Raw genomic sequence first — 57671 nt, forward strand, 5'->3', positions numbered from 1 at the left:
ACCCGTGATGAGCATGGTTCTGGTTGATGACATTGCTAACACTCCCTGGACTGGTTTGGAAGGTTGCATGTTATTCTGATAATTCTTTGAAACTCAGACCAAATTCTCTACTTTTATTGCCTATTTCTATGAGCAAGGCGACCCCCAAGAAGAGCATTAGCCGATCTGTTTCCTCGGCCAGCGCACGTGAACAACGCCGGATGGTAACCCTGCTGACCGCGCTGGCCCCGCAGGAAGGCTACAACCTGACTGCGTTGCGCGATGTGCGTATCCTGCGGTCGGACCGGGCGCTGTCGCGCACACCGGTGCTATACGATCCCGGCATCGTGATCGTCTGCCAGGGCAGGAAGCGGGGATTTTTGGGTGACCAGGTTTATGTGTACGACGAACAGCACTATCTCGCCGTCGCGGTGCCGGTCCCTTTCACGATGGAGACCGACGCGACGCCCGAGTGTCCCCTTCTGGCCCTGTACCTGCATCTGGACTTTCAGGTGGCGGCCGAACTCATGATCCAGATAGATCAACATGGCTTGCCGGCCTCGGGCGACGTGCCGCAAACCATGATGTCCAGTCCAATGGATGCGTCGATGCGAGCGTCCGTACTGCGCTTCCTGGAGGCAATGAACCAGCCACTTGAAGCCGCGATCCTTGGCCCGGGACTGGTGCGTGAACTGTACTTCCGAGTTCTCACCGGCGCGCAAGGCAACGCCATGCGCGCGGCTTTAGCGATGCAAGGGCAATTCGGCAAGATCGGCAAAGCGCTGGAGCGTATCCATGCGACCTATGCAGAACCGCTCGACCTTCCTGGTCTCGCCAAGCAGGCCGGGATGAGCGTGCCTACGTTCCATAGCCACTTCAAGGCCATCACGAGTACGTCGCCGATGCAGTACGTGAAATCCACCCGATTGCATGAGGCTCGCTTGCTAATGGTGCGCCAAGGCATGACGGCTGAGACGGCATGTCATGCTGTCGGCTATGCCAGCCCCTCGCAATTCAATCGGGAATTCAAGCGACTTTTTGGCCGCACGCCGGTTGCAGAGACGAAACGTCTTCGCGAAAGCTTCGCGCTGCCTCCAGCCTTTCCAGAGTCAAAGTTCGTCTCGTCGCATTGACAGCAGGGGTTGCGGCTCATCGATACGATTCTTGATAATGTCCTTGCAAGTCGATTGATATTGAGTAGCCTTGCGAAATCGTGAAGATATTCAAGGCGAGAATTATTATGAATTCGTTGAAGAATTTTGGCCACTTCCTCTGGCTCGTGCGTAAAACCTGGCTGACCAGAGGGGCGCGCCTGTATTATTCACAGTTTGGTGAAGACGCCGTACTGCGCGAGATAATCAGCCCGACATGTGGCAAGGGTGTTTATGTCGATGTGGGTGCCTATCACCCGATAAAATTTTCGAACACATACGCGCTATATAAACGCGGATGGCGAGGCATCAATATCGATATGGATCCTGTCAAAATCGAAGCATTCAAGCTTGCCCGGGCTTCCGATATTAATGTGTGCGCGGCAATTTCCAATGAAAAGGCCGTCAAACAGATCTACAATTTTTCCAAATATGGACTGACTTCCACGCTCGACCCAGACGTAGCCGCTGCCGGAGCTATGGCTCCGACATCGATTCGTAGTGTCGAAACTACGACGCTGGACGATGTCCTGGGACATAGTCGTTATTCGGACCACGAGATTGATTTGTTGTCGATCGACGCGGAAGGCCACGATTATCATGTATTGAAATCGCTTGATCTGTGCAAATACAAGCCAAAAATCATTGTCATCGAATCATCATCACGCTCAATAAGAGACGTCATAGAATCAGCGACCTATAACTATCTTGAGCAGCAGGGCTACCGGCTAGTCAGTTGGACCCATCTTTCGCTGATTTTCAGGGTGAACCAATCTGCGATATTCCGGCATCGGTTATAGATCCGGATTTTCAGTTCTTACTATCCCTCGCGCTCTGTGACCATGCAGATGGAACGCAATGACTAGTGCCTGCCAGCCACGAAGCTGGGCGCCGGTCGCAATGATTCCGGCTCCCATGCGCTTGAAGTACTTGCTCACTTTGCGCATATTCGCGGCTGATTGTCATCTTTACCCGCTGTTACTTGCCAGCGGCAGGCGACACGACGCTCGGGGTCGCCAGCGTATTGTTGGTCTTTGGAGCGCTGGACGTCGAGTTGCTGTTCGTGCCACTCGGCAGGCCCGAGTTCGGCGACCTGGCGGCCATGCCACTGTCTGAGTTGGTGGCGCTTGGCGTGCCGTAGCCGCCCGTTGCACCGTTCATGGGGTTCACCTGGTTTGTCTGGTTCGCCGGGCCAGCCGTGCTGCCTGCCGAGCCGCTGCCGCTCGGACCGCCGGCGGTCTGTGCATAAACGCCGCCCGACAGGGCGAGTGCGGCGACGGCCGCGAGTACTGCGCTGCTTGCCTTTCTCATGATCCGTCCCTCCTTGATCGAAATGGAATAGAGACGCAGACGGTCACCGCCTGCTTGATCAGGAGTGCAGCAAACGCTGTGCCGCGCGTACTTAACAAAACATTTTCAATTCCGCACTCACGGGCAATATCGTTGTTCCCGCACTGCTGGCGGGTTGGTGCACGCGGGGCTATGAAATTACTCAGTAATGACAAAGTCCGCGACTCTCCCATGCACGCGTCTGAATGCCTCTCCGCACACGCGCATGGGCGACTGTCGCTCGTCGCACAGCAGCCGGCAAGCAGTCGGAGCGCCGCCTCCTCTTACTGCGCGGCGCCCACCCACAGGTTCGAGTCTTCTTACCAGCGCTGGTGGACCTCAGGCGCTATATAGCGCTCATAGACTTCACGCACACGTTGCATTGCCTCACCGGACAGCGGCGCGAGGTTCGCAGCGGAAACGTTCGACGCCGCCTGGGCCGCGTTCTTACTGCCTGGGATGATGACGGAAACGGCCTCTTCCATGAGAATCCAGCGAAGCGCCAGTTGCGCCATCGATGCGTCCGCCGGTACAAGTCCGCGCAGCTCGTCGACCGCTTTCAACGCGATGTCATAAGGCACGCCGGAGAACGTTTCACCGACGTCGAACGCCTCACCATGGCGATTGAAAGCACGATGGTCATCCGGCGGGAAAACAGAATCCGCGGACAGCTTGCCCGTCAGCATGCCGCTCGCCAGAGGCACTCGCGCGATGACCGCAACGTTCTTCTTTTGCGCCTGCCTGAAAAACAGTTCGGCTGGGCGTTGCCGGAACATGTTGTAGATGATCTGCACCGACACCACATTGGGATACTCGATCGCCTTCAACGCTTCCTCGACCTTCTCGACCGACACACCATAGAAGCGGATCTTGCCGGCAGCCACAAAGTCATCCATCGCGGCGAACACCTCGGGATGGTAGTAGACCTCCGTCGGCGGACAATGCAATTGCACGAGGTCGAGCGTATCGACGCCCAGGTTCGACAGGCTCCGGTCGATGAAACCCTCGAGTTCACGCTTATTCGTATAGCCACCCGTCACATGCGGGTCGAGCCGGCGGCCGAGCTTGGTGGCCACGATGGGCCGTTCGCCGCCGCGTTGCCGCAACACGTCACGGATGATCCGTTCCGACCGGCCGTCGCCGTAGACGTCCGCCGTATCGATGAAAGTCACACCGCTATCGAGCGCGGCGTTTAGCGCGGCCTTGGCGTCATCTTCGGCGACACCGCCCCACGAGCCGCCAATCGCCCATGCCCCAAAACCGATTTCCGAAACATTCCAACCGGTACGACCAAATTTTCTTTTCGAAAGCGTCATGTCAGTGCTCGTCCTGTGTTTTGCGAAGTTGCGTCGTTGGCATTTCAATGAGCCGCGCTGTATTAATGCCGGCGGCTTATTTATTCGTAGTGTAGCAAGCAAGGGCAAGATCCAGGTGCGGTGTATTGTTCGAATTCAGGTCGCGCTGACTGGATCTGTCAAACAAACGGGAGTGGGCTCGTTGGGGACTTCCGCGACACAGTCCGAGGTCGGCTTCAGAGATCATTGCGTCGCTCATGCCCCCTCTAGATGAGATCGGCGAGCCTGGACTGTAGGGAGCGCGAGATTCCATTCCACAGCGGCTGCGCGGAGTCTCGACGAAGCAACGCCAAGGCACTTCGTTGGCAGGAGCGGAGCATCCTGAATGCTCGGTGTGGGTAACTTTTTCCGTTTCTCGGAACATCTTCGTCAGTCTTTGGCAAGCCAATCCCATAAGAGTTATTCGGCCACGAGTGGTGGCTCCAAAGCGACAACCTTTGCAAAGTGCCCCACGAAGCGATCGCGCACGCTGGCCAGCCATCGGCGCATTGCTCGTTCTGGCAGCGAAATCCACGTCCCGTCTATTGAGTCTGTTCAACAAGGCATAGCGCCGCGCCGATATTCCGGATGCCTTAGCATAGTCAACTCCGCTTCTGCCGCGACGCCGTCACAGGTCGAATGTACCGCGATACTTTTCATCGGCATCCGCTCGGGTATTGATCTCAACGAGCACCCCGCCGGGCACTTCACAGAAAAATCGCGAGCCGCGCTCATGCTTGAACACGTCGGTTCTCATCACGACGCTCTCGGCGAGCATTTGCGCGTGCAGTGCGCGAAACTCATCGAGGGACTACGCGACCACCACGCGATCATTACGAGACACATCTCTCGTTACACTCCGACAAGGCTTGTCATATCCAATAGCCGTACAGTGCAGAGAAGGTCATACGACACGAGCCCCTTCATCCAATCACTGAAATACGCACATGACAAACAGGACCTCATCTGAACGCGCAAAACAAACGCCCCTTTCGCTGACATCGATATCGCGTCGGCAAAGCGTGATTCGATTCCTCGCCCCCGTATTGCTCTTTGGCGCAATTGCGCCCGCCGCATTCGCCCAGGTCGTGCTCGTTCCCGCGCCTCCGCCACGCTACGAGCAAGCACCCGCGCCACGGCCCGGCTTCGAGTGGCAGCAAGGCTACTGGCAATGGGAACATGGCAGATACGCGTGGATACCCGGCAGTTGGACTGCGGCGGACTTGCACGTGCGCCATGGATACCCGGGTCGAATCGAGCGTGCATCGATGGCGCCTGCGCCGCGCGTGGAACGTCTCTCGGCTGACGCGCTGTTTCCGTTCGACCGGGGCAATGTCGGCGACATCAGCGCGTCCGGGCGTTCCGATCTCGCCCAGATCGCGGCTCGTCTGCGCAGCAGCCGTGCGAGCCACGTCGAGGTTCGCGGATACACGGACAGATTGGGCTCGGATAGCTACAACATGAATCTTTCGCAGCAACGCGCGAACGCTGTCAAGTCGGCGCTGGTCGCTCAAGGCGTTCCCGCAGCAAAGATCAGTGCCGTTGGTTTGGGCGCGCAGGATCCGATCGTCCAGTGCACTCGTCCATCGGGGCCCGGCCTCGTGCACTGTCTGCAACCGAATCGGCGCGTCGAATTGGTGAGCTTCGTTGCGGATGATCGGCGCTGGGCCGACCGATACCAGTAATTCGCGCATCAATGTTCGGTCACTCGCCGCATGAACATGCGGCCAACGTCTGTTTGTCGTCAACACTGTTGCCGTCGGCACGGCGCAATTAACAATTATTTACTCCTGCGGGGCGACGGAATCGATACACTGCTCGACTCTCGCTTCAGCCGCGCATCTTCAATCCGGTCAATAAACCAGCACACTACCTCCTATGAAAGCAAAGCAATTCGTTATCCTCACGCTCTGCGCAGCCACGGGCGTTTCGTCCGGCGCGTTCGCACAAAACAACTCGCGAGGCGGCCCCGATAATCACGGTCCGTATGCCGGTCAACAACAAAACACCCGACACTTCGACAACGCCAATCATGGCGGACCGGACCATCGTCCGGGTCCCGACCGGCAACCTCCGCACGCAGACAACGACCGTTTTGACGATCACGGTGGCCCGCGCGGATGGCATCGCGGCGATCATCTGCCGTCCGATTACCGCGACCGCCAGTACGTCATCGACAACTGGCATGAACATAACCTCCAGGCGCCGCCGCGCGGCTATCGCTGGATGGGTATCAACGGGGACTATGTCCTTGCCGCCGTCGCAACCGGCGTGATTGCACAGATCGTTCTTAGCCGCTGAGTCGATGATTCGATGATTCGATGGAGAAATGAGAACGCGCTCCGGTCGGCGCGTCCTCCACGATCGGCGCGGATGCACCCGCGCCGGTTTTAATTCCGAATAACCCGATTCGAACACCTGCTCCGCGTCTTGTCTTTTTCGCCGCGAATGGAACCGCCATCTATTTCCGTCGGCGCTCGCCACTGAAACGTCGAGCTTACTTGTCGTGCAGTTGCAAAAGCACGTCCCGCAAAACAATCGCCTGATTATGTTTCTCATCTTTGGCGCCATAGACGAGCGTGATTTGCTGACCAGCAGAATCGCTTAGAAGTTGCCGCATCCGCTCGCACATCTCGTCACTGCCAAGTTCGTCGCGATAGCGTTGCTGAAAGACGCTCCATCGTTTCGGATCATGCCCGAACCATTCGCGCAACGCCGAACTCGGGGCGAGTTCACGCGCCCACTGGTTCAGTTTGAGCGTCCCCTTGCTGCGTCCGCGCGGCCATACCCGGTCGACGAGAACACGATAACCGTCCGCCGGGCCCGGATCTTCATAGGCGCGCTGGATGACAATCTTCAGATTCCTGGTGCTCGCATGCGGCATTTGCATCTCCGCTCAACAGAATGTTCTATAAGGCTTATATCACCTGATTTGCTTCAGCCGTGAGCGCTGCCACCCTTGTACGAAGCATCGGCACCACTTCGTTGTCGAACCACGGATGATGCTTGAACCACGCCTGATTGCGCGGCGACGGATGAGGCAACGGAATGAAAGCCGGTGCATAGTCCGCCCATGCCCTCACTGTTTCCGTTAGCGAAGGCTTGCGGCGTTGACCGAGAAAATGACGTTGCGCGTATTGGCCGATCAACAACGTCAGCTCGATTTTATTCAACCTCTCCAGCAGGCTATCCAGCCACAACTGCGCGCATTCGCGGCGCGGCGGCTTGTCGCCGCTACTTCCTCGCCCGGGATAGCAGAAACCCATCGGAATGATGGCGAACCGCGTCTCGTCATAAAACGACGCGGCATCGACGCCGAGCCACCTACGCAGGCGCTCACCGCTGGCGTCGTTCCAGGGAATGCCTGAGGTATGAACTTTCGCACCGGGCGCCTGGCCGACAATCAGAATGCGGGAGTCGACCGTGGCGCGCACGATGGGCCGCGGACCCAGCGGCAAATCGTGCTGGCAGACACGACAGGCACGCACATCGGCGAGAAGGGCGTCAAGGGTAAGTGGTGCGGGCTTGTTCACGTCGGGGCATCGGGTTGTGACGAGGCATGCGGGTCGCGGCCATGCCGCGCAGATCCTGACGAGCGATGCATTGCGGCTCGCGGCCAGTTCACGCGGAAGGCCCGTTGCGCGGCAAAGGACATCGCCCCCGGGCATTGTCCGGAATGTGCCGCCCTGCGCTCACCGCGCCATCACTCATTCTACAACCGCGACTAACGAGCACCCGTTATATGCGTAAGAAACCACCGGGCCCGAAATATGCAAGGCACATCTCGTGCGTAGCAGCACGCAGACTGACTGCCATCGCAAACTAGTGGAAAATGCCGCGCCATACCGGCGCAAGATCGTCCCGAACATCGCCCTCAATACAGGAGATCATCATGACCGGCAAATGGTTTTCGCGCTTCTCCAGCTACCTTTCCACAATGACCGGCAGGCCCTCCACCTTCGTGCTGGCGGCCGCTCTAGTGCTTCTGTGGGCGATTACAGGCCCACTCTTTCACTACAGCGACACGTGGCAACTCGTGATTAATACGTCGACCACGATCGTCACATTCCTGATGGTATTCCTGATCCAGAACACTCAAAACCGCGATACGGCCGCGATGCAGATCAAGCTCGACGAGCTGATTCGCGCCATAGAAGGCGCACACAATGCACTGCTCGATCTCGAAGAACTCGAGGAAAAAGACCTGAGCCGGTTTCGCAAACATTATGAAAAATTGGCCGAAGAAGCGCGCACGGAGTTGCGCGCCGGCGGCAGCGACACCGACTCGCCGTTTGTCGATAATCGCGATGCAGGAGATAGAAAATGATCTTTTTGCGAACCTTCGTCGCCGATATAGAGCATCAACGCTGGGTACTACCCGCAATCCGTAATGCGTGTCTTATTTAAGTTATTCAACGAAGGCGCGATACGACCGTACGCGGCCGGCCAATTGCACTGGCATTTTGCGCCAGTGCAATTGTGCAGCGCGTCAGCCAGTGAACGTCCGCACAGAACTATAAAAATCCGGAATCATTCTTCAAGTCAAATGTGTCGATGTAATACGCCAACTCGTAAAATCTGGCAATAGTGTTGCGTCGTATTTTGCATTCCAGTCCCTTCCCGTTACTTTTTTCACACAGTCATCGCTTTCAGTTTCCCCATTCGGCGGCTGTGAACTACTCTCCATGTCGCAGCCGACACAAACCAGTTACTGCGTGGAGGCACAATGAAACGATTTGCGCTTTCTGCTTTCTCTCTGGCACTTGGGGCCGCCGGCACCGCTCACGCCGAAAGTAGCGTGACACTGTATGGTTTGCTCGATCAGTCGATTCAATTCGTGCACAACGCCACCCCCGAAGGCGGCAATCTATGGCGCATGTTCGGCGGCAATCTTCAAGGTAACCGCTTCGGTTTGAGAGGCGCCGAAGATCTGGGCGGCGGCCTGAAAGCGATCTTCACGTTGGAAAACGGCTTCGACATCAATAATGGGCGCCTGGGGCAAGGCGGCCGCATGTTCGGTCGTCAGGCCTTCGTCGGCCTGACCGGCGACTCATGGGGTACCGTTACGGCGGGCCGTCAATTCGACCCGGTCGTCGACATGGTCCAGCCGCTGACCGGCGGTGGCTACTGGGGCAGCACATTTGCCACCCCGGGCGACGTCGACAACAACGACAACAGCTCGCGCACGAACAGCTCGATCAAATACCTCTCGCCGGTGTTCGCCGGCTTCCAGTTCGAAGGCATGTACGCGCTGGGCGGGGTCGCGGGTGCGACGGGTTCAGGCCAGACATGGGCGGCTGCCGCGAGCTACAGCGCGGGATCGTTCGACATCGCCGCGGGCTACATCCACATGGACAATCAGGCATCCGACGTACTGCGCACTGGCTGGACCAGCACGTCGGATGGCATGTTCGACGGCGGAGCGACCGGTCTGTCGATCAACAACGCGTATCGCACGGCGAAGTCGGTTGGTATCGCTTCGGTCTCCGCGCAGTATCAGATCGCATTGTTCACGATCAATCTCAGCTACAGCAATGCGCAATACAAGCCCGACGCCGCATCGGCTTTCCTGACGACCCAGAAATATAACGTGGGGCGCGTCTACCTCGGCTATCAACTCACGTCCGCGACGATGCTAGGTGCGGGCTATGCATACACGCGGGGAACCGGCGACGCCTCCGCGACGTACAATCAGTTTTCGCTTGGCGCCGACTACGCGGTGTCGAAGCGCACGGACTTCTATCTCGTTGCGGCTTACCAGCATGCGAGCGGCGATCAGCGCGACACCAACGCCGACGGCACCAACGGCGGTCTTGGCGAAGCGACCGCCTCGATCGGCTCGTACGGCAACCAGTCGAACACCAACTCGCAAGCGATCGTGGCGCTTGGTATCCGTCACCGGTTCTGATCAAGCGTTACGATACGCAGGCCTGCTGCAGCGTCAGAAGCCTTGACTGACCACCGGTAACGTTTCATTCAGTTCCAGCAACATCTCAGTGACACGGTGCAAAGGTCCCCTCCGGGGCCGTCGCGAATGGTGATGAAAGGAGAAATGCAATGTACGCAATTCACGCAATCAAGCTGGCAGGCGCAGCGCTGCTCGTGGCGGTTTCGTTCCAGGCCAACGCGCAGACGAGCGACGCGGCGCCTCCCGCCGACACGGGCGCGCAGAGCGCCAAGAGTCAGCACAAGGCAGACCGCGCCGCCAACCGTTCACTGGGACGCAAGGTGCGCAACGCATTGTCGAAGGCGATGGGTGTTAGCGCGTCTCACATCACTGTTCGCTCAGCCGGCGGCGCGATCACGCTGCAGGGCACGGTGCCCGAAGCGACCGACAGTCAGAAAGCGGAAGAGATTGCGAAGGGTGTGGCGGGCGTCGAGTCGGTCAAGAACGCGCTGTCGATTCGCCCTGCGGGGACGTAATCGCCATCGGCAGGCGCTTTCTTTGCGTGATCGTGATTTAGGTTGGAGATGCGTTGGCGCTTGCCATAACGAGCGCTAACCCATCCCGCGCTAGAGATCATCAAGTTGAGCGTGACGCGGCTTCTCAACCGCGGCGTGCAACGTTGCGCCCGTTATGCGCGCCGCAGCCTTCTAACGCTGCGTGTCATACAGGCGATCGGGAACGAACAGCGCCGTGATGCCGCTCAAAGAGAAAACCCCGCGAACCACCTGAAAGCCGAAGAGCAGCATCAGATAAACAATGTTCTCCCGTGTATGCCAGAAGATGATGACCGGCAGAGCGAACTGATAAACCGCACCACCGCGAATTCCAGGAAGTTATGGGTGAGCCCCAGCAGCCCCGCGCCCAGCGAAAAGAGCGCCAGTGCCCACGCCACGACCCGCACGCGGCCCAGCCGATCGCTCGCCCAGCCCCCCCAAGAATCCCGCCGATCGCCATCCCCACCAGCGTCAAGCTTGCCAACGCGCCGGACTCGACATTGGTGAGTCCGAATTCGTTTTTGATTCTTGAGCGTCAAGCCGTACATCATCACGTCGGCGCCATCGGCCAATAGCGCCAGGTAGCCGAGGATGAAGACGAGCAGCCAGCGGTTCTGCGCTTTGGAGGCGGTGCTCACGGTGGTCGGTGCGATGGAAGCCATAGTTGTCGTTATCGGTAGAGAGACGTGGCGGCATCGGCGCGCGCTTGCCGCGTGAGCAAAGCGGCCGCAAGGAAGCTGCCGATCAGCAATCTTTCGGGCGGGACGACGTGCTCGACGGCGCGGATTGAGAAAGCCGGCGCAAGACAGACGCGGCACGCGGGGCGGCCACTATGGAAATAACCGGATAGACCAGTTAGAGTTTGAACAGGCAAACGGACTCGTCCGTTACGCCGTCTTTTATCAGTCCGCTTTCTCGTGGCACTCGTAAATGGCATATCACCAGCCGGCGGCACGCCTACGCCGCGGCACGGAGGCGCAAGCAACTGACTGGTTTGGCGACCAAATGGCGGAAGCGCTCGTCTGCTATTCACGCGCTTATGCCGATCAGGTCGAGCAGGACTACGAGAAATTCCGCGACGCGTGCCGCAACGGCCAGCTTCAAACGCGTACCGATGCCGACATGGCCGCCGATTTCGCAGCATAAAGCCCAGGACCCGGAGGTCTAGCCATGGCAACGTTTCGCGCCGCCCTAGCGGTTCTGCTTCTGGCGCTGCTGTCGGCTTGCGCGAGTCTGCCGCCGCAAACCGGGCGCGTCGAAACGCATGCGATCGAACCGTCGGACAGCACGCGTCTTGGCGCAGCCTTCCTGCCTCAGGAGCGCCAGCATCCGGACCAGACGGCGTTCCATCTGCTCCCCGATGGCGTCGACGCGTTGCTCAGCCGCGTCGCGCTCGCCGATGCGGCTGACCGCACGCTCGATCTGCAGTACTACATCTGGCACGACGACCTGACTGGCCGGCATCTGGCGAACGCGGTGCTGCGCGCGGCGGATCGCGGCGTCAGAGTGAGAGTGCTGCTGGACGATCTCGGCACCGGCGCGGACGACCAGGTGCTGCTCGCCATCGCGTCCCATCCGAACATCCGGATACGGCTGTTCAATCCGGTCGCGAACCGCCGTTTCAAGATGCTCGGCTCCGCCATGGAATTCAGCCGGGTGAACCGGCGCATGCACAACAAGTCGATCATCGCCGACAACGAAACTGCGATCGTCGGCGGCCGCAACATCGGCGACGAGTACTTCGGCGCGTCGAGCGACGTCTCGTTCGGCGACCTCGACGTGCTGACGTATGGCGCCGTGGTCCGCGACATCTCCAGCGCGTTCGACCAGTTCTGGAACTCGGACGCGGCGTATCCGATCGAGCGGCTGACGGGTCATCCGGCCGACCCCGGCGCGCTCGCCGCGTATCGAGCGAAGCTGGCGGCGTTCGTCGCTTCGCAACGCGACACGCCCTACGTGACCCAGGCCACGCGCCGCTACGCCGAAATAATCGCCATGCGCGAAATCGACGTGTCCTGGGGCAAGGCGACCCTGCTCTACGACGATCCGGCGAAAATCACGCGCTCACCGAAAGATCCGACCGGGCATCTGCTGTCGCAGTTCAGGACCCTGAGCATTGAACCGCAGAAGGAGATGCTCATCATTTCGCCGTACTTCGTGCCTGGAAAGGAAGGCGTCGCGTGGCTGCGCAAGGAGACCGGCCGCGGCGTTCGCGTGACCGTCCTCACCAATTCGCTGGCGGCCACGGACGTCGCCGCCGTTCACGCCGGATATCAGCGCTATCGCAAGGACCTGCTCGAGGCGGGCGTGCATCTCTACGAGTTGAAGCCCGCGGCGTCCGAAGATCCGCGGCATAAAAAGAAGTCGATGCTTGGGTCGTCGAAAGCCTCGTTGCATGCCAAGACCTATGTGTTCGACAAGTCCAGCATCTTCATCGGCTCGATGAATCTCGATCCGCGCTCGATCACGCTGAATACGGAGATCGGACTCTATTGCGAAAGCGATGCGCTCGCCTCGGAGGTGGTGAACGGAGTCGAACCGATGCTCGATCAGATTGCGTGGCGGCTCGAAGCGCGCACCAACGCAAACGGCACGGTGCGGATCGTCTGGATCGACACGAAGGCGGACGGTACGCAGACGGAGGGCGACGAGCCGGGCGTGTCGGGTTTGAAACGCGTGGGGATCTGGTTCCTTGGGCTATTGCCGATCGAATCGCAGCTTTGAGGAACTTTTATGGGCTATTGCCGGGGACCGTGCGAGCGCCTGAGGCTGGAGGCCGCGCTCGCGTAGATAACCGGCGCGGTTGAATCGCGCCCGAACGCGGCGATGCCAATGCGTCGCCGCAAGCACACCGACCTTAACGGTAAAACGAACGCCTGCGCGGTCATCATGCCGCGCGGCTGCATCTGAAGGATTGATTTCGTCGGCTACGGCACGTGGGTTGCCAATTCGCCGTGCAACAAGGTGGTGGGTGCCCGCAAGGTGATCCACGAAACGCGGCAACGGCTCGGCCATCCGACCTACCGGCCGTTCGACGACCAGACGGTACGGGGTCGATCTCCGGCGCCGCGCGTCACCACGGTCACCACGATCCGGCACGCCACCCACCGGATCGCAGCGACGCGTTCGCGATCAGCAGCAATGCCGCGCCCGCAAAGCCGCTTGCGACGTGCTTGAGCGCATGTCCGGCGACCAGATGATCCGATAGCGCCCACACCTGCCAGTCGAGCGTTTCAAAGACCTTCGCGATCGCATAAAAGATGATCACCAGCCACCAGCCGGACAGCGCATCGACTTTCCGTATGAGGCTCATGCCGATGACGAGCGCGAGTCCGCCGAACTGCAAGATCGCATAGGGCCACAGGCTGTCGAATGCCTGCCAGTAAACCACCGTGCCCACCGAGACGACGACGAGTATCAGCATCTGCACCCAGCCCACGCGCTGTTTGGTCGCCGACGTCCACAGCATCGCCAGAATGCCGGCGAAGACGATCGTCATCGGAAAACGATCCCACACGAGGGTCGCGTCCGTCGGCATCTCGTGATAGTAGGCCGAGCCGAATGCCGTCAGGATCAGCCCGAGGGACGCCACCAGCATCCCGGGAAATTGCGCGGGCTGACGCGACGCATGCCGTATCACCCAGAGAAGATTGAGCAGACCGGCTACCAGAATGACGAGGTTCGACAGCACGTCCGACGCGTTGTGAAGCACGCCTATCGAGCGCTCGTCGGCGAAGTGATGATAAGAAGCCGGCTGCGACAGAGGCCAAACGGCTTGCAGCGCCGTGCCAATCGCGAACAGCAGAACACTGCCAAACAGCAATCGGGATACCTTCACTTGCGCGACTCCTGATTGTGCAAACCGCGCGATTGATCTCTCGCCACGCGGCGCCCGAGCGGAGCCAGGGTTGCTCCCCGTTCGAATTTTCGCGACCCGCCGATACCATCAGGCAAACCGATTTCCGCAACCGGAAGACTGCCCCGCGAATATCGGCAATCTTCCAGACATAGTATTCTGATCGCACAATGCAACGTACGGGGTTCGCCTCGAGCCTTCATAACCGTCCCCGCATCGGCCGGTGATCAGCGGTAAATCGTCGTTGCGATATTGCCATGTTTGCACGGCTCGCGTAATGGCTTGCCTGATTGTAAAACCAGACGGACGACAATGGCCTGAAGGACACTATGGATCGTATGCGAGCGCTGAGACACCACCCGTTTCACGCAATCCGTCGATCGATTGGCGGGATTTCAGCGTTGCTGCTATGCGCAAGCCTGCTGACCGGCTGCGCGTTGCCATCGCTCGAGAACCGTACCGAGTCGACTTCGTTGACGCCCGCGCAGGCCGCCTCCACCGATCTCGGCCGCGCCGTCGGGCCCGCGCTCGCGACACACGCCGGCCTGGCAGGCATCTACCCGCTCTCCGATGCGCATATGGCGTTTGCCGCGCGTATGGACCTCATCCGTTCGGCGCAACGCACGCTGGATATCCAGTACTACATCTGGCGCAACGACCTGACCGGCACACTGCTGCTCGAAGAAATCCACGAGGCCGCCGACCGTGGCGTGCGCGTGCGGCTGCTGCTCGATGATCTCGGCATTGCCTCTTCGCTCGACCCGACGCTCGCGGCGCTCGAAGCGCACCCGAACATCGAGGTCCGCCTGTTCAATCCGTTCGTCGTGCGTAAGCCCAAATTCATCGGCTTCCTGACGGATTTTCCGCGCGCCAATCGGCGCATGCACAACAAGTCACTGACCGCGGACAGCACGGCGACGATACTCGGCGGCCGCAATATCGGCGACGAGTACTTCGACGCCACCGACGGCATCGTCTTCTCCGACCTCGACGTATTGGCGGTCGGACCCGCCGCCGCCGATGTCGCGCGGGACTTCGACCGCTATTGGGCCAGCGGGTCGTCCTATCCCGTCGAGCGGATTCTGCCGCAGGCAAGCGCCGATCAGCTCGACGTGCTCGCGAGCAAAGCGCAGGCCATCGAGCGAGACCCCGCGGCCGAAGCCTATATGGAAGCGTTGCGCGGTCCGCACGTCATACAGAAGATGTTGGACAAAACGTTGCCGTTCGACTGGGCCACGACGCACATGATCAGCGACGACCCGGCGAAAGGCCTGCGCAACGCGCCGCCGGAGGCGCTCATTTCGCATCAGATGCGGGAAGTGCTCGGCGATCCCACCCGGGAAATCGACGTCGTGTCGCCCTATTTCGTGCCGGCCACGACCGGCACGCAGTACCTGACCGGCCTCGCCGAGAAGGGCATCACCGTGCGCGTGCTGACGAATGCGCTCGAAGCGACCGACGTCGCCGCGGTTCACTCCGGCTACGCGAAGCGGCGCGTCGAACTGCTTAAAGGCGGGGTTCGCCTGTATGAATTGCGTCGTTTGCCGGGCGGTCATCACAAGAAGGAGCAGTCGCCGGGTCCGTTCGGCAGTTCCGGGTCGAGTCTGCACGCGAAGACTTTCGTGGTGGACGCGCAGCGGGTGTTCGTGGGGTCGTTCAACTTCGACCCGCGCTCCGCCTATCTGAATACGGAATTGGGCCTCGTGATCGACAGCCCGGAACTTGCCAGCCAGATCGAGGCGACTTTCCTCGCGTATGTGCCGCAAGTCGCCTATTCGGTGCAGCTCGATCCGAATGGCAAGATCTTCTGGATCGAGCGAAACGGCGACACGGAAATCCGGCACGACACGGAACCCAATACGACATGGTACGGGCGAATGGGTATCTGGATGCTGTCGATTCTTCCAATCGAGTCGCTTCTATAAGCCTTTAATGGGAGGGGCAATGGGGGGCCTCCAATAAGGGGTTCTGATGATCGGGCTTTCAGTTTCTGAATAATCGCATCAGCGCAGGTCTTACGCGGCGTGGCTTTGTCGCCCGGCATGGCCGCCTCCGCGCTGATGCTCATTTTGCCGACACTCGCGAGTGCGCAGACCGCGCCTCCACCTGCCAATCCAACACGGCCTATTCTCTTCACGAATTTCCGGCTATTCGACGGAAAAGCCACCACATTGCGTGACGGGCTCTTTCTGCTCGTGGACGGCAATCGCATTCGCACGCTGACTCAGAGCAAACCTGCCGTTCCCGACGGCACCCAGGTGATCGACTGCGGCGGCCGGGTCGTGATGCCGGGCCTGATCGACATGCACTGGCATACGATCATCGCCGCATTGCCGCTGCCGGTCGTGCTGAGCGCCGATATCGCCTACGTGCATCTCGCCGCAAGCGCCGAAGCCGAGCGTACGCTGATGCGCGGCTTCACCACGGTGCGCGATGCGGGCGGCCCGGCGTTTGCGTTGAAACAGGCCATCGACGAGGGCCTCATCTCGGGTCCGCGCATTTATCCTTCCGGGGCGATGATCACCACCACCGGCGGTCACGGCGATTTCCGCTCGTTGACGGACCTGCCGAGATCGGGCGCCAGGATCAGCAGCTCCGAGCAGACCGGGGGCAGCATCGTCGCAGATAGCGCCGATGAAGTTCGCCTACGCGTGCGCGAGCAGTTCCTGCAAGGCGCATCGCAGATCAAACTGGTGGGCAGTGGCGGTGTCTCCACCCCTCGCAGTCCGCTGGACATGCTCACTTTCACGGAGCCTCAATTGCGCGCGGCCGTCGAAACCGCCGCGGATTGGGGCACCTATGTGATGGTGCATGCGTATGTGTCGCATGCAGTCCAGCGAGCAATCGCGACGGGTGCCCAGTGTATCGAGCACGCCCATCTGATGGACGATGCGACGGCGAGTCTGATGGCGAAGAACGGCACCTGGTTGAGCATTCAGCCATTCGTCAGCGAAGAAGACACGGTCTCTCCGGTCCACGCAATCCGTATCCGGGCAAGCTGGGGGTGATCGAAGAAGGCGCGTTTGCCGACCTGCTGCTGGTCGACGGCAATCCGGTCGAGAACCTGGCGCTCGTCGCCGATCCGGCCAGGAACCTGCTCGTCATCATGAAGGACGGGAAAATCTATAAGAACATCCTCAACGCGTGAGAACTCGCCAATTGCGCGGCAGTCTTTGGCGCAATTGGCGAGACCTGCTTTACCGAAGCAATCAGTGATCAGAACCGCCGGAAGTCCCGGTCACGCAGAGGATCTGGCGTGCGTAGCGTTTCACGCAACACGCCGCCGGTGTCGAACGAGAAGTTGAACATCAGATGCGTGATGTTGTTCTCCACGTAGCGATACGACCACACTTCCCGTTGTGACAGACGGAAAAATGCGGTCTGCGCGGGCTGACCGAAATTGATCAGTACGTCTTCACGTGTCCATTTGCCGATCACTGCGCGATTGAATTCGCTGATCTGCAATACCTGGCGCACGTTCACGATCTGGCCGGATGAATCGATGTCGGCAGCGACTGTCGTCGTGCCCATCGGTTGGGTCGGCCACATGAGACGGCGGCCGCCGTCCGGCAATTGATGGATTTCGCGCGGCGGTCCCATGCGGGCAATGATCGCAGACTGATCCTGGCCCGCATGAAATTGCTGCCACGGCTGTACGCACGCTGCCAGCGTCAACGTCAACGTCAGCGCCGCGACGCAGATCACCGCCGCGCGACGCAAAGGCATGGATCGTGGCGCCGTCAGGGCGACGCAATCGACAACGCGAGCAGAGCGGGTGAGCATGGATTCCTCCAGTTACGTCGCGTAGTGCATTGAATGCACCTGAAATCTCAGCGTCGCCGATTTCATTCGCACGTCACCTTCACGCCGTACCCGTGTTTCGAGGTGGCGCCATTGGCAAAGCTCGAAGCCTGGGGTATCGCCGATTACTGCACCAGCCGCGCTCGCAGGCGCGCGTGCTCCTCTGCCGAAATCGATCCCGCCGCTTTCAGCCGGTCGAGTTTTTCCAGTTCGTCCGCGGCACTGAAGCCCACCACCTGACGCAGGTCTTCGCGAGCCTGTTTGGCGCGCGCCTGATCGCGCTCGGCCATGCCCCGGCCTTGTGTCAACAGATAAGCGAATATGCCGATATAAGGCAAGACGATAAGCAGGATGACCCAGCCGACTTTCCCTAAACCGGAGACATCACTGCGGCGGAACAGATCGCCCGATACCGTGATGAGCAACCAGAACCACAGGATAAACATGAAAATGGAAAAGACGTCGGCCAGAAAATTCGGGAATGTAAAACCACCGTTAAAAAGCATTTCTCGTTCTCCAGTCATTCGAATTACGATTGAAAGGCATAACAGCTATCCACGTATGGTCGCTCGCTATGGACGGCTTACACGGTCGGCACAGTAGCGCTGGCAATTTACCATGAGAGCAGGTCAATTGTTCAGGTCTTTCTCGACGAACGGTATGAACTGCGCGGGTGGTCGAGACAACAGGTGGAAGCCGCTCGCTGGTTTTTCAGCAGATATTCCATGGAGATCGAGTGCGAGCAGCCGGGAGGCATTGCGGCGCACTGGGTCGACGGGGCGTAACGATATGCGCGTTTCATATTCGTCCTCCGGTTCTCTCGGTTTGATGCCTACCCGTTTAAACTTTATAACTTATGTCGGTAGGATGACGCGATAATTTTTTAGAGGCACGAGTACATTACGTCGCTGCTGTGAATGCCGATGAGGCCAGTTGAACTCGCCTACGCAGATACGCGCATACTTCCTGACGTGGTGCACCGCGATTAAGCATCGCACTGCGAGCCGCTATCAATGAACATCTTCGATGTACAGAAGATCGACTTTCTTAACCATATCTTCGATCGCGTACGTTTTCCCTATCGAACCGACATCGCCTACCGCTCATCGAACCTGTTTTTCGGCGTGATCGTGGACGCGAGCGTGTCGGCTCAGGCGATCGACGCTCTCAGCAGCGATAATTTTGGGTACATAAATCAGGAGTTCGAATGGGCCGGTGCTGTCTGAGATGACAACGTCAAAAAAGCGCGCAGGGGCCCGGGCGTTTAATCGGCGTTCGGAATAACACACAGCAAACAGGTCCGAAGCGCGTAGCCGTTGCACTGAAAGTGCCGGCTCGCCACTATCCGGCGTCGTTCTGCAGATACTTATGAGCGAACGCAATCGCCATACTGCCCTCACCCACCGCGGACGCAACGCGTTTAACCGGACTCAGCCGCACGTCGCCGCAGGCAAACACACCCGGCACACTCGATTCGAGCAAATAGGGATCGCGGCTTTGAGACCAGCGTCCGGCCTTCACGACATCGTCGCCGGTGAGCACATAGCCGCGCGCATCGCGTGCGATTCCCTCGGGCAACCAATCGGTCTGCGCATCGGCGCCAATGAACACGAACAACCCGCCGCAATCGTGCCGGCTCACTTCTGCGCTGAGCGCATCGCGCACATCGATCGCCGCCAGATGCGTATCGCCGTACGCGCCGACAACTTCCGACCGCAATTGCACCTTCACGTTGGACTTGCCGCGAAGCTGCTCGACAAGGTAGCGCGACATGCTCTTCTCGAGCAAATCGCCGCGCAGAACCAGCGTCACCATGCGCGCGTGATTGGCGAAATACAAAGCAGCCTGGCCGGCCGAGTTGCCCCCGCCAATCAGATAAACGTCGAGCCCGTGCGTAGCGCTCGCTTCGCTGCGTGACGCACCGTAGTAAATGCCTTTGCCGATGAAGCGGTCGAAGCCATCGATCATCAGACGCCGCCACGTCACGCCGGTCGCGAGAATGATCGTCTTCGCGCGAATCACGTCACCGCCGTCGAGATGAACGTGGCGATTGTCGACATCAATTCGGGCCACCGAGCGCGTCACCAGAATCTCGGCGCCGAGGCGCCTCGCCTGCTGCAATGCACGGCTTGCGAGTTCGTCGCCGGACACGCCGTTCGGAAAACCCAGGTAATTTTCGATACGCGACGATGTCCCCGCCTGCCCGCCCGGCGCTTCGCGCTCCAGCACCACCGTGCGCAGGCCCTCGGACGCGCCGTACACCGCCGCGGCAAGACCGGCCGGCCCGCCGCCGATGATCATCGTGTCGTATTCGGCGAGGCGGGGCTGCGTTTGCAGGCCCAGCAACTCCGCCAGCTCGCGTGTCGCGGGCCGCTTCAGCACGGTGCCGTCGACCAGCCGCAGCGCGGGACTGTCCTCTTCTGCCGGAATGGGCCCCGGCCAGCGCGCCGCCAGCTCGGGCGCGTCCGCCGCGATCCAGTCGTAGCTGATCTGGTTGCGGGCAAGAAACTGACGCAGCGCCGTGCAGGCGCCGTCCCAGCGGCTGCCGACCATCGTCACGCGGATCTTGGGCGGTTCGGCCGAAAGACCCTGCAAACCGCCGATGCGCTCGCGTGCGAGCGCGCCCATCTTCAGCGCAACGTCGGGCGACGCAGCGGCCAGCTGATAGTAGCGCTGCGCGTCCACACGCATCACACGCGAGGGCTCCGCTGCCCGATAGGCACCCGGAAACGGCGAACTCAGCGCGAGCGGCACTTCGCCGAAGAGGGTGCCCGGCAAGCGCCAGCCGAGCGTGCGCTCGACGCCGTCGAAAGTCTTGATGACTTCCATCTTGCCCGCGAGAACGACATACAGCGCGCGCTCGCCGCCTTCATGAACCGCGAACTCGCCCGCGCACAGATGGAGATCGGCGCACGTGTGCGCGAGATCCGCCAGTTCGTCGTCGTCGAGGGTGGCGAACAGAGGCACGGTGCGGATGTCGTCGAGGGTCAGCATGGTTTCGTCCAACGGGCAAGTGAAGTGAAGCCCGGACCTGGTGATGGGTCCGCAGGGGGCACGACGCCGTAAAACTCCCCTACCGATACTGGCGGACTAATTATGTGACCGCACACCGCAAGCAACGTCGGGCGGCAGACCGGCGCAGTATAGAACGTTCGAACGAGCATCGTCCGCCACGCCATAGCGTTGCCGGTATTTTTCAATGCACGCGGGGTTTCGAGATTCACCGCGTGTCCGGCGGCGCGACAAACCTTGGCCGATCGCCACAAACCATCGCTACCTTCGCGCCAACTCGTCAGGATCGCAAAGGAAAGACCAGTTTCGCTGCTGCCAGCCCGAGCGCGCCGCCAAGGAGCGTCTCCCATGCGCGTGCGGCAAGCAGCGGAATCGAATGCTCATCGCCGATCGCCAACGTCACGATCAGCGTGAAGGCGAATGCGCCGGAGGCGGTGACGAGCCGCAGCCCCTTGATCCGGCGATGCGTACCGGGATCGACCTGTTCCAGCCACGTGACGGCCGATCCGAAGGCCGTGAATTTGCAGCCGGTATGAGCCGGTCTGGCCCGGATGCAATCGCACGACGTGCTGTTCGGGTGGTCCGCGCTGCCCGGCCGTTCGTTATCCTCGGGGATCAATTTTTGATTCACGGCAGGCGTGTACATCGAATGGAAGTACTCGCGCGGCCCAACGTCCGAGTCATACGCGCTTCAGCCGTCAGGCGAAAGCGGCTCGCGAGCCTAATGATCCACAGCCAGCGCTTTCAGACGGGCCTCGCCCGCGTCTTTCGCGGCGGCGCGCGTTTCGTACGTGTCGTCCGATACGAGCGAGCGTTTCACCTCACGGCTCTTGAAGTCGACCAGTGTAATCACCCACACATACGCGCCAGTCTGCTCGGCTGTTTGTACGAAAGCCTGCACGTCGCTTTTGTTGTCCGCATTCATCTTGATCTCCGAAGAGGGTCACGCGAGAACAGATTGCACAGAACGCCAATCCCTGTGCCAGACGGCTAATTATGGGAGCCTACCAATAATCGAACCGATTTCGTCTTTGGTGAAGGCGCGCATTGTCTGCGTGCGGACATTGCCCGCCGAGCCCAACGCCAGGCCGAAAGCGGTGAAGCCCTGTTCGTCGGCGGCATCGATGACCGTGACAATGTCATATTCGCCCAACGTCCAGTAGATCTCTTTCATTTCGCAGCCAAAGCCTTTCGCCATTTCCGCCACCTGCGCCGCCCGCTGCGGGCTGTTCTTGATCGCGCGGATGCCCTGATCCGTAAACTGCGCCAAAACCACGTATTTCAGCATGATGATTCCCCTTACGATTGACACGTGTTGGGACTCGGACGCGCGAGCGGCACCGCAAACGCCACGTTCGGTTTTTGTCGTGCCGTTCTGCGCGTAAACTGATTCTAGGCAATCCCGTTGCCTGCCACGCGCCATTTGTCTGTATTCGACGAGGTGCCGGCATGCGATGCGCGCCTGCTGCAATACGGAGGTGGCTATGACCGACTTCAACGAGGCCCGCGAGCGGATGGTCCAATGGCAGATCGTCCGCCGCGGCATTTGCAATCCGCGTGTCCTGGCGGCGATGCGGCGTGTGCCTCGCGAAGAATTCGTCGCCGCCGAGCTGCGGGAATTCGCGTACGAAGACACGCCGCTGCCCATTGGCAACGAGCAGACCATCTCGCAGCCGGCCATCGTCGCGGCGATGATCGAGGCCGTCGACCTGCGCCCCGGCGAGCGGGTTCTCGATGTCGGCACCGGTTCGGGCTATGCCGCCGCGGTCGCCGCGGTGATCGCCGGCCAGGTGTATTCGATCGAACGCCATGCCGGACTGGTCGAATCGGCTCGGGAAATCCTGCGCAGACTGGGGATCTCGAATGTGACCGTGCATCAGGGCGACGGCACGATGGGTCTCGCCGAATATGCGCCGTATGACGCGATCATTGCGGCGGCGGGCGGCCCGCATGTCCCTCAGGCGTGGTGCGGGCAACTCACGGTCGGCGGACGGATCGTCATGCCCGTTGGGCGCGATCCGCATTGTCAGCGGCTGATCAAAGTCGTGCGGCGCAGTGAACAGGACTATGAAAGAAGCTGGCTCGGCGAAGTCAGGTTCGTGCCGCTGGTCGGTGAGGATGGGTGGCCAGTGGAGGATTGCGGGGCGCGTGCAGGGGACGAAATACTGCCAGGGGAAAATAGATGACCCGGCGTCAGCTACCGCGGATTCCTGTCCCGCAATGGCGCTCCCAGCCCAACCGGCCAAACAATTCCGGCCGCCAGAAAACCCTTCTCGACCGCTTTCATCTTCTGTGCGAGCGCCGCCGCGCTGTCCTTGCGAAACAGCGACCGTGTCGCCTGCACAACCGCTCTGCGGCTATCCGCGAACTGGGAAGTACGCGGCAGATGCACGGTCAGCGCGATATAGAAAATCGCAGCAAGCTGCGCGGGCGTAAACAGGTACTTTCCGTTCGCGCTGGCGTTCATGATCTTATAAGCGGCGAAATTATGAATCCCGCTATTGTCATGAACCCATCCGTAATCATTGCGCTCATAAGTGTACGGCGGCGGCACCGGACGGTACTCGCTCATCTTCTTCGGCTGCCTATGCAGCGCGGGATTGGACAAACTGCGCAGCGCGGTGCCCGGTCTGTCGAAACCCACCCCCACCTTCCAAACCCATTTTCTTAGCGGCTTGGAGAGGTTCGCAATGACGATTCCGAAGATGTCCGAGTACGACTCGTTCAACGCACCCGACTGCGTCCGATACTCCAGCCGCGACGTGCTTGGCGAGAAAGCCCTGCACGCGCTACCCGGCGTCGCCGACGAGCGTGCGACCGGCGATGCGCTCGGCCGGACCGGGGTCGGACGCGATGCATAGCAGTTTCGCCGATCCGTCGAGCCGGCCCCGGTAGAAAATCGGCCCCCAGTCGTGCCAGAAGTGTTGGCGAGCCTCGCCCAGATCGGGACAGGCGGCGAATTGCTGCGCAAAGGCGGTCCGGTGGACCTGCGTCGAACTCGATCATCTGGCGCCTCCTCACCGGAGCGTTTCAGTGCGCCGCGCTCAAGGACGACGCGGCGGCGTTCACTCGTATCGTCGAGGTGATATCGCGTCGTCGACAGGGCCATGCGTCAAAAATTATCTCTTTGGCATAAAGGGAATACGGCTTCTCCAAGATCGGGAAAGTCGTTCCGTCGTCTCGACAATTCGGGGCATTGACATTCAGGATAGCGGACTATCGTGCGTGCGATTCCGCCATGCCGTATCAAGGATAGGCAAAAGAATCGAGGTCACCAGTTAGGCTTTACCGACGTCAATGGATGATCATGCCATGTGGATTCGTGTTTCTCCGATCGAGTGCCGATACCCGCTGCCGACGCGCGATCAGCACACCGGCGAACGAAAGAAGCGCCAGACAATGCGTTCACGCGCTCCTTGATCTGGCGCAAGCATTTCACCCTTCGCCGTGCTCTTCGCCACGCAAAGCAGGCACTATTCCTGGCGGAGTAAGATGCAATCGCGGCTACGTCGATGGAAAAGTAGCGAATAGCTGCGCCGTGTTCGCAAGTCGCATCCATGCGTTCAAGTAAGTGCCAAAGTGCGGGCACTCTTGAGATGCTGTTGCCCCCAACCGGAAGGAGACATTCATGACTGCCATGATGAAAGCCGCCGTATTCGTCGAACCGGGCCGTATCGAACTCGCCGACAAACCCATGCCCGACGTGGGCGCCAACGACGCGCTCGTACGCATCACCACCACCACGATCTGCGGCACCGACGTGCACATTCTGAAGGGCGAATATCCGGTCGCCAAGGGGCTGACGGTCGGCCACGAGCCAGTCGGCGTGATCGAAAAACTCGGCAGTGCGGTGCGGGGCTATCAGGAAGGCCAGCGCGTGATTGCCGGGGCCATTTGCCCCAACTTCAATTCATACGCGGCGCAAGACGGCGTCGCGTCGCAAGACGGCAGCTACCTGATCGCCGCAGGCCTGTGCGGTTGCCACGGTTACAAGGCGACGGCGGGGTGGCGTTTTGGCAACATGATCGACGGCACCCAGGCCGAATACGTACTCGTGCCCGACGCGCAAGCCAACCTCGCGCCGATCCCCGATGGTTTGACCGACGAGCAGGTGTTGATGTGTCCCGACATCATGTCCACCGGCTTCAAGGGCGCGGAGAACGCCAACATCCGGATAGGCGATACGGTGGCCGTATTCGCGCAAGGTCCCATCGGCCTGTGCGCCACGGCGGGCGCGCGGCTGCTCGGTGCCACCACCATCATCGCGGTGGACGGCAACGATCACCGCCTCGACATGGCCCGCAGGATGGGCGCCGACGTCACGCTGAACTTCAAGAACTGCGATGTGGTGGACGAGATCATGAAGCTCACGGGCGGGCGCGGCGTCGATTCGTCGATCGAAGCACTCGGGACGCAGGGCACGTTCGAATCTTCGCTGCGTATTCTCAAGCCGGGCGGTACGCTGTCGAGTCTTGGCGTGTACTCATCCGACCTGACGATTCCGCTCGGTGCCTTCGCGGCCGGTCTCGGCGACCACAAGATCAACACCGCGCTTTGCCCTGGCGGAAAAGAGCGCATGAGACGTCTGATGAACGTGGTGGAGTCCGGACGTGTCGAGCTTGGCCCGCTGGTCACCCACCACTACAAGCTGGACGATATCGTCGCCGCGTACGATCTGTTTGCGAATCAGCGGGACGGCGTGCTGAAGGTGGCTATCAAGCCGCATTGAGCGGAACGCGGGCGCATGCAGGGTTGTGGCGCCGCGCGCAGGGCGCCACGTCACGACCCGCTGCGCAATTCGCACTCGAGCGATCCACCCCGCTCAGCCCGCCTGCGTCCCATGCCCCATGACCGCCGCGGGCTTCGGCTTCGGCGGGTTCGGCACGCTTTCCAGCGGCGCGTTGCGCCTGATCGTGTCACCCGTCGCGCCGACGAGCGTCAGCGTGTTGTCGCGCGCCTCGATCTTCACCGGATCGGTCTTCTTCCATTGCTTCTTCGGAATCACGAGCTTCCACGTCGCGTCCTTGCCCGCGTCGCGAAAAAACGCGACCACGCCAACATATTCCGCATCACCGTTCATCGGCTCGCTCACGCTCGCGCTTGCATCGGGACGCAACACGATATCTTTTGTCGCCAGCAGATCGGCCTTCAGGGTGTCGAGATCGTTCGTCTGCAAATGCCGATAGTCGAGTTGCTGGAACGTCAGCGGCGTCTTCAGTTGGTAGATTCGCACCACCGTCGACAACGATTGTGCCGCGCCATTGACATTCAACGAGGCCCGGCTGACGCGGCCCACGTTCATGGTTTTCACCTGCGTCGTAATCGCCATTTCGCGGCATCCACCGTGCTGTCCGTCACTGCCTGTCCCACTCCGCACCCTGTGATGGTCACGAGGGCGCACACCGAAACGCCGGTTCGAAGCTGTCGCATCATCCTGTTGATCCTCTAGTCTTGCCTGTTCATTGATCGCTGTCCCAATGCGCGGGCCAGTGTTTGCGTCAGTGCGCGTCGGGCACCTGACGAGTGTGTCGCGCGCTCTGCCGCCCGTCCACTCCCCCAGTTGCACGCGCGTGACCGTGGCGACAGCCGCGCCGGTGCGCGAAGTCGGTAACTGCGTCTTAAATCCCAGACTGACCTGAGCGGAATTCAATTGCTGCGCCGGCATCAGTTCCGGGCTGACGTGCATTTCCAGATGCGCGCGCTCTGGCATATCGAACCGCTGGTGCTGACCTTCAACCGCAGCCTGTTAGCGGTCCTGCGCTTTTACGCGTTCCTCAATGCGATCAAGGGCATGCTCGAAGGCGGCCATGAGCTGGAGTTCGGGTAGGGCATGTTCTACGCCATAGCGGTCAGCATCTTCTGCTTCTTCATGTTCTTCAGACAGCGCCGCCTGAACCGCACCATCGAATCCGAACTGATCGGCCTCGACACCCAGAGCTGGCTGATGTCGGCGAGCATCAGCGCCGCGCTGTTGCTCGCCTTCCCGATTGCATGGATTCTCGAAGGCACGCGTTACCGGCATATCACGCCGTATATCGACCCGGGTGTGCTGGCTCTCCTGACGCTGATCCTGATACCGATGCCTATCGTTACGGTAATCGGCGCGGTCAAGGAAGTACTGCTCATTACCCCGCAAGACCTGGACCTCACGCTGCGCGAGCTGATGCAAAAACTAACGTCGGACTATGGCTTCGTGTCGTACTCGCACTATGCGACGCGCGTTGGCCGAGGCCTGTTCGTCGAGGTTCACGTCGTGCTGCCCGAGATCATGGAACACGCGGGCATCCGTCAACTCGACCAGATCCGGGACAGGATCTCGCACGCGATCGGCGAGTCGGGCCCCGACCGCTGGCTGACCGTGGCGTTCACACGCGACCCACGCTGGCTTTAAGCGCCCGCCCGCGCGCTTTTCATCGACGGCGTGAAAGCGCCCATCTGCTCCGTGGGCGCGGCCTTAAAGACGTCAAACCGTCTTTTTGGAGCGCTAGACTTGCTCATCCGACATCGAAACCACGCCACCAGGCCAAAAATCCAGGCGCGGCGAGCGCCCCAGTTGCTTTGCCCCAGGTTGTCACCTAGAATTTTTGCTAGCGCCCTCTTTGGAACCTGAAGACGTGGCTTCGAACAGCGGAAAACCGGTGTCGTCGTTTGTTCCTCAGGGCATGGTCGGCCTGTGGGTCGTCCTGTTCGTCATCTGGATGATCGCCAATGCGTCGCTTGCCGTCGAGCCGGCACTCGTTGGCGCCGCTATCACCTTCGTCGTGGCCCACGCCTTTGCCTCATCCAGCGAAGCCTGGAGCCGGCTGCGCCTGACACCTCGCGCGCTCTATCACTTTCTCGCGTATAGCGGTACCTTCCTCGTCGAACTGGTGCGCGCCAATCTCAACATGATGGCGTATGTGTACTCCCCGCATATCGACATCAAACCCGGCATCGTCAAGGTTCGCACCCGTCTGCAAACGCCGTTGGGCCGCCTCGCGCTGACCAATTCGATCGCGCTCACGCCGGGTTCGCTCGTCATGGATATTCGGGGCGACGTACTGTTCGTCCACTGGCTCGACGTCAAGACCACCGACATCGACGAGGCCACTCAGGCACTGGTCATGCCTTTCGAAAAGCATCTGGAGAAGGTCTTTGGCTGAGATCATGCTCCAGATCGCCACGGTACTGATCTTCTTCGCGATCCTGTTCGGCGTGATTCGCCTCGTGCTCGGCAAGACGCTCGTCGACCGGGTCGTCGCCATCGACATGCTCACCGTCATCTCGATCTCGCTGATCGCGCTGTATGCCCAGGTGTCCGGCCGTTTCGTCTATATCGATGTCGCGCTCGTCTATGGGTTGCTGAGCTTTCTGGCCGTTCTCGCGATTGCTCGCTTTCTGGAAAGGGGGCTGTGAACCGTGCTCGAACTGCTCGTCCTGCTGGTATGCGCGAGTATTCTCGTAAGCGGCGTGCTGGCTGTCTGCCTGAAGAATCTCATGGCCGCGATGGTGAGCTCGGGACTGGCGAGCCTGTTCGCCGCGGTGGCCTTCCTGCTGCTCGCCGCGCCCGACGTGGCGATGGCCGAAGCCGCGATCGGCTCGGGGCTCGCGACGTTCATCTTCCTCTACGCGATTCGCAAAACCGGCTATGAGAAGGGCTGACGCATGATCGAACTGATCGGCAGCGCGGTCATTCTGGCGGGCGCTGTCTTCCTGTTCTCCGCCGGTCTCGGCCTGCTGCGCATGCCGGATGCCTATACCCGCATCCAGGCCGGCACCAAGGCATCGACGCTCGGCAACATGCTGGTGCTGCTCGGGCTCGCCTTCTATCATCCAGGCTGGACCTTCAGGCTGATCCTCGTCGCCTATTTCGTGCTGGTGACCAACCCGGTGTCTTCGCACGCGTTGTCGCGCGCGGCGTGGCTGATTCGCACGCCGATGAGTTCGTCCACGATGACCGACGCGCTCGCCGCAGATGAACAGCGCGACGGCGGGGAAAAGGAAGCGTGATGCGCCGCGTGTTCGTCCTGCTGACGGTCGCGCTGTTCGCGCTGATCTTCTGGCGCATCGTCGGCGGCTATAGCGAGTTGCAGGCGCTTCGGCCGCTGGCCGAACACTATGTCGTGCAGGGGCCGATCGAACTCGGCGCGCCGAACATCGTCACTGGCATTCTGATCACATACCGCGGCTTCGATACGCTCGGCGAAGTGGCCGTACTGTTCATGGTCGCGGCAAGCGTCGGCCTGCTTCTGAAAGGCGAAAGCACTCACGCGCAAGCCTGCGCAGAACCCGGACCCGCATCCGATGAAGAGCACGACGCCCCGCGCCGGCCGGCCGGCGAGATCGTGCGCACCGGCGCTCAGGTCCTGCTGCCGATGATCCTCACCTTCGGCGCCTACGTCATCGTCAATGGCCACCTTTCCGCCGGCGGCGGCTTTCAGGGCGGCGCCATCGTCGCGTCCGGCGTCATGCTCATGCTGCTCGCGCGGCCGGGCGCCGCGCTGAATGTCGCGCTGCTGAGCGTCGTCGAGTCGTTTGCGGGCGTGATCTACGTGTTCATCGGTATTCTGGGTCTGGTGCTGGCGGGCGGTTTTCTCGACCCCCGCTTCCTGCCGCGCGGCGAGTTCGGCGCCTTCTTCAGCGCCGGCGCCATTCCGCTGATCTCCGCATTGCTCGGCGTCAAGGTCGGCGCGGAGCTGAGCGTCATCATCGACCGGTTCAGAAGCTGAGCAAGGAGAACGGCGCATGACCACGGGCCTACCGGTTTCGACCATCCTGCTGATCACCGGATTCTGTCTCTCGCTGATCGGCATGTGGGGGATGCTGACCCAGCGCAACATTTTGCGCATCATCATCGGCTTCGCGCTGATCGACACGGGGCTGCACATCGTGATGGTCGCGACCGGCTATGTCACGGGCGGCACCGCGCCGATCATCGACGCGGCGTTAAGCAAGGCCGACGCCGCGCGGCGCGCGATCGATCCGATTCCGTCGGCGCTCGTGGTCACCGCGATCGTGATCGGCCTGTCGGTCACGGCCGTCATGCTGGCGTTCGCGATCCGCCTCTACGCGGCCAAAAAGACGCTCTCCATCGACGCCTTCACCGAGTCGAAATGGTAGCCGCGCTGTTTCATCCGCTGCACATCTTCATTCTCGGCCTGGGCGGCGGCTTCGTCATTCCGTTGCTCTACCGGCTCGGCAAGCCGTGGTTGACCGGCGGCTTCTTCGTCGCGCTCGGCGGCATCGTGCTGGTGAGCGGCGTGTCGTTCTTCGGCCTGCTCGACGGCGGCCAGACGATCGATGTGCTCACGGCGGGCGCATTGCCGCCGGTGTCGATCAACCTGCGCTTCGGTGTATGGGAAGGCTTCTTCGCGCTCAGCGTCAACGTGGTGGCGCTGCTCGGCGCGCTGCAGTTGTGGGATCGTCTGCGCGGCAACTACGCGGCGCTGCTGCTGTATCTGATCCTCGTGATGGGCATCGACGGCATGGTGATGACCCGCGACCTGTTCAATCTCTTCGTATTCCTCGAGATCGTTTCCATAGCCACCTACGGGCTGCTCGGACTTGATCGTACGCCCATCGCGCTGGCCGCCGCGTTCAAGTACATCATCGCGACAGTCATCGCATCGACCTTCTTCCTGCTCGGTACGGTGCTGCTCTACTACGTCGCCGGCACGCTGAACATCGACGACCTGATCGCGCTGCGCGCCGATCTCAACGGCCCGATCGCCGTCACGGCGTTGCTGCTCGTGTTCGCCTGCCTCATCATCGAACTCAAGCCGTTTCCGGCGAACGGCTGGGGGCTCGACGTCTACGAGACCGCCCCAAGCGGCATCGCGGCGATGATTTCGGTCGGCGTCTCGGCCGGCGTGTTCTTCGCGCTGCTCAAACTATTGCCGCTCTTCGAAAACCAGCTCGGCCTGATTGCCGTGTCCGGCGGCGTCACGTTCCTGTTTTCCAATCTGCTGGCGCTCAGACAGAAGAAGCCGCAGCGGGTGCTCGGCTATTCGTCGATCGGACAGATGGGACTGTTGATGCTCGCGCTCGCGCTGCTGCACCAGGTCGGCGCCGACAGGTCGATCCCGCTGGTGGTCGGCGGCCTGTTCATCAATCATCTGTTCGCCAAGGCGGGATTGTTCTGGCTCATCGGCATTCTCCGGCGGCACGGCACCGATGCACGCGCGATCCTGTCGCGCAGTCCGCTGCTGATCGGTCTGCTCGGCCTCTTCATGGTGGCGATCGCCGGCCTGCCGCCCTTCCCCGGCTTCTGGGCGAAATGGGAACTGGTCATGCAGTTGACCATCGCCGGCAAGCCCTACTGGATCGTGCTGATCCTGACCGGCTCGCTGCTCGAAGCGGCCTACATGTTTCACTGGTTCGTACGTGCGTTGCGTCCATCCGAAGTCGAGACCGCGGACGGCCCCGATCTGGTCGCGCTGCTGCCGCTGTTCGGCGTTGCCGTTCTGCTGATTGCCGCGGGTTACGCCGGCGCTTCGTTCGCGGGCGCGGGATCGGCATGGCTGTTCTCGCCGTTGCTTGCGGGCGCGTCGTTCTATGCCGGCGATCGTCTGCCGGGCCGGCTCAAGGGCGTGTTGACGCTGATTGCCGTTGCGCTGGTGGGCTCGTGGCTCGCCGAAGACGCGCACGGCATTGCGGCGCTGTTTGCATGGCTGCTGCTGGGCGGCAGCCTGGTCATCGCGGCCGCGAGCCTCTATCGCAGCGACGTCCGCGCCGGCTTCTATCCGATGCTGGTGGTGCTGCTGCTGTCGATTCCGGCGCTGCTGCGCGCCACGACGACGCTCGAATTCTTTTATAGCTGGGAGATCGTGACGCTGTCGTCCTGCTTCCTGATCGCGAAATGCCGCAGCGCAGGACCGCATGTGCTGGCCTTCCTGCTGTTTTCGCTGCTGTCGGCGTTCTTTCTGCTGGCCGGTTTCGCCGCCGTTGCCGCGCTCGACGGCAGTATCGAACTCGCCGCGCTCGTCAGATCGGGCCCGGACGCAAGCCGCGCGTTCGTGCTGCTGGCAACCGGCTTTCTCATCAAGGCGGGCGCGCTCGGCGTGCATGTGTGGCTGCCGGGCGCATACACGGAAGCCGAGGACGACGTCACCGCGATGCTGTCGGCCGTCGTCAGCAAGGTGGCGATGGTCGGCCTGCTGGTCGGCACCTATCTGACGATACGCTCTGAGGTCGGACTGGAACTCGCACACGTGATGGCGTGGATCGGCATGCTGACGACGCTCGCGGGCGCGCTGATGGCGCTGCGCCAGAATGATTTCAAGCGCCTGCTCGCGTTTTCCAGCATGAGCCAGCTCGGCTATATCGTCACCGCGATTGCGCTGATGAGCCACCTCGGCTGGGTCACGGCGCTCTATCTGGTCGCCAACCACATGCTGGTGAAGGGCATTCTGTTCCTCGCGCTGGCGGGCGTCATCCTGCGCATCGACACGCACAACTTCGCCGAGGCGGGCGGTCTCGCCCGCGCGATGCCGTTCACGTTCACGATGGTGGTGATCGCGCTGGTCTCGATGTCGGGCTTGCCGCCGCTGATGGGCTTTGGCGGCAAATGGTTGCTGCTGAGCGCGATGACGGACAAGGGCTGGTACGGACTGGCCATCTGCGGGCTGATGGCGACGTTCGTCGGCTTTCTCTACATGATCCGCTTGGTCAGCGGCCTGTTCCTCGGGCCGCGACGGGTGGAGCAGGCGAACGTCAGCGAAGCGCCGCTCATGCTGCTCGTGCCGCAGTTCGTTCTGGTGATCGGCATCGTGGTGCTGTCCTTCTTCCCGAAGCTCCTGATCGAACCCGTGTCGGCGGCGATCGATCCGCAGTTCGCGTCGACGCTGGTGTGGGAAGGCATGTCGCTGGAGAGCATCTACGGCTTCTGGAACCCGACGCCCGTCGTCCTCGTGGTGCTCGCCGTGGCCGCCGTGCTGTTCGCGCTTTTCGTGCTGTTCTATCGCAGCCGGCAGCGGGCAAACGACAACGTCCCTGGGTTCTTCAGGTTCTATCGGCCGATACTCGCACGCACGGTGCCGCCGTTCGCGCTGATGTTCTGGCGCGGCGTCTCGCATGTCGCGCTCGCGGCAGCGGGAAGGATACGGCGGGTCTATACCGGCAACGGGCAGACTTACGCGCTCTATGTGCTTGGGTATTTCCTCGTGCTTTATTTCGCGAGTACGGGGTTCGGGGCGGGGTTGGCGCGGTAGCGCTGGTGACGTACCGCGCGCGTCGCGGCTCACGCGTCGGCGGTGGCCGTCGTTTCGGTCGCAATCTCGTCGAGCGTTTTGCCGCCCGTTTCCATCGCGAATGCGCCGATCACTATCGAGCCGGCCAGCGAGACGAACGCGAAGTAGCCGAACACCGCCTCGACACTCAGATACGTCAGCAGCGCGCCGATAATCATCGGCCCCATCACCGACGAGATCCGCGTCACCGCCGAAGCCGCACCGGCCCCGCGGGCGCGCATCCGGGTCGGATAGACCTCGGGCGCATAGACATAGATCCCGCATTGCACGATCGCGATCAGCGCGACGCTGATCGACGCCAGCACCGACACCTGTTCAGCCGGCACGCGCGTGCCCGCGAACGCGAGATACAGCATCGGAATCGCGGCGCCCAGAAACGCAATCGCAAAGGTCTTCTTGCGGCCGAGCCGGTCGATCACGAAGATGCCCACGAGCGTGCCGATCAGCGTCGCGATCATGCTCAGCATGCCGTAACGCAGTGCGACGTTCAACGGCAAGTGATACACGGTCCGATAGAGAGAGGGTAACCACACCAGAATGCCGTACGTGGTCAAGCTGCCGCAACAGGTCATCAACCAGACCACTAGCGTACGCGCGGCGAAACCCCGCTGAAATAGCGCACGAAACGATTCCTTCTTGTGATCCACAGCCGTCTGGACGACACGGCGACATCGCGGGATTGATCGATCGGATTCAGAACCAGTGGGGCGAAGCGTTCTGGGATGCGTTCGTTGCCCGCTGCTTTCACACCGTACCTGCATCGCCTTTGCTGGAACACGTACGCGGCTATCCTGCCCAGCTGCGGCAAAGTGCGGTGGTCGAAGCGCTTCGCAGCCAGCACTCGACGGATTTCGTTCCCTTTTTGTCGACGCTGCCGAGCGTACCGGTCGCTATTGTTCATGGACGGCACGACCCCGCACGTACGCTGGCTCATGCGCGGGAATGGTTAGCGGCATTTCCGATGCCACGCTGCACGTACTGGACACAGGGCATACGTCCTGCGCGGAAGATCCGGTGGGCTTTTCTGCTGTCTTGCGCGCAACCGCCTACGAAGCGCACGCGACGCGTTGACGTTGACGGGCGCGCAATTTCCATCGCGGGACGGTCCCCAGATCGCGAGCAATCAAGAGGACGCCGAATAAAATGGACCTCAAGCCAAGATGCGCTTTAGCGCAGCGATAGCGGTGTCGTTTTCTGCATCACAATCGGCTCTCGCTTAGCCCCCCAGAGGGTATGGCAAGAGTTTTCGCCCTAGTTGGGCGCGACTCTATCTCCCGATACGCTACCTGCACTCTTCCGCGCTCTTCGCCAACGCTCTTGCGAACTGCGCAATCTGTCTGCCGTGTTCGATCAGGTCCATCGCCAGCCGGAAGGCCAGTACATCGGTTCTGTCCGCAAGTTGCAGCTTGGCAAGCACGACCTGGCGCGCCGCTGCCGCCATCTGTTCGATCTCGGCCCTCGCCGCGATGACCTCTGCTGCTTCGTTCGTGTAGGACTCGTCGATCGAGCGGACCGCTTGGACGAGATTGCGCATCACGGTGTCGGTAAATTGCGTTGTGGCGGGATCGCGCAAACGCGTGAGGTCGATCTGATGCGTCAACCTTTGCTGGCTGACCGACACCAGATTGGTCCCGACAATCCTACTGATGCTTTCCAGGGTGGACACGATCTGCGTGAATGCGACCATCCGCTGACCTTCGTCCTCCGAGTGTTCCACCTGCGACAGGTGGCCAATATAGTGAAGAATCTCCGATGCCAACCGGTCGGCTTCCTTGTCCCGGTCCAGCAGAAGGTTGATCTCTTCGATCGTCCCGTTCGAGACGACCTGGGTGCCGCGTCGAACGATGTCCAGCACCTCCTGCCCCAACCGCGTCAATTCGATGCGCACCCGCTGCAAGCCGACCGACGGCACCGTCAGCGACGATTTGTCGAGATAGAGCGGGTCCCCTGCCCGTTTGACCTCCTGCGCCCGCTTCGGCACGAGGAACTCGGCAAGCCGCGCAATCGGACCGGTGAACCAGATCAGGATCAACGTGCTTGCCACGCTGAATATCGTATGAGCGTTGGCAACCTGGCGCGGCGTCTCGGCCGCCAGTCTCGCCACGCCCTGCAACTCGGGATAGGACGGTGACACGTGCCGCACCATGTCCGCCATCTGCGGGATAAAGAAAACCCAGATCAGCACGCCCAGAATATTGAAGATCAGATGCACCATGCCGACCTGGACCGCCTCGGGATTTTTTCCGATCGATGCGAGCAGCGCCGTTCCGCATGTGCCCACTTTTGCGCCCAGAATCACCGCGATGCCAACTTCGAGCGGCATCAGCCCTTGGGCTCCCAAAGCGATCACGATGGCGAGGGTTGCTGCGGAGCTTTGAACGATCGCGGTAAAGATCGCGCCCACCAGAATGCCGACCAGCGGGTTCTCCATGTCCTGCATCGCGTCGATGAATGGCTGGAACGTGCGCAGCGGACGCGTCGCGTCACCCATCAACTGGATCCCAAGGAACAGCAGGCCCAGTCCGAGGACCACGCGGCCAATCTGCCGCAGCAGTTCGCGCTGGCCGAATGCATGCAGGACAAAGCCGATCGCGAGCATGAACGACGTTAGCTTCGATACGTCGAAAGCGATGATCTGCGCGGTGACTGTCGAGCCGATATTGGCGCCCATGATCATCGGCACAGATTGGGTCAGCGTCATCAGGCCGGAAGAAACGAAGCCGACCATGAGGACCGTGGTGATGGTCGACGAATTCAGCAACGCGGTGACGACGGCGCCGGCCAGCACGCCGCGAATGCGGCTCGCGGTCAGCATACCCAACAGCGCCTGCAGTCTCGATCCGGCGATCGCCTTCAGGCCGCCGGTCATGAACTCGAGACCGAGAAGGAAAAGAGCAAGACCTCCGATCAACAGTCCGAATATCTGCACGAGATTCAGGCTGTTGGGATCCATTCCCGCAGTGTAAGGAGTCATCTTGCTGTTCCTTTTGTCATGACGCACATTCATGCAAAGAACCACTGGCGGACGGCTTCCCTGTCCGTCTTCTCTTTCGGCTTACACGACGGATCGCTGCTTGCGGTTCCAGGCGTTTTGCCAATGACGCAAGAGCACGGACGACATGGGCTTACCTGGTAAGTGGATGGATTCGGTCCCAACCCGGTAAAGCGATGCCGCGCAACGAAGCGTTCGCGAGTTGCAGGGGCATTTTCACACACCCCCGAAGGGATGCGCTTATTCGGGCTTGCTTGCGCCTGAGGCGCCAGGTCGAATGAGTGCGATCGGATGTGCGGTGATGAGAGTCGCTGAAGGATTTTTGAGATGCGTATCGAAGTACAAGTCAGCGATATGAGGCCCTCGCGCTTCGCGATGGAGCCCGCTTGTTCGTTCAAGTCAGATTAAGGCCCGTAAACGCAGAAACCCCACCTTTTCGGGGTGGGGTTTCTGTTGCTGCTGGGGAGCCTGACGATTACCTACTTTCACACGGGCAATCCGCACTATCATCGGCGTGGAGTCGTTTCACGGTCCTGTTCGGGATGGGAAGGGGTGGGACCGACTCGCTATGGTCATCAGGCATGACTTGTTGTCGTGTCGCCTCTGGGGGCAACACAACCAATCGGGAAGAAGTAGTGTCTGGTGATGCTCACCAGAGGAGGCGGGCTGTGTTGTTCGAGGCACAACACTGATCTCAACCTGGGTGTCTGTTACCCCTTTCGGGGGTGGGATGTCCATAAGTGCTGAAGCACTGACGGTCATCGCAAAACACACCTGTTATAGGATCAAGCCTTACGGGCAATTAGTATCAGTTAGCTTAACGCATTACTGCGCTTATACACCTGACCTATCAACGTCCTGGTCTTGAACGACCCTTCAAGGGGCTCGAAGCCCCGGGGATATCTCATCTTAAGGCGAGTTTCCCGCTTAGATGCTTTCAGCGGTTATCTCTTCCGAACATAGCTACCCGGCGATGCCACTGGCGTGACAACCGGTACACCAGAGGTTCGTCCACTCCGGTCCTCTCGTACTAGGAGCAGCCCCCTTCAAATATCCAGCGCCCACGGCAGATAGGGACCAAACTGTCTCACGACGTTTTAAACCCAGCTCACGTACCTCTTTAAATGGCGAACAGCCATACCCTTGGGACCGGCTACAGCCCCAGGATGAGATGAGCCGACATCGAGGTGCCAAACACCGCCGTCGATATGAACTCTTGGGCGGTATCAGCCTGTTATCCCCAGAGTACCTTTTATCCGTTGAGCGATGGCCCTTCCATACAGAACCACCGGATCACTATGACCTGCTTTCGCACCTGCTCGACTTGTCGGTCTCGCAGTTAAGCACGCTTATGCCATTGCACTATCAGCACGATTTCCGACCGTACCTAGCGTACCTTCGTACTCCTCCGTTACACTTTGGGAGGAGACCGCCCCAGTCAAACTGCCTACCATGCACTGTCCCCGACCCGGATCACGGGCCAAGGTTAGAACCTCAAACAGACCAGGGTGGTATTTCAAGGTCGGCTCCACGCAGACTGGCGTCCACGCTTCACAGCCTCCCACCTATCCTACACAGACCGGTTCAAAGTCCAATGCAAAGCTACAGTAAAGGTTCATGGGGTCTTTCCGTCTAGCCGCGGGGAGATTGCATCATCACAAACACTTCAACTTCGCTGAGTCTCGGGAGGAGACAGTGTGGCCATCGTTACGCCATTCGTGCAGGTCGGAACTTACCCGACAAGGAATTTCGCTACCTTAGGACCGTTATAGTTACGGCCGCCGTTTACCGGGACTTCAATCAGGAGCTTGCACCCCATCATTTAATCTTCCGGCACCGGGCAGGCGTCACACCCTATACGTCCACTTTCGTGTTTGCAGAGTGCTGTGTTTTTATTAAACAGTCGCAGCCACCAGTTTATTGCAACCCCTTCACCCTTCTGGCGCAGGCCAGTCAGGCTACCGGGGCGTACCTTATCCCGAAGTTACGGTACCAATTTGCCGAGTTCCTTCTCCCGAGTTCTCTCAAGCGCCTTAGAATACTCATCTCGCCCACCTGTGTCGGTTTGCGGTACGGTCCTGTTAAACTGAAGCTTAGAGGCTTTTCTTGGAACCACTTCCAGTTGCTTCTTCACCGAAGTGAATGGCCTCGCACCCTTGAATTCCGCGCCCGGATTTGCCAAAGCGCCTTCTCCAATGCAAGGACCGGGACTTCCAACACCCGGACAACCTTCCGCGATCCGTCCCCCCATCGCATTTAACAATGGTGCAGGAATATTAACCTGCTTCCCATCAGCTACGCATTTCTGCCTCGCCTTAGGGGCCGACTCACCCTACGCCGATGAACGTTGCGTAGGAAACCTTGGGCTTACGGCGAGGGGGCCTTTCACCCCCTTTATCGCTACTCATGTCAGCATTCGCACTTCCGATACCTCCAGCACACTTTCCAGTGCACCTTCGCAGGCTTACGGAACGCTCTCCTACCATGCACATAAATGTGCATCCGCAGCTTCGGTATATTGCTTAGCCCCGTTACATCTTCCGCGCAGGACGACTCGATCAGTGAGCTATTACGCTTTCTTTAAAGGATGGCTGCTTCTAAGCCAACCTCCTGACTGTTTTAGCCTTCCCACTTCGTTTCCCACTTAGCAATATTTGGGGACCTTAGCTGGCGGTCTGGGTTGTTTCCCTCTTGACACCGGACGTTAGCACCCGATGTCTGTCTCCCGTGATTGCACTCTTCGGTATTCGGAGTTTGCTATGGCGTAGTAATCCGCAATGGACCCCACAACCATGACAGTGCTCTACCCCCGAAGGTGATACACGAGGCACTACCTAAATAGTTTTCGGAGAGAACCAGCTATTTCCAGGTTTGTTTAGCCTTTCACCCCTATCCACAGCTCATCCCCTAACTTTTCAACGTTAGTGGGTTCGGACCTCCAGTACGTGTTACCGCACCTTCATCCTGGCCATGGATAGATCACCTGGTTTCGGGTCTACACCCAGCGACTGAACGCCCTGTTCGGACTCGCTTTCGCTACGCCTGCCCTAATCGGTTAAGCTTGCCACTGAATGTAAGTCGCTGACCCATTATACAAAAGGTACGCCGTCACCCCCTTGCGAAGGCTCCGACTGTTTGTATGCATGCGGTTTCAGGATCTGTTTCACTCCCCTCCCGGGGTTCTTTTCGCCTTTCCCTCACGGTACTGGTTCACTATCGGTCGATCACGAGTATTTAGCCTTGGAGGATGGTCCCCCCATCTTCAGACAGGATTTCACGTGTCCCGCCCTACTTCTCGTACACCCAGTTCTTCCTCGCTGTTTTCGCTTACGGGGCTATCACCCGCTATGGCAGCACTTTCCAGAGCCTTCAGCTAACAGTGAAGATAAAGAGTACAGGCTGGTCCCATTTCGCTCGCCACTACTCTGGGAATCTCGGTTGATTTCTTTTCCTGCGGTTACTTAGATGTTTCAGTTCACCGCGTTCGCTTCGCATGACCTATGGATTCAGTCATGGATACTCCATTCGGAGTGGGTTTCCCCATTCGGACATCTTCGGATCAAAGCTCGTTTGCCAGCTCCCCGAAGCTTTTCGCAGGCTACCGCGTCCTTCATCGCCTGTGATCGCCAAGGCATCCACCACATGCACTTGTTCGCTTGACCCTATAACGGGTGTGTCTTGCGGCCCGCGTTAGCGCTTTAGCGCTTACGCGGGGCTCATCCCCGAAGGGGACAAGGTTCCCGAAGGACTCTCCAGTTCACATTCCGCTACAGGTTGAGTATTCGTGTTGCGCCGTATTCCAAAGCAATCTTTCGATCACTTAAAAAATACATTGATACAATCACAACCCTGATTCACCTACTCACCTCCCCATCTCCAGGCAGGCTTTCGTGAATCTCTTTACTACTTCTTCCTGATTGTTAAAGAACGACAGCCGATCGCGCAATCCCTGATTGCGTATCGCTCTGACTGGCTCAATCGCCAATGCTTGTTTCACTACACCGCCAACTCCCGTTAGCGCATGCAGACAAACCAGCATTGAGGATTGGTGGAGGATGACGGGATCGAACCGACGACCCCCTGCTTGCAAAGCAGGTGCTCTCCCAGCTGAGCTAATCCCCCAGTCATGCAGATACCCCAGAGGTTTTTAGCCGGTCAGCTCACCAGACAAGACTTTGGTGGGTCTGGATGGATTCGAACCATCGACCCCCGCCTTATCAAGACGGTGCTCTAACCGGCTGAGCTACAGACCCCTGAGTCTGTCTTTTTCACAGCCGATAAGCGTGAGCGCTCAACACTTCTGACGCGCTTAGCTCGAGAAAGGAGGTGATCCAGCCGCACCTTCCGATACGGCTACCTTGTTACGACTTCACCCCAGTCATGAATCCCACCGTGGTAAGCGCCCTCCTTGCGGTTAGGCTACCTACTTCTGGTGAAACCCACTCCCATGGTGTGACGGGCGGTGTGTACAAGACCCGGGAACGTATTCACCGCGGCATGCTGATCCGCGATTACTAGCGATTCCAGCTTCACGCACCCGAGTTGCAGAGTGCGATCCGGACTACGATCGGTTTTCTGGGATTGGCTCCGCCTCGCGGCTTGGCAACCCTCTGTTCCGACCATTGTATGACGTGTGAAGCCCTACCCATAAGGGCCATGAGGACTTGACGTCATCCCCACCTTCCTCCGGTTTGTCACCGGCAGTCTCCCTGGAGTGCTCTTGCGTAGCAACTAGGGACAAGGGTTGCGCTCGTTGCGGGACTTAACCCAACATCTCACGACACGAGCTGACGACAGCCATGCAGCACCTGTGTTATGGCTCCCTTTCGGGCACCCCGGCCTCTCGGCCAGGTTCCATACATGTCAAGGGTAGGTAAGGTTTTTCGCGTTGCATCGAATTAATCCACATCATCCACCGCTTGTGCGGGTCCCCGTCAATTCCTTTGAGTTTTAATCTTGCGACCGTACTCCCCAGGCGGTCAACTTCACGCGTTAGCTACGTTACCAAGTCAATGAAGACCCGACAACTAGTTGACATCGTTTAGGGCGTGGACTACCAGGGTATCTAATCCTGTTTGCTCCCCACGCTTTCGTGCATGAGCGTCAGTATTGGCCCAGGGGGCTGCCTTCGCCATCGGTATTCCTCCACATCTCTACGCATTTCACTGCTACACGTGGAATTCTACCCCCCTCTGCCATACTCTAGCCCGCCAGTCACAAATGCAGTTCCCAGGTTAAGCCCGGGGATTTCACATCTGTCTTAGCGAACCGCCTGCGCACGCTTTACGCCCAGTAATTCCGATTAACGCTTGCACCCTACGTATTACCGCGGCTGCTGGCACGTAGTTAGCCGGTGCTTATTCTTCCGGTACCGTCATCCCCCCAGGGTATTCGCCCAAAGGATTTCTTTCCGGACAAAAGTGCTTTACAACCCGAAGGCCTTCTTCACACACGCGGCATTGCTGGATCAGGCTTGCGCCCATTGTCCAAAATTCCCCACTGCTGCCTCCCGTAGGAGTCTGGGCCGTGTCTCAGTCCCAGTGTGGCTGGTCGTCCTCTCAGACCAGCTACAGATCGTCGCCTTGGTAGGCCTTTACCCCACCAACTAGCTAATCTGCCATCGGCCGCCCCTTGAGCGCGAGGTCCCGAAAGATCCCCCGCTTTCCTCCGCAGAGCGTATGCGGTATTAATCCGGCTTTCGCCGGGCTATCCCCCACTCCAGGACACGTTCCGATGTATTACTCACCCGTTCGCCACTCGCCACCAGACCGAAGTCCGTGCTGCCGTCCGACTTGCATGTGTAAGGCATGCCGCCAGCGTTCAATCTGAGCCAGGATCAAACTCTTCAGTTCAAACCTGTTACTGTTTTTCGGTCTCTTTCGAAACCGGTCGCTCACTCAACGTACTGACGAAGTGTCCGACCATCTCCCGATGGTCAAACCTTCCTTTCATTACTGTGTGAGACTTGATACTTCCGCTTTTACGGCAGATTCCGCAGAATCCACCGTCGCGTCCCGCATCAAGCGCCCACACTTATCGGCTGTTAATTTTTAAAGATCATTCGCTCAGAAGCTCTGCTTTCTTCGCGTCCGTCATCTAACGGGAGGCGAATTATGCAGACCGAAAACCTATCGGTCAACCCACTTTGTGAAATATTTTTGAAGCTCTCGACGCTGCGCTAAAAAAACGTGCAATGCCGTGTCTGTTGAGTGCTCTCGTCTCGAAGGCATCGTCGTCGTATGGTTGTGACGCGCACACATTACCTCCCTCCATCGTCGGCGTGGGGTTCAACGCGCCACATTCGCTTCAATCACTACGACCACGTGTGAACGTAATCCGTAGAGCACTCGTCAACGATGAGTACTCAGGTCAACCTCTCCCCTCTATAGCGTCATTCTCCAGAATACCGCGGAAAACTACGCGACCTTCATCGCCGTCAACGTGTCGGGCTTCTTCCATATCACGCAACTCGCCATCGCCGAGATCGAAAAGCATGGGAGCGGCCACGAAGCCGCTCGCGATCGAATGAGCGAAGAAAGGCATTCGCGCCAAGCCGTTTCACCGGGCGTCATCAAGTCGCCGATGCACGCGGAAGAAACTCATGCAGCGCTCGGCGCATTGCATCCGGTCGAGCCACATGGGCGAGATGAGCGATGTCGTGGGCGCCGTCCTGTATCTTGATGCTGCGCCGTTTCGGGACCGGCGAAATCCTGCACGTCGATGGCGGCCAGAGCGCCGGCCACTGATCACACCCGGGCGCCCCCGGCCGGCGCCCTTCACGTCAACCGAGATTTACGGAGGATCACATGCCCATCGTCACAATTCAGGTGATCCGTGAGGGCTCAAGGCCCGGCAACACTGCGGTCACAGCGGGCAAAAAAGCCGCGCTCATCGGCGGGTCAGTCAGTTGCTGCTCGACGTACTCAACAAGCCGCTCGAATCGACCTTCGTCGTCATTCAGGAGGTGGAGACCGAGAACTGGGGCTGGGGTGGCTTGCCGGTCGAGGCTTATCGCAAGCGGCGTAGTTCGAAGCCGGATTGAACGTTGGCGTGCGTCATTTGCTTCAGGCGGCAGCAGCCCGCATTGGAGTCATGGAACACGTTAAGGATGACTGATTATTCTCGACGTGTGTCCTCATCCCGGCCGCAACGTACATCCACAATCGAGCACTCCCGCTCGAACTGCTAGCCCGCGAACCGCTGCAGTTGCCCGATGCTTTCCTTCAATTCACGCTCCAGCTGCGCAACCAGCTCACCGGCAGGCAACGATCTGGCCAGCGCAGCTGCCTGCCCCGCCCACTGCGCCCCGTAACCGTACTCGCCCGTTGCTTTCGCCGCTGCGTGCAGTGCTTTGCCGGCATCGTACGCGATCGGATACGCGGGCGGCTTCGGAGCGCGCGCGTCGCCGCCGAGTGTCGTGAACCGGTTCACCATGCTTCTCGCCACGCGACCGGAGATCGCGGTGGTAAAGGTCGTGCGGCGCGCTGTGCCCGCGAGAAGCGCGCAACGATAACCCTCGTCGATCGACGTCTCCGGGCAAGCAACAAACGCGGTGCCTAACTGCGCGGCTTGGGCGCCGAGCGCAAGCGCCGCTGCGATCCCGGCACCATCCATGATGCCGCCGGCAGCGATCACCGGCAGCTGGCATTCCCTGACCAGCAGACGCGTCAACGCAAACACGCCCAGCCCGTCATCGGTTGCGTCCGGTTCGAAGATGCCGCGATGACCGCCCGCCTCTATACCTTGTGCAACGATCGCATCGACTCCTGCTTCGGCAACCTGCGCCGCCTCATCCAGGTTCGTTGCACTCGCGAGTAGCTTGATGCCGGCCCTTCTCAGTTCGGCGATCACATCGGCAGAAGGCAAACCGAAATGGAAACTGACGATGGCCGGCTTCTCTTCGAGGAAAACATCCAGCATCGCCGGGTCGGCCACGAAACTCGTATAGATCTCCGACAGCGACGTAGGCGGCGCTGCGCCATATTTTTCGAAATATGGCGCGAGCCAGTTCAACCATTGCCGATCGAGCGCCTCGTCCGCTTGCGCCGGTCGATGACAGAAGACGTTGATATTGAACGGCTTGTCCGTTAGCGCGCGCGTCTCCTTGATGACCTTGCGGGCTCCTGCGGCGTTCATCGCTCCAACGCCCAGCGAGCCGAGACCACCTGCATTGGAAACGGCTGCGGCCAGCGCAGGTGTGCTGACACCGGCCATGGGAGCCTGAATGATCGGTTTTTCGATGCCCAGCAATGGCAGCAACATCCGCTTGTCAGTCCGCTCGTTCATGTCTATCCCCCATCGAGGCTTTCTACAATACAGTCCCGACATCGTATAGCACCCGCGCTTCGCACCGTGCCCTTCCGCACGACCAGAAAAATGCGACAAAGCAGGTCACCGCTCTATCCGCATTGCGCGGCATCTGTCGTCGCGCGTGCGTAGCTTTGTCGACTTTCTGATAGAGAGAAACTGGGCTCGTAGAGGTAATGCAGGCCGCAATACTTTAAAATCCCAATATTTGCACTTATTGCACTAGCTTGACCTCTGCCGGCCGTCCGACACCCGATTGTTTTTATTTGTGAAACAGTGATTTCGTAAATTAGGTATTTACCCTAACACACCCCGCTTCTAGACTGCCTTCATCGCTGCAGACAAACGCGTTTGCAGTCCAAACAAGACAAATCTGGAGGTCACTATCATGAAGTCGCTCGTTCAAGCCGTCGTTATCGCCGCTACGCTTGCTGCTCCGGTTGCCGTTTTCGCCCAATCAAACCAGCCGCTGACCCGTGCGCAAGTTCGCGCGGAACTGGTTCAGATCGAAAAGGCCGGCTACAACCCCGCTCGCTCGAACCCGAACGAATATCCGGCCAACATCCAGGCTGCTGAAGCACGCGTTGCCGCTCAGAACAGCGCAGTTGGCGGCGTCGCCAGTGGTTCGTCGGAACAAGGCCAGGCAGTCGCCAAGTAAGTCTTCCGGCAGAAAGCAAAGCTGCTGTCGCTTTGCCGTGACGTGTACTCACGCTACGGCTCGCGCGGCTAACGAAACTGGCCCGCTCTTGCGGGCCAGTTTCATTTCAGAACCTCCGCTTCCGGATTGCCGGCGGCGTCTCCTCGCCTCCGGCGGCTATGCACATTGCCCTGTGCGCTCCCGTTCTCGACAGCGACAAGTCAGACCACCACTCGCATTCATCCGCAAACGGCGTCGCCGATGAACGTCAGACGGCACCCGGACTCACATACGCGGTCTTGACCGTCGTATAGAACTCGCGGGCGTAACTGCCTTGCTCGCGCGGACCGTAGCTCGAACCCTTGCGCCCGCCGAACGGCACGTGATAGTCCACACCCGCAGTCGCCGTGTTCACCATCACCATGCCCGCCTGCATGTGCCGACGGAAGTGGCTCGCGTACTTCAGCGAGGTCGTGCAGATGCCCGCGGAAAGGCCGAATTCCGTGTCGTTGGCGACCTTAAGCGCCTCGTCGTAGTCCTTGACCTTGATGACCGAGGCCACCGGGCCGAACACTTCTTCCCGGTTGATGCGCATGGCCGGCGTCGTGTCGGTGACGAGCGCTGGTGCGAGGAAGTAACCGCGCGTGTCGCGCTCGACCCGTTCACCGCCGAAGACGGTGCCGCCTTCTTCGCGTGCGACGGCGATATAGCGCTCGTCCTGCTGCAACTGCTTGTCGTCGACGACGGGACCGATGTGCGTGCCGTCGGCCAACGCGTCGCCCACCTTTAGGGCCTGCATGCGCGCTTTCATGCCGTCGATGAACCGGTCGTAAATACCTTCGGTCACGATGAAGCGGCTCGACGCAGTGCAGCGTTGGCCCGTCGAGTAGAACGCACCGTTGATGCACGCTTCGATCGCAACGTTGAGGTCGGCATCATCGAGCACCACCATCGGGTTCTTCCCCCCCATTTCAAGCTGGAATTTCTTGCCCGACGCAAAGCATTTCGCGCCGATCGCACGGCCCGTCGCGACAGAACCGGTGAAGCTCAAGGCATCGACATCGGGTGAGGAAACCAGCGCTTCGCCCACCACCGAGCCCCGTCCCATGACGAGGTTGATGACACCCGCCGGCGCGCCCGCCTCGGCGATGATCTTCACGAGCTCCCACGTGCTGCCCGGAACGAGGTCCGCCGGCTTGACGACGACGGTGTTGCCATACGCCAGCGCCGGCGCGATCTTCCAGGCCGGAATCGCGATGGGGAAATTCCACGGCGTAATGAGGCCGATCACGCCAAGCGGCTCACGGGTCACTTCCACCGTCATACCGGGGCGCACCGACGGCACGATTTCGCCGCCAATGCGCAGCGCCTCGCCCGCGAAGAACTTGAAGATCTGCCCCGCGCGGCCCACTTCGCCGATCGCCTCGGGCAGCGTCTTGCCCTCTTCGCGCGCGAGCAACCGGCCCAGCTCGGCCTTGCGCGCGAGGATCGTGCTGCCGGCCTGATCGAGCAGATCGAAACGCTGCTGCGGCGTGGACAGCGACCATTGCGCAAACGCCTTGCGCGCGGCGCTGATCGCGCGTTGCGTCTGCCCGGCGTCGGCCTGCGCGAATTCGCCGATCACGTCGTCGAGATTGGACGGATTGACGTTGCGCGACACGCTCGCGCCGTCCACCCACTGTCCGTCGATGTAGTTTGCAAACTGGCTCATGTTCTCTTGCTCCCGTCGATACGGCATAAAGCCCGCGCACGAAAGACCTGATCGTCAGGCCCGGGCGGAGGCGACTGGTAATGCACCTGGGCCGCGCGTGACGCGCGAGCCCCTGATACGTTCTTCATTACGGCTCAACCCCCGCCGAGCAGCCCGCGCGCCGCCAGACTCCGATAAAGCGCTCGCACGCCGAACGTCCACGGTTCGATGTCGGTGCTCAGGCGGACCGTGTTGGTCAGCGCGCCCAATTGCGGCGTCGAAATCGTCACGAGGTCGCCCAGGTGATGCGTGAATCCGCCGCCGGCCGCGTCGCGGTCCTTGATCGGCGAGAACATGGTGCCGAGGAACAGCATGAAGCCGTCCGGGTACTGGTGATGCCGGCCCCACGTTTGCGTGACGAGGTCCGCCGGATCGCGGCTGATTTCGCTCATATGGCTCACGCCTTCGAGCACGAAGTCGTCATCGGCGCCTTCCACGCGCAGCGCGACGCTAGCCGTGCGCACCGAGTCGAGCGAGAAGCTTTCGTCGAAGAGGCGCACGAACGGGCCGATCGCGCACGAGCCGTTGTTGTCCTTGCACTTGCCGAGCAGCAGTGCCGAGCGGCCCTCGATATCGCGCAGGTTGACGTCGTTGCCGAGCGTCGCGCCGACGATCTCGCCACGGCTATTCACCGCCAGCACGATCTCCGGTTCCGGGTTGTTCCAGGTCGAAGCCGCGAGCAGCCCCACGTCCGCGCCGAAGCCGACCGCCGACATCGGCTGCGACTTCGAGAATACTTCGGCATCCGGACCAATACCCACTTCCATGTATTGCGACCACGCGCCGCGCCGTTCGAGTTCGGCTTTCAGCTTCATCGCGGCGTCCGAGCCCGGTTTGATTTTCGACAGGTCCGTGCCGATCGTCGACGCGATCGTCTCGCGGACCTCCTTCGCCTTCGCCGGAGCGCCGCCCGCCTGCTCTTCGATCACTCGTTCGATCAGGCTGACCGCGAAGGTCACGCCGCACGCCTTGATGGCCTGCACGTCGCACGGCGCGAGCAGTTGCACGGCCGGCGCGAGCGCGCCCGGCAGGTTGGCCGCGATCAGTTGCGCCGCGCCGCCGAGCGACACGCCCGGCGCCGTCCGCGCGATGTGCGCGGCGTTTTCGCGGTCGAACAGATCGGCCGTGGTCGGCACGGTAGCGGTGATGTCGAACACTTCGCCGCCGCGCACGACGACCACGCACGGACCTTCGTGCTGGTCGGTCTTGCGCCACACGCGACCCACGAGCAGCGCCTGATCGAGGTCGTCCGGAAGGAAACTGGATTGAGAAGTTGCGGACATGGGAATGGATTTCTTCAGGAAAGTTGGAAGACGAGGAGAGCCGGGCTCGAATCCGAGCCCGGCCCTGCAACCTGCATTTCAATGCGAATGCCGCGGATTGCCACGCTCGGCAATCACCTTCAGATACAGCGTCGCGGGTTCGAGACAGCCGCCGGTCGAGAGCTGGCCCACCGTCTGGCGGTACAGCTCCTGCCACGGCGTCTGCGCTGGCGGAATCGAGAACGTCGCCGTTTCACGGCGCCGCGCGAGCTCGTCCTCGTCGACCAGCACGTTGACGCTGCGCGAATTCAGGTCCACGCGGATGCGATCGTTCGTGCGCAGCAGCGAGAGTCCGCCGCCGACTGCCGCCTCAGGCGACATGTTGAGAATCGACGGGCTCGCGGAGGTACCGCTTTGCCTGCCGTCGCCGAGCGTCGGCAGCGACGTGATGCCCTGACGCACGAGTTCCGCCGGCGGCGCCATGTTCACCACTTCGGCGCTGCCCGGATAGCCCACGGTCCCGGCACCGCGAATCACCAGAATACAGTGCTGGTCGATTTCGAGCGACGGGTCGTTGATGCGCGCGTGATAGTCCTCAGGTCCTTCGAACACGATTGCTCGCGCTTCGAACGTGTTCTCCTTGCCGGGCTCGCTCAGATAGGTCTTCTGGAAAGCCTCGCCGACCACCGACATCTTCATGATCGCGCTGTCGAAGAAGTTGCCCGACAGCACGATGAACCCTGCGCCATGCTTGAGCGGTTCTTCAGTCGTCTTGATGACGTCGCGATCCCCCGTCTGCGCACCCGCCGCGATCTCGCCAATGGTGCGGCCCGCTACGGTCAGACAGTCGCCGTGGACGAGGTTCGCCTTGCCAAGCTCGTGGAACACGGCGGGCACGCCGCCCGCGCGATGGAAGCTCTCGCCGAGATACTCACCCGCCGGCATGCAGTTCACGATCAGCGGCACCTGCTCGCCTACGCGCTGCCAGTCGTCGAGACTCAATTCGACGCCGATGTGCCGCGCAATCGCGATCAGATGCGGCGGACAGTTGCTCGACGCACCCAGCGCCGACGCCACCACGATCGCGTTTTCGAACGCTTCTTTCGTCATGATGTGCGACGGACGCACGTCTTCACGCACGAGGTCGACGATGCGCTTGCCGGTCGCATACGCCATCTGGCCGCGCTCGCGATACGCCGCCGGAATGCTGGCGCAACCGGGCAAGGACATGCCGAGCGCCTCGGCGAGGCTGTTCATCGACAACGCGGTGCCCATCGTGTTGCAGTGTCCGATCGACGGCGACGACGCGGTCGTCAGCTGCATGAAACCTTCGTAGTCGATTTCGCCCGTGGCGAGCAGATTGCGCGCATGCCAGATCACGGTGCCCGAGCCGACGCGCTTGCCTTTGTGCCAGCCATCGAGCATCGGGCCGCCCGACAGCACGATCGCGGGCATGTCGACGGTGGCCGCCGCCATCAGACAGGCGGGCGTGGTCTTGTCGCAGCCGGTGGTCAGCACGACGCCGTCGAGCGGAAAGCCGTGCAGGATTTCGACCAGGCCGAGATACGCGAGATTGCGGTCGAGCGCGGCGGTCGGCCGGCGGCTCTGTTCGGCGAGCGGATGAACCGGGAACTCCATCGGAATGCCGCCCGCGTCGCGGATGCCCGCTTTCGTGCGCGCCGCGAGTTCGATGTGATGCCGGTTACACGGCGCGAGGTCGCTGCCCGTCTGCGCGATGCCGATGATCGGCCGGCCAGACTGGAGTTCTTCGCGCGTCAGGCCGTAGTTCATGAAGCGCTCGACGTAGAGCGCCGTCATATCCGCGTGCGATGGGTCGTCGAACCATTCCTGGCTTCTCAGCCGGCGCGGTGTGGATGCTGACATGTTGCTTGTCTCTCTGTCTTGAGGAAGTTAAACCGCTTGCGTGCTGCCCGGCACGTCCGCCTGAGAGGCGGCTTTGCCGTCTCTAGCGGGCGCCGCCCGTGTAAGCATGCTGCGCGGCACGAGCAGGATCAGAACACAGCTGACCAGCAGACACGCGCCCAGCGCATACGTACCATTGTTGATATCGCCGGTCAGGTTCTTGGCGACGGCCGTGATCATCGAGCCGGTGAAGCCTGACAGGTTGCCGATCGCGTTGATCATCGCGATGCCCGCCGCCGCTGCCGCACCCGACAACAATTGGCCGGGGAACGTCCAGTAGATCGGCATCAACGCGAGGATCCCGGCGGTGGCGATCGTGAGGAACGTGATCGCCAATACGATGTGATGCGCAAACGCCGCGCTCAGAATCAGCCCGACACCGCCGATCAGAGCCGGGATCGCCGCGTGCATGCGCCGTTCACCGGTTTTCTTCGAATGGGCCGCGTTGGCGAGCGTCGCGATGATCGCCACACCATAAGGAATAGCCGTCAGCAGGCCGATATGCAAGGGGTCCTGCACACCGGTCGCCTTGATGATCGACGGCAGCCAGAACGCTAGGCCGTAGAAGCCCGTGTTAAAGGTCAGCAGAATCGCCACCAGCAGCCACACGCGCGGATCGCGCACCGCCGATCCGAAGCGCGCCGTCTTGTGCGTGCTCTCGCGCTGCAGATTCGCCGCGAGCAGGCTCTTTTCTTGCGGCGTGAGCCAGCGTGCGCGCTCGATGCCGTCATCGAGCGAGAAGTACACGACGAACGCGGTCAACAGCGACGGCACGCCTTCGATCAGCAGCATCCATTGCCAGCCCTGGTAGCCGAACAGGCCCGCGGTGTGGTCCATCAACCAGCCGGACACCACGCCGCCCAGCATCAGGCTGACTGGCATCGCGATCAGGAAACCCGACATGACGCGGCTCTGCCGATGCGCCGGGAACCAGTAATTCAGATAAAGAATGACGCCGGGGAAGAAACCGGCCTCGCAGATCCCGAGCAGGAAACGCAGCGTGTAGAACATCGTCGCGGTTTCGACATGCGCGAGGCGCGCGAGCGGCTCGACGAACGCGAGCGCCATCGACACGAGACCCCACGTGAACATGATCCGCGCGATCCAGAAGCGTGCACCGTAGCGATGCAGGAACACGTTGCTCGGAATTTCGAAGATGAAGTAGCCCCAGAAGAAAACGCTGGCGCCGATCGCGTACATGGTGTCGGACAAACCGAGGTCATCGAGCATTTGCAGCTTCGCGAAGCCGACGTTCACCCGATCCAGATAAGCCACGACGTAACACAGCAACAGCACCGGCAACAGACGGCGCACGACCTTGCGGTAGGTCTTTTCTTCAAACTCGCTGCTCCCCGCGGATGTCGCGGCGATGGCGGATGGCACAGTGGTCATTCATATCTCCATCAGCGTATTTTCCAGGAAATGTTCGGGCGCCACGGCCGCGTGCCATGCAGGCTACTGTATTGCCCCCGATTTAAGTTACCGGTAACATTTCTGAATCCGGATGTTACGCGTGGCTCATCATCTGAACAACCAAGGGATATCCCTGACCTTCTGCGCTACATACGCGCCCGGAGTGTCAGGCGCGGCTCGCTCAGGCGCTGTCCCGAGCAATCACCTCAAAGTCGATCTTGACCGCTTTCGTGCGCGACGCCTGACCCGCCTCGCGCGCCGCCAATGCCGCGAGTAACGTTTCGCCGGCTCGCAAGCCGATTCCGTAGGCATCGACCGACACCGTCGTGATCGTCGGCTGACAACACCACGACACCTCGAAGTTGCCGAAACCGGCAATCGCGATGTCGCCAGGCACCGACAGCCCGCGCCGGTGACACTCCATGATCGCGCCGAACGCCGACATGTCGCTCACGCACATCACGGCGTCGGTATCGGGCCACGCTTCGAGCAGCGCGCCGATGGCCGGCGCGCCGTGACTCATCGTGATCGGCGATTCGCCAAGGCGGATCACGCGCGGCTCGCCGAGCCCGAGCGCCTTAATTTCAGCGACATAGCCGCGCATCCGGTCGAGACCGCGCCGATCGCGCTCGCTCGCCCCGGCGATAAAACCGATCCGTCGATAGCCGCACTCATGCAGATGGCGAACCATCGCGCGCGCCGCCGTCGCATTCGAAAAGCCCACTGCGGTGTCAATCGGGTCGGCAGGTAGGTCCCACATTTCGACGACCGGGATGCCCGCGCGCCGCAACAGCGTTCGGGTCGCTTCGGTGTGCCGGCTGCCCGTCAACGCGACGCAGCGCGGCTGGTGGCGCAGCATCGAGCGCACGAGCAGCTCTTCCTGCTCGAGGCGGTAGTCGGTGTCGCCGAGCAACAATTGCAGACCATGCGGACTAAACGCGGCGGTAAGGCCGCGCACCGTGTCGGAGAAGTTGGAGCTGGACAGCGACGGCACCAGCACCGCGACAAACTCCGAACGCCCCGACGACAATGCGCCGGCGGCCGCATCGGCCACGTATCCCAGTTCGTCGATGACCTTCTGCACCTTCTCGCGGGTCGCCTGCGACACGCTGCGTCCGGACAGCACGCGCGACACGGTCATCTTCGACACGCCGGCGCGTTCGGCAACATCGGACATGCGGGGCGGGACAGGCGGCCTGGACGTCATGGTAGGGATCACTGCAAGTGCGCGGAAGTTGCGGAACGCACATGATACCTGGCGGCACCCGGCACAGGGCGAGGTTTCACCGCCGCCCGTGCACAGCGTCAGATGTCGGCCTCAAGCGCGTTCCGCTTTCTGGTCTATTGCGAAAAGCCTCGTGTGCAGCACGCCTGAGGCTGGCCGGGCACCGGCGCGCGAAACGAAAACAGGCCACCGGCCAACGGTTGCCGCTCACGTTCCGCGGGCGACAGTCCCTTCCACGCGGTCGATGCGTAGACAGTCTGCAAATCGTCGCCGCCGAAAGCGAGTTTCGTCACGTTGGCGCACGGAAACGGCACCTGCTCGACCAGCTTGCCGTCGGGCGAGAAACGCTCGATACGCCAGCCGCCGAAAAGCGCTACCCACACGAAGCCGTCGGCATCGACCGCCATGCCATCGGGGTGGCCGTCGCCGGAAATCGCGGCGAAGATGCGTTTGCCCGACAACGTCCCGTCTTCGTTCACATCGAATGCATACACCACGCGCCGCATGGTGTCGTTGTGATAGAGCGTGCGGCCGTCCGGGCTCATGGCCGGGCCGTTGGTGATCACGTAGTCGTCGTCCTGAGCCGCCACTTCGCCGGCATCGCTGACGCGATACAGTGTGCCGCTCGGCTGTTCCTCACCGTCGTCCATCGAGCCGAACCACAGGCGGCCGTTGGCATCGACGAAGCCGTCGTTCAGACGGTTGTCCGGCAAGTGTGGTTCGACGTCCTTGAGCTTGCTGAACTGTCCGCTGCCCGCATCGAAACGATAGAGGCCGTCCGGCAGCCCGCAGACAAACGTCTGATCAGCGAGCGGTACGATGAAACCGGGCTGGTTCGGCGCCCGCCACGTCTGCGTTGCTCCGGTGTCGACCATCAGACGATGGATATGGCGGCCCTTGATATCGACGAAATAGACCGCGTTTTCCGCAGCCTGCCACAGCGGACCTTCGCCGAGTTCGGCATTGACCGGCCAGACGCATTCAGGGAGACGGACTTTCATTCTCCGTACCACCCGGCATCGACGAAATAATCGCGACCGGAGCAGCGCGATGCGTCGTCGGACGCAAGGAACAGGGCCATGCGCGCGACGTGCTCGGGCTCGATGCGCAAGCGCAGGCATTGGCTCGCGACGACCTTCGCCTCGCTCTCGGGCGACTGCCAAAGCTGCATCTGACGGGGCGTGCGAACCGCGCCGGGGATGATGCAGTTCACACGGATGCCGGCATCGCCGAGATCGCGCGCGAGGCCGCGCGTCAGCCCTTCGATCGCCGCCTTCGCGCTCAAATAGATCGCGAGATTCGGCAACGCGAGGTGCCAGGAGACTGAGCCCAGATTCAGGATCACGCCCCGGCCGATCTTGCGCATGCCGGCCGCCGCGGCCTGCGCGCAGAAGAACTGGTGCCGCAGGTTCACGGCCATGCGCTCGTCCCAATAGGTCGACGTGACGGCCTCGATTTCATGCCGATCGTCATTGCCCGCATTGTTGACGAGTACCTCGATCGGCCCGGCGAGTTTCATAATCTCGGCGAACGTGCTCTGGATCGCGTCGACGCTGCGCAGATCGCAGCGTCGGAACAGCGGCGGATGGGGCGCGCCGCGCAGCGATTCCTGCAACGCGAGCGAGTCGCCCTCCGCGACGTCGAGGAAGAACACGCGCGCGCCCTGCTGTGCGAATGCTTCGACCATCGCGGCGCCGATGCCGCTGCCGCCACCGGTGATGACAACCGTCTTGCCTGAGAGACTGGGATAGATTGCGTACGACATCTGATATTCCACTTGTTCCGAGTATGACAACGAATACATGGCGTCCCGCCGCCCCTGGCCGGACGCATCTTCGGCATGCCGCCGGTTAAGCCAGGACCTCGACCTCGCTCACCATGCGCCAGTCGCGTTCGAGCGTTCGCACCGCGTTGCCCGCGACCGTCACCGTGTCGCTCAGCAGAATATCGCGGCTCGAGCTGCCGACCATCAGGTCGAAGTCGCCCGGCTCGACGATACGCTCTCCGCGCCCATCGGTGAAGTTCAGCATGTCGACGGGAATGTGCACGCGAACCTCGGCCGAGGCGCCTGCGGCCAGCGGCACACGGGCAAACGCCTTCAATTCGCGCACCGGCCGCGCCGACGACGCCAGCCGGTCGCGCACATAAATCTGCACGACTTCGGTGCCTGCGCTCGAACCGGTGTTCTCGACCGTGAAGGCGAGTTCGACCGTGCCGTCGCCGATCGGCACTTCGCGTTGCGCAACTGCAAGATTGCCATAACGGAACTGCGTGTAGCTGAGTCCGAAGCCGAACGGGTAGCGGCAACCGAAATGATAGGCGATCGGCGTACCGGCGCTCTTGAGCCGATGGTTGTACGTGTACGGCACAGCCCCGGCGCTCTTCGGCACGGACAACGGCAGGCGGCCCGTGAAATTCGCGCGCCCCACCAGCAGATCGGCGAGCGCTTCGGCGCCGCGCTCGCCCGGCGCGAAGGCCATGATCTGCGCGGCGATCCGGTCTTCGAGACCGCCAAGATTGTACGGACGGCCGCCCGTCATGACGACGACCGTCGGCGTACCGCTCTCGACCACCGCCGCCAGCAATGCCTGCTGCACGCCGGGCAGATCGAGGCTGTCCGTGTCGGAGCCTTCGCCCACCGTACCGGACTGGAACAGCCCGGCCAGATCGCCGACGAACACGATCGCAACAGCCGCCTGCCGCGCGGCTTCAACTGCCGCGGCGATGCGTCCGGTGTCCTGGCTGATCAGCTCGTCGCGATTCGCGTCGGCCATCGTGTCCAGCGACACGTCGCCGGGGAACACCGGCGCACCTGCACGACGCTCCGCGATGATGTCGCAGCCGCGTGCGTGAATCACCCGCTCGTCGCCGAGCAGTGCGCGCAGCGCCTTCAGCGGCGTGCTGATCGACGCGACCGACTGCTCGCCCGAGTTGATCAGGTGCACCGGGAAACTGTAACCGGCCAGCAGCGCCAACGGATCGTCGGCGGTCGGGCCGATCACCGCGACCTTCGCCGCGCCTTTCGCGTCCAGCGGCAACACACCGCCTTCGTTGCGCAGGAGCACCGCCGATTCGAGCGCCACCTGGTATGCCGTGTCGCCGGCCGATTCGCTTTTCACATCCACGCTGTCCGGATCGGCATACGGATTTTCGAACAGGCCGAGACGGAACTTCGTGCGCAGCACACGCGAAACGGCAGTATTGATCGTCGCCTCGCTGATCTCGCCGCGTGCCAGCGCTTCCTTCAGATGCAGTGCGCACTCGTGGCCGGGCAACTCGACGTCGAGCCCCGCGTTGAACGCGAGCGCGGCGGCCGCCGCGCTGTCGCGTGCGACTGCATGGTGACTGTGAAGCAGATCGACCGCCGCATAGTCCGCGACGACGAGGCCGTCGAAGCCCCACTTGTCGCGCAACGTGTCCTGCAGCAACGTGCGGTCCGCGTGACACGGCACGCCGTCGATGTCGTGATAGGCGGGCATGATCGAGCCCGCATCCGCGAGCTTGACCGCCATCTCGAACGGCAGCATGAACACGTCATTGAGTTCGCGCGGGCCGACATGCACGGGCGCGTGATTACGGCCGCCCTCGCTCGCCGAATGGCCGACGAAATGCTTGAGCGTCGCGAGCAGATCGCGGCGTTCGCCTTGCAGCCCCTTCACGTAATGACACGCGAGCACGCCGACCAGATACGGGTCTTCGCCAAGCGTTTCCTCGGTGCGGCCCCAGCGCGGATCGCGCGACACGTCCAGCACCGGCGCGAGCCCCTGATGACAGCCGATCGAGCGCGCCTGCTCGCCGATGATTTCGCCCACCTGTCCAACCAGACGCGGGTTCCACGTCGCCGCATAGTTCAACGGCGACGGGAACAACGTGGCGTCCTTGATCATCAGACCGACCAGACATTCCTCGTGGGACATCACCGGGATACCTAGACGCGTGTCCTCCACCATCTGCCGCTGCAACGCGTTGAGCGCGCGCACGCCTTCCTTCGGATCGACCGTATGCGTGCCGAGCGGGCGTGTGATCTGGCCGAGGCCGTGCCGAAGGATCGTTTCCACCGTAATGGCCGCGTCGCCATGCGCGAAATCCACCGTACGCGCTTCGTGATTGCCATCGGACGACAGCTTCAGCCACGCGGCGTGAAGCTGGGCAATTTTCTCGTCCAGGGTCATGCGCGCCAGCAAATCGGCAACGCGCTCCTCGACGGCAGCCTCGGGGTTGCGGTAAAGCGGAACATCACTTTGGCGAAGCAACATCAAGAACTCCTTTAAATAATTTTTATGTGCAGAGCGCGCAAGGCGCCGACAAATCCGTTTTTCATCACTCGCACGGGACGGCGTCGCTTCATCGGAATCCTCGCCCCCTGTACTTCATATTTCTCGTGGAACTTCGCAGTCCTTTAAATTGACCAAGCAATAAAAGGCGCGAAAATCTCTACCAATTCGAAATCGTGACGATGCCCCGTTGCGTCGCCTTCAAGGCCGCAGATCATTCGATCGCGTCCTTGAAGGCGGCACGTAAAGTTCAGTGCAGACGCGGCAGCGCGAAGTCCTGTTCGTCGAACACGTGGCATGCCTCGGGTGCCAGCGCCAGTTCGATGCGCTCATCGTGCGACACGCCGCCGTCACCGGGCAATTTGGCGATCAGCGCGTTGCCCTCACGGCTACCGCCGTCGATATGAACGTAGCTGTGCTCACCCATCCGCTCTACGAGACGCACCGCGCAGCGAATCGTCTGCGCGCCGGCCTGGCCGTTGGGCAGACTCAGGTGCTCGGGGCGGATGCCCAGCGTGACATGGTTGCCCAATTGCAATTTGCGGCCATCGACCTGCGCTCGCACGCGCTCACCACTCGTCAGTTCGACCTCGATACCCTTGGCGTCGATTGTCTTCACGACACCGGGCAGGAAGTTCATCTTCGGCGAGCCGATGAAACCCGCGACGAAGCGGCTCTTGGGACGGTGATACAGATCCAGCGGCGCGCCGATCTGCGCAACGCTGCCGTGCTTCTCCAGTTCGGCGCCGGCTTGCAAC

General features: G+C 60.9%; 52 protein-coding genes, 2 tRNA genes, 3 rRNA genes and 5 pseudogenes (2 of these 62 only partly in view). 28 read left to right on the top strand and 34 right to left on the bottom strand.

The genetic code is table 11. The annotated features are described in order from the left end of the window. A protein-coding gene (locus tag B0G69_RS34085) for an oxidoreductase (RefSeq protein WP_121324525.1) crosses the window boundary here: on the bottom strand, positions 1-33 show its 5' end (the start). 801 nt of this gene lie to the left of the window's left edge; 33 of the gene's 834 nt are visible here — the first part of the coding sequence; it begins with the start codon at positions 31-33; its stop codon lies beyond the left edge, outside the window. Between the two features lie 167 nt (positions 34-200). Between B0G69_RS34085 and B0G69_RS34090 the strand changes: the two genes are divergently transcribed. After that, positions 201-1112 carry an AraC family transcriptional regulator gene (locus tag B0G69_RS34090; protein WP_121324526.1) on the top strand — a complete coding sequence of 304 codons (912 nt, stop codon included), beginning with the start codon at positions 201-203 and terminating at the stop codon, positions 1110-1112. 107 nt (positions 1113-1219) lie between these two features. After that, positions 1220-1930, top strand: coding sequence for an FkbM family methyltransferase (locus B0G69_RS34095; RefSeq protein ID WP_121324527.1), 711 nt, complete (start codon positions 1220-1222; stop codon positions 1928-1930). Positions 1931-2108: 178 nt separating this feature from the next. Here B0G69_RS34095 and B0G69_RS34100 read toward each other — a convergent pair whose 3' ends face one another. The 3 genes from B0G69_RS34100 to B0G69_RS34110 form a co-directional block, all read right to left on the bottom strand. Beyond that, positions 2109-2441 carry a hypothetical protein gene (locus B0G69_RS34100; protein ID WP_121324528.1) on the bottom strand — a complete coding sequence of 111 codons (333 nt, stop codon included), beginning with the start codon at positions 2439-2441 and terminating at the stop codon, positions 2109-2111. 338 nt (positions 2442-2779) lie between these two features. After that, positions 2780-3775, bottom strand: a complete 996-nt coding sequence (locus B0G69_RS34105) for an aldo/keto reductase (RefSeq protein WP_121324529.1) — start codon at positions 3773-3775, stop codon at positions 2780-2782. Positions 3776-4421: 646 nt separating this feature from the next. Then, positions 4422-4571: a hypothetical protein gene (locus B0G69_RS34110; RefSeq protein ID WP_199731458.1), complete on the bottom strand. Its 150-nt coding sequence runs from the start codon at positions 4569-4571 to the stop codon at positions 4422-4424. 490 nt (positions 4572-5061) lie between these two features. Here B0G69_RS34110 and B0G69_RS42335 point away from each other — a divergent pair, with 490 nt between their 5' ends. Both B0G69_RS42335 and B0G69_RS34120 read left to right on the top strand, forming a co-directional pair. Further along, positions 5062-5478, top strand: a complete 417-nt coding sequence (locus B0G69_RS42335) for an OmpA family protein (RefSeq protein ID WP_241991609.1) — start codon at positions 5062-5064, stop codon at positions 5476-5478. A gap of 193 nt (positions 5479-5671) precedes the next feature. Further along, positions 5672-6094: an RcnB family protein gene (locus B0G69_RS34120; protein ID WP_121324531.1), complete on the top strand. Its 423-nt coding sequence runs from the start codon at positions 5672-5674 to the stop codon at positions 6092-6094. 196 nt (positions 6095-6290) lie between these two features. Here B0G69_RS34120 and B0G69_RS34125 read toward each other — a convergent pair whose 3' ends face one another. Together B0G69_RS34125 and B0G69_RS34130 are read right to left on the bottom strand one after the other, a co-directional pair. Beyond that, on the bottom strand, positions 6291-6677 hold the full coding sequence (locus tag B0G69_RS34125; protein ID WP_121324532.1) for a DUF488 family protein: 387 nt from the start codon (positions 6675-6677) through the stop codon (positions 6291-6293). Positions 6678-6711: 34 nt separating this feature from the next. Continuing rightward, positions 6712-7326 (bottom strand): uracil-DNA glycosylase family protein, encoded by a 615-nt coding sequence (locus B0G69_RS34130; RefSeq protein ID WP_241991610.1) that lies wholly within the window; start codon positions 7324-7326, stop codon positions 6712-6714. A gap of 359 nt (positions 7327-7685) precedes the next feature. Between B0G69_RS34130 and B0G69_RS34135 the strand changes: the two genes are divergently transcribed. From B0G69_RS34135 to B0G69_RS34145, 3 genes are all read left to right on the top strand, one after another. Beyond that, a complete protein-coding gene (locus B0G69_RS34135; protein WP_121324534.1) occupies positions 7686-8120 on the top strand; it encodes a low affinity iron permease family protein in 435 nt (144 codons plus the stop codon). A 399-nt stretch (positions 8121-8519) separates the two neighbouring features. Then, complete coding sequence (locus B0G69_RS34140) at positions 8520-9701, top strand: porin (protein ID WP_121324535.1); 1182 nt, start codon at positions 8520-8522, stop codon at positions 9699-9701. 149 nt (positions 9702-9850) lie between these two features. After that, positions 9851-10216 (top strand): BON domain-containing protein, encoded by a 366-nt coding sequence (locus B0G69_RS34145; RefSeq protein WP_121324536.1) that lies wholly within the window; start codon positions 9851-9853, stop codon positions 10214-10216. A 317-nt stretch (positions 10217-10533) separates the two neighbouring features. On the opposite strand, the pseudogene B0G69_RS34150 reads toward B0G69_RS34145, so the two are convergent. Next, positions 10534-10896, bottom strand: a pseudogene (locus B0G69_RS34150) (MFS transporter); the annotation flags it as partial. A 2-nt stretch (positions 10897-10898) separates the two neighbouring features. Here B0G69_RS34150 and B0G69_RS42865 point away from each other — a divergent pair. The 3 genes from B0G69_RS42865 (at position 10899) to B0G69_RS34160 (ending at position 12958) form a co-directional block, all read left to right on the top strand. Further along, a complete protein-coding gene (locus B0G69_RS42865) occupies positions 10899-11024 on the top strand; it encodes a hypothetical protein (protein ID WP_277873601.1) in 126 nt (41 codons plus the stop codon). A 215-nt stretch (positions 11025-11239) separates the two neighbouring features. Next, positions 11240-11380 (top strand): hypothetical protein, encoded by a 141-nt coding sequence (locus tag B0G69_RS34155; RefSeq protein WP_199731459.1) that lies wholly within the window; start codon positions 11240-11242, stop codon positions 11378-11380. A 24-nt stretch (positions 11381-11404) separates the two neighbouring features. After that, positions 11405-12958, top strand: coding sequence for a phospholipase D family protein (locus B0G69_RS34160; protein ID WP_121324537.1), 1554 nt, complete (start codon positions 11405-11407; stop codon positions 12956-12958). A 358-nt stretch (positions 12959-13316) separates the two neighbouring features. On the opposite strand, the gene B0G69_RS34165 is transcribed toward B0G69_RS34160, so the two are convergent. Continuing rightward, positions 13317-14072 (bottom strand): hypothetical protein, encoded by a 756-nt coding sequence (locus B0G69_RS34165; protein WP_121324538.1) that lies wholly within the window; start codon positions 14070-14072, stop codon positions 13317-13319. A 356-nt stretch (positions 14073-14428) separates the two neighbouring features. Here B0G69_RS34165 and B0G69_RS34170 point away from each other — a divergent pair, with 356 nt between their 5' ends. The 3 genes from B0G69_RS34170 to B0G69_RS42340 all read left to right on the top strand — a co-directional run bounded on the left by B0G69_RS34170 (position 14429) and on the right by B0G69_RS42340 (position 17238). After that, the gene (locus B0G69_RS34170; RefSeq protein WP_121325091.1) at positions 14429-16015 is read left to right on the top strand and encodes a phospholipase D family protein; all 1587 of its coding nucleotides are present in this window, start codon (positions 14429-14431) and stop codon (positions 16013-16015) included. A gap of 99 nt (positions 16016-16114) precedes the next feature. Next, on the top strand, positions 16115-17098 hold the full coding sequence (locus B0G69_RS34175; protein ID WP_241991611.1) for an amidohydrolase family protein: 984 nt from the start codon (positions 16115-16117) through the stop codon (positions 17096-17098). Beyond that, positions 17095-17238, top strand: coding sequence for a hypothetical protein (locus B0G69_RS42340; RefSeq protein ID WP_241991612.1), 144 nt, complete (start codon positions 17095-17097; stop codon positions 17236-17238). The genes B0G69_RS34175 and B0G69_RS42340 overlap by 4 nt, the downstream gene beginning before the upstream one ends. 68 nt (positions 17239-17306) lie before the next feature. Here B0G69_RS42340 and B0G69_RS34180 read toward each other — a convergent pair whose 3' ends face one another. Both B0G69_RS34180 and B0G69_RS34185 read right to left on the bottom strand, forming a co-directional pair. Beyond that, the gene (locus tag B0G69_RS34180; RefSeq protein ID WP_121324539.1) at positions 17307-17816 is read right to left on the bottom strand and encodes a hypothetical protein; all 510 of its coding nucleotides are present in this window, start codon (positions 17814-17816) and stop codon (positions 17307-17309) included. A 200-nt stretch (positions 17817-18016) separates the two neighbouring features. Further along, positions 18017-18397 carry an SHOCT domain-containing protein gene (locus B0G69_RS34185; protein ID WP_121324540.1) on the bottom strand — a complete coding sequence of 127 codons (381 nt, stop codon included), beginning with the start codon at positions 18395-18397 and terminating at the stop codon, positions 18017-18019. A gap of 507 nt (positions 18398-18904) precedes the next feature. Here B0G69_RS34185 and B0G69_RS34190 point away from each other — a divergent pair. Further along, on the top strand, positions 18905-19117 hold the full coding sequence (locus B0G69_RS34190; protein ID WP_121324541.1) for a hypothetical protein: 213 nt from the start codon (positions 18905-18907) through the stop codon (positions 19115-19117). A 115-nt stretch (positions 19118-19232) separates the two neighbouring features. Here the strand turns inward: B0G69_RS34190 and B0G69_RS34195 are convergent, their stop codons facing one another. From B0G69_RS34195 to B0G69_RS34210, 4 genes and pseudogenes are all read right to left on the bottom strand, one after another. Further along, positions 19233-20885 carry a cyclic nucleotide-binding domain-containing thioredoxin-disulfide reductase gene (locus B0G69_RS34195; RefSeq protein ID WP_121324542.1) on the bottom strand — a complete coding sequence of 551 codons (1653 nt, stop codon included), beginning with the start codon at positions 20883-20885 and terminating at the stop codon, positions 19233-19235. A 298-nt stretch (positions 20886-21183) separates the two neighbouring features. Next, positions 21184-21336: pseudogene (locus tag B0G69_RS34200) on the bottom strand (FUSC family protein); the annotation flags it as partial. Positions 21337-21624: 288 nt separating this feature from the next. Then, positions 21625-21828, bottom strand: coding sequence for a hypothetical protein (locus B0G69_RS34205; RefSeq protein ID WP_121324543.1), 204 nt, complete (start codon positions 21826-21828; stop codon positions 21625-21627). Positions 21829-21897: 69 nt separating this feature from the next. Further along, positions 21898-22191: a GYD domain-containing protein gene (locus B0G69_RS34210; RefSeq protein ID WP_121324544.1), complete on the bottom strand. Its 294-nt coding sequence runs from the start codon at positions 22189-22191 to the stop codon at positions 21898-21900. Between the two features lie 196 nt (positions 22192-22387). Here B0G69_RS34210 and B0G69_RS34215 point away from each other — a divergent pair, with 196 nt between their 5' ends. After that, positions 22388-23089 (top strand): protein-L-isoaspartate(D-aspartate) O-methyltransferase, encoded by a 702-nt coding sequence (locus B0G69_RS34215; protein ID WP_121324545.1) that lies wholly within the window; start codon positions 22388-22390, stop codon positions 23087-23089. 11 nt (positions 23090-23100) lie between these two features. Here the strand turns inward: B0G69_RS34215 and B0G69_RS42870 are convergent, their stop codons facing one another. Beyond that, positions 23101-24012: a M4 family metallopeptidase gene (locus tag B0G69_RS42870; protein WP_147440814.1), complete on the bottom strand. Its 912-nt coding sequence runs from the start codon at positions 24010-24012 to the stop codon at positions 23101-23103. A gap of 519 nt (positions 24013-24531) precedes the next feature. Between B0G69_RS42870 and B0G69_RS34225 the strand changes: the two genes are divergently transcribed. Next, complete coding sequence (locus B0G69_RS34225; RefSeq protein ID WP_121324547.1) at positions 24532-25632, top strand: NAD(P)-dependent alcohol dehydrogenase; 1101 nt, start codon at positions 24532-24534, stop codon at positions 25630-25632. A 93-nt stretch (positions 25633-25725) separates the two neighbouring features. Here B0G69_RS34225 and tssJ read toward each other — a convergent pair. Then, positions 25726-26336: pseudogene (gene tssJ / locus B0G69_RS34230) on the bottom strand (type VI secretion system lipoprotein TssJ). Between the two features lie 217 nt (positions 26337-26553). Between tssJ and B0G69_RS42345 the strand changes: the two are divergent. The 9 genes from B0G69_RS42345 (at position 26554) to B0G69_RS34270 (ending at position 33091) form a co-directional block, all read left to right on the top strand. Further along, complete coding sequence (locus tag B0G69_RS42345) at positions 26554-26730, top strand: hypothetical protein (RefSeq protein WP_241991613.1); 177 nt, start codon at positions 26554-26556, stop codon at positions 26728-26730. A 3-nt stretch (positions 26731-26733) separates the two neighbouring features. Next, on the top strand, positions 26734-27294 hold the full coding sequence (locus B0G69_RS34235) for a cation transporter (protein WP_241991614.1): 561 nt from the start codon (positions 26734-26736) through the stop codon (positions 27292-27294). 223 nt (positions 27295-27517) lie between these two features. Next, positions 27518-28045 carry a Na+/H+ antiporter subunit E gene (locus B0G69_RS34240; protein ID WP_121324548.1) on the top strand — a complete coding sequence of 176 codons (528 nt, stop codon included), beginning with the start codon at positions 27518-27520 and terminating at the stop codon, positions 28043-28045. Beyond that, the gene (locus B0G69_RS34245; protein ID WP_121324549.1) at positions 28038-28298 is read left to right on the top strand and encodes a monovalent cation/H+ antiporter complex subunit F; all 261 of its coding nucleotides are present in this window, start codon (positions 28038-28040) and stop codon (positions 28296-28298) included. The genes B0G69_RS34240 and B0G69_RS34245 overlap by 8 nt, the downstream gene beginning before the upstream one ends. Positions 28299-28301: 3 nt before the next feature. Next, positions 28302-28544, top strand: a complete 243-nt coding sequence (locus tag B0G69_RS34250) for a hydrogenase subunit MbhD domain-containing protein (RefSeq protein WP_121324550.1) — start codon at positions 28302-28304, stop codon at positions 28542-28544. Between the two features lie 3 nt (positions 28545-28547). Next, a complete protein-coding gene (gene mnhG, locus B0G69_RS34255; RefSeq protein WP_121324551.1) occupies positions 28548-28892 on the top strand; it encodes a monovalent cation/H(+) antiporter subunit G in 345 nt (114 codons plus the stop codon). After that, positions 28892-29611, top strand: coding sequence for a Na(+)/H(+) antiporter subunit B (locus B0G69_RS34260; RefSeq protein WP_241991615.1), 720 nt, complete (start codon positions 28892-28894; stop codon positions 29609-29611). The genes mnhG and B0G69_RS34260 overlap by 1 nt, the downstream gene beginning before the upstream one ends. Positions 29612-29627: 16 nt before the next feature. After that, on the top strand, positions 29628-30002 hold the full coding sequence (locus B0G69_RS34265; protein ID WP_121324553.1) for a cation:proton antiporter subunit C: 375 nt from the start codon (positions 29628-29630) through the stop codon (positions 30000-30002). After that, positions 29996-33091 carry a proton-conducting transporter membrane subunit gene (locus B0G69_RS34270; protein ID WP_121324554.1) on the top strand — a complete coding sequence of 1032 codons (3096 nt, stop codon included), beginning with the start codon at positions 29996-29998 and terminating at the stop codon, positions 33089-33091. The genes B0G69_RS34265 and B0G69_RS34270 overlap by 7 nt, the downstream gene beginning before the upstream one ends. Positions 33092-33120: 29 nt before the next feature. On the opposite strand, the gene B0G69_RS34275 is transcribed toward B0G69_RS34270, so the two are convergent. The 8 genes from B0G69_RS34275 to B0G69_RS34305 form a co-directional block, all read right to left on the bottom strand. Continuing rightward, entirely contained in the window at positions 33121-33777 is a 657-nt protein-coding gene (locus B0G69_RS34275; RefSeq protein WP_241991616.1) for an MFS transporter, read from the bottom strand. Continuing rightward, on the bottom strand, positions 33714-34031 hold the full coding sequence (locus B0G69_RS42350) for a hypothetical protein (protein ID WP_241991709.1): 318 nt from the start codon (positions 34029-34031) through the stop codon (positions 33714-33716). Before B0G69_RS42350 ends, B0G69_RS34275 begins: the two co-directional genes overlap by 64 nt. Positions 34032-34412: 381 nt before the next feature. Next, entirely contained in the window at positions 34413-36104 is a 1692-nt protein-coding gene (locus B0G69_RS34280) for a Na/Pi cotransporter family protein (RefSeq protein ID WP_121324556.1), read from the bottom strand. Between the two features lie 484 nt (positions 36105-36588). Further along, a 5S ribosomal RNA gene (gene rrf / locus B0G69_RS34285) occupies positions 36589-36702 on the bottom strand. A 201-nt stretch (positions 36703-36903) separates the two neighbouring features. After that, a 23S ribosomal RNA gene (locus B0G69_RS34290) occupies positions 36904-39784 on the bottom strand. Positions 39785-40168: 384 nt separating this feature from the next. Continuing rightward, a tRNA-Ala gene (locus tag B0G69_RS34295) sits at positions 40169-40244 on the bottom strand. 54 nt (positions 40245-40298) lie between these two features. Continuing rightward, a tRNA-Ile gene (locus B0G69_RS34300) sits at positions 40299-40375 on the bottom strand. Between the two features lie 66 nt (positions 40376-40441). Beyond that, positions 40442-41974: ribosomal RNA gene (locus B0G69_RS34305) — 16S ribosomal RNA — on the bottom strand. Together the 16S, 23S and 5S rRNA genes with 2 tRNA genes alongside form the textbook arrangement of a ribosomal RNA operon. A gap of 553 nt (positions 41975-42527) precedes the next feature. Here B0G69_RS34305 and B0G69_RS42355 point away from each other — a divergent pair. After that, positions 42528-42868 (top strand): annotated as a pseudogene (locus B0G69_RS42355) (SDR family oxidoreductase); the annotation flags it as partial. 60 nt (positions 42869-42928) lie between these two features. After that, a pseudogene (locus tag B0G69_RS34315) lies at positions 42929-43164 on the top strand (4-oxalocrotonate tautomerase family protein). Between the two features lie 143 nt (positions 43165-43307). Here B0G69_RS34315 and B0G69_RS34320 read toward each other — a convergent pair. Further along, complete coding sequence (locus tag B0G69_RS34320) at positions 43308-44408, bottom strand: nitronate monooxygenase (protein ID WP_121324557.1); 1101 nt, start codon at positions 44406-44408, stop codon at positions 43308-43310. Positions 44409-44817: 409 nt separating this feature from the next. Between B0G69_RS34320 and B0G69_RS34325 the strand changes: the two genes are divergently transcribed. Next, positions 44818-45087: a DUF4148 domain-containing protein gene (locus tag B0G69_RS34325; RefSeq protein ID WP_121324558.1), complete on the top strand. Its 270-nt coding sequence runs from the start codon at positions 44818-44820 to the stop codon at positions 45085-45087. A 247-nt stretch (positions 45088-45334) separates the two neighbouring features. Here B0G69_RS34325 and B0G69_RS34330 read toward each other — a convergent pair whose 3' ends face one another. The 9 genes from B0G69_RS34330 to ugpC form a co-directional block, all read right to left on the bottom strand. After that, a complete protein-coding gene (locus B0G69_RS34330; protein ID WP_121324559.1) occupies positions 45335-46777 on the bottom strand; it encodes an aldehyde dehydrogenase family protein in 1443 nt (480 codons plus the stop codon). 134 nt (positions 46778-46911) lie between these two features. Then, positions 46912-48099 (bottom strand): fumarylacetoacetate hydrolase family protein, encoded by a 1188-nt coding sequence (locus B0G69_RS34335; RefSeq protein WP_121324560.1) that lies wholly within the window; start codon positions 48097-48099, stop codon positions 46912-46914. 78 nt (positions 48100-48177) lie between these two features. Continuing rightward, positions 48178-49962: an IlvD/Edd family dehydratase gene (locus B0G69_RS34340; RefSeq protein ID WP_121324561.1), complete on the bottom strand. Its 1785-nt coding sequence runs from the start codon at positions 49960-49962 to the stop codon at positions 48178-48180. A 27-nt stretch (positions 49963-49989) separates the two neighbouring features. Further along, entirely contained in the window at positions 49990-51393 is a 1404-nt protein-coding gene (locus B0G69_RS34345) for an MFS transporter (protein WP_241991617.1), read from the bottom strand. Positions 51394-51595: 202 nt separating this feature from the next. After that, positions 51596-52591, bottom strand: a complete 996-nt coding sequence (locus tag B0G69_RS34350) for a LacI family DNA-binding transcriptional regulator (protein ID WP_121324562.1) — start codon at positions 52589-52591, stop codon at positions 51596-51598. 164 nt (positions 52592-52755) lie between these two features. Beyond that, positions 52756-53640: an SMP-30/gluconolactonase/LRE family protein gene (locus B0G69_RS34355; RefSeq protein WP_121324563.1), complete on the bottom strand. Its 885-nt coding sequence runs from the start codon at positions 53638-53640 to the stop codon at positions 52756-52758. After that, entirely contained in the window at positions 53637-54404 is a 768-nt protein-coding gene (locus tag B0G69_RS34360) for an SDR family oxidoreductase (RefSeq protein ID WP_121325092.1), read from the bottom strand. Before B0G69_RS34360 ends, B0G69_RS34355 begins: the two co-directional genes overlap by 4 nt. Before the next feature lie 85 nt (positions 54405-54489). Then, positions 54490-56895 carry a glycoside hydrolase family 3 N-terminal domain-containing protein gene (locus B0G69_RS34365; protein ID WP_121324564.1) on the bottom strand — a complete coding sequence of 802 codons (2406 nt, stop codon included), beginning with the start codon at positions 56893-56895 and terminating at the stop codon, positions 54490-54492. Between the two features lie 268 nt (positions 56896-57163). Continuing rightward, a protein-coding gene (gene ugpC, locus B0G69_RS34370; protein ID WP_121324565.1) for a sn-glycerol-3-phosphate ABC transporter ATP-binding protein UgpC crosses the window boundary here: on the bottom strand, positions 57164-57671 show its 3' end. Its footprint extends 623 nt past the window's final position; only the last 508 of its 1131 coding nucleotides appear in the window; the start codon falls outside the window, past its right edge; the stop codon is at positions 57164-57166.

It is taken from the genome of Paraburkholderia sp. RAU2J, assembly GCF_003634845.1.
Lineage (GTDB): Bacteria > Pseudomonadota > Gammaproteobacteria > Burkholderiales > Burkholderiaceae > Paraburkholderia > Paraburkholderia fynbosensis.

Bases quoted from the DNA above. Each gene is read 5' to 3' on its own strand.
- B0G69_RS34325 (WP_121324558.1), top strand. From the start codon at position 44,818: ATGAAGTCGCTCGTTCAAGCCGTCGTTATCGCCGCTACGCTTGCTGCT.
- B0G69_RS34170 (WP_121325091.1), top strand. From the start codon at position 14,429: ATGCGAGCGCTGAGACACCACCCGTTTCACGCAATCCGTCGATCGATT.
- B0G69_RS42350 (WP_241991709.1), bottom strand. From the start codon at position 34,031: ATGAACAATAGCGACCGGTACGCTCGGCAGCGTCGACAAAAAGGGAAC.
- B0G69_RS34140 (WP_121324535.1), top strand. From the start codon at position 8,520: ATGAAACGATTTGCGCTTTCTGCTTTCTCTCTGGCACTTGGGGCCGCC.
- B0G69_RS34155 (WP_199731459.1), top strand. From the start codon at position 11,240: ATGGCGGAAGCGCTCGTCTGCTATTCACGCGCTTATGCCGATCAGGTC.
- B0G69_RS34180 (WP_121324539.1), bottom strand. From the start codon at position 17,816: ATGCCTTTGCGTCGCGCGGCGGTGATCTGCGTCGCGGCGCTGACGTTG.
- B0G69_RS34235 (WP_241991614.1), top strand. From the start codon at position 26,734: ATGTTCTACGCCATAGCGGTCAGCATCTTCTGCTTCTTCATGTTCTTC.
- B0G69_RS34120 (WP_121324531.1), top strand. From the start codon at position 5,672: ATGAAAGCAAAGCAATTCGTTATCCTCACGCTCTGCGCAGCCACGGGC.
- B0G69_RS34265 (WP_121324553.1), top strand. From the start codon at position 29,628: ATGACCACGGGCCTACCGGTTTCGACCATCCTGCTGATCACCGGATTC.
- B0G69_RS34105 (WP_121324529.1), bottom strand. From the start codon at position 3,775: ATGACGCTTTCGAAAAGAAAATTTGGTCGTACCGGTTGGAATGTTTCG.
- B0G69_RS34215 (WP_121324545.1), top strand. From the start codon at position 22,388: ATGACCGACTTCAACGAGGCCCGCGAGCGGATGGTCCAATGGCAGATC.
- B0G69_RS34110 (WP_199731458.1), bottom strand. From the start codon at position 4,571: ATGCTCGCCGAGAGCGTCGTGATGAGAACCGACGTGTTCAAGCATGAG.
- B0G69_RS34360 (WP_121325092.1), bottom strand. From the start codon at position 54,404: ATGTCGTACGCAATCTATCCCAGTCTCTCAGGCAAGACGGTTGTCATC.
- B0G69_RS42335 (WP_241991609.1), top strand. From the start codon at position 5,062: ATGGCGCCTGCGCCGCGCGTGGAACGTCTCTCGGCTGACGCGCTGTTT.
- B0G69_RS34205 (WP_121324543.1), bottom strand. From the start codon at position 21,828: ATGAATGCGGACAACAAAAGCGACGTGCAGGCTTTCGTACAAACAGCC.
- B0G69_RS34225 (WP_121324547.1), top strand. From the start codon at position 24,532: ATGACTGCCATGATGAAAGCCGCCGTATTCGTCGAACCGGGCCGTATC.
- B0G69_RS34125 (WP_121324532.1), bottom strand. From the start codon at position 6,677: ATGCCGCATGCGAGCACCAGGAATCTGAAGATTGTCATCCAGCGCGCC.
- B0G69_RS34160 (WP_121324537.1), top strand. From the start codon at position 11,405: ATGGCAACGTTTCGCGCCGCCCTAGCGGTTCTGCTTCTGGCGCTGCTG.
- B0G69_RS34320 (WP_121324557.1), bottom strand. From the start codon at position 44,408: ATGAACGAGCGGACTGACAAGCGGATGTTGCTGCCATTGCTGGGCATC.
- B0G69_RS34330 (WP_121324559.1), bottom strand. From the start codon at position 46,777: ATGAGCCAGTTTGCAAACTACATCGACGGACAGTGGGTGGACGGCGCG.
- B0G69_RS34340 (WP_121324561.1), bottom strand. From the start codon at position 49,962: ATGTCAGCATCCACACCGCGCCGGCTGAGAAGCCAGGAATGGTTCGAC.
- B0G69_RS34100 (WP_121324528.1), bottom strand. From the start codon at position 2,441: ATGAGAAAGGCAAGCAGCGCAGTACTCGCGGCCGTCGCCGCACTCGCC.
- B0G69_RS34185 (WP_121324540.1), bottom strand. From the start codon at position 18,397: ATGCTTTTTAACGGTGGTTTTACATTCCCGAATTTTCTGGCCGACGTC.
- B0G69_RS34135 (WP_121324534.1), top strand. From the start codon at position 7,686: ATGACCGGCAAATGGTTTTCGCGCTTCTCCAGCTACCTTTCCACAATG.
- B0G69_RS34335 (WP_121324560.1), bottom strand. From the start codon at position 48,099: ATGTCCGCAACTTCTCAATCCAGTTTCCTTCCGGACGACCTCGATCAG.
- B0G69_RS34345 (WP_241991617.1), bottom strand. From the start codon at position 51,393: ATGACCACTGTGCCATCCGCCATCGCCGCGACATCCGCGGGGAGCAGC.
- B0G69_RS34355 (WP_121324563.1), bottom strand. From the start codon at position 53,640: ATGAAAGTCCGTCTCCCTGAATGCGTCTGGCCGGTCAATGCCGAACTC.
- B0G69_RS34365 (WP_121324564.1), bottom strand. From the start codon at position 56,895: ATGTTGCTTCGCCAAAGTGATGTTCCGCTTTACCGCAACCCCGAGGCT.
- B0G69_RS34280 (WP_121324556.1), bottom strand. From the start codon at position 36,104: ATGACTCCTTACACTGCGGGAATGGATCCCAACAGCCTGAATCTCGTG.
- B0G69_RS34145 (WP_121324536.1), top strand. From the start codon at position 9,851: ATGTACGCAATTCACGCAATCAAGCTGGCAGGCGCAGCGCTGCTCGTG.
- B0G69_RS34210 (WP_121324544.1), bottom strand. From the start codon at position 22,191: ATGCTGAAATACGTGGTTTTGGCGCAGTTTACGGATCAGGGCATCCGC.
- B0G69_RS34270 (WP_121324554.1), top strand. From the start codon at position 29,996: ATGGTAGCCGCGCTGTTTCATCCGCTGCACATCTTCATTCTCGGCCTG.
- B0G69_RS34260 (WP_241991615.1), top strand. From the start codon at position 28,892: ATGCGCCGCGTGTTCGTCCTGCTGACGGTCGCGCTGTTCGCGCTGATC.
- B0G69_RS42870 (WP_147440814.1), bottom strand. From the start codon at position 24,012: ATGGCCCTGTCGACGACGCGATATCACCTCGACGATACGAGTGAACGC.
- B0G69_RS34350 (WP_121324562.1), bottom strand. From the start codon at position 52,591: ATGTCCGATGTTGCCGAACGCGCCGGCGTGTCGAAGATGACCGTGTCG.
- mnhG (WP_121324551.1), top strand. From the start codon at position 28,548: ATGATCGAACTGATCGGCAGCGCGGTCATTCTGGCGGGCGCTGTCTTC.
- B0G69_RS34090 (WP_121324526.1), top strand. From the start codon at position 201: ATGGTAACCCTGCTGACCGCGCTGGCCCCGCAGGAAGGCTACAACCTG.
- B0G69_RS34095 (WP_121324527.1), top strand. From the start codon at position 1,220: ATGAATTCGTTGAAGAATTTTGGCCACTTCCTCTGGCTCGTGCGTAAA.
- B0G69_RS34190 (WP_121324541.1), top strand. From the start codon at position 18,905: ATGAACATCTTCGATGTACAGAAGATCGACTTTCTTAACCATATCTTC.
- B0G69_RS34195 (WP_121324542.1), bottom strand. From the start codon at position 20,885: ATGCTGACCCTCGACGACATCCGCACCGTGCCTCTGTTCGCCACCCTC.